Source organism: Bombella pollinis, assembly GCF_026385485.1.
Taxonomy (GTDB): domain Bacteria; phylum Pseudomonadota; class Alphaproteobacteria; order Acetobacterales; family Acetobacteraceae; genus Bombella; species Bombella pollinis.
This window is the reverse complement of sequence record NZ_JANIDX010000005.1, coordinates 55,265-110,353: the sequence shown is the minus strand read 5'-3', so window position 1 is coordinate 110,353 and position 55,089 is coordinate 55,265. Positions and strand designations below refer to the sequence as shown.

The 55,089-nt window shown below is 51.8% G+C and carries 55 protein-coding genes, 2 tRNA genes and 1 pseudogene (1 of these 58 running past the window's edge); 38 read left to right on the top strand and 20 right to left on the bottom strand.

The annotated features are described in order from the left end of the window. Together hpnI and NQF89_RS06245 are read right to left on the bottom strand one after the other, a co-directional pair. Window positions 1-1,005, bottom strand: the 5' portion of a protein-coding gene (hpnI, locus tag NQF89_RS06250) for a bacteriohopanetetrol glucosamine biosynthesis glycosyltransferase HpnI (RefSeq protein WP_155573783.1). The gene continues 186 nt to the left of window position 1, outside the view; the window shows 1,005 of its 1,191 coding nt (coding positions 1-1,005); it begins with the start codon at window positions 1,003-1,005; its stop codon lies off the left edge, out of view. Between the two features lie 121 nt (window positions 1,006-1,126). After that, the gene (locus NQF89_RS06245; protein WP_266137785.1) at window positions 1,127-1,786 is read right to left on the bottom strand and encodes an ABC transporter substrate-binding protein; all 660 of its coding nucleotides are present in this window, start codon (window positions 1,784-1,786) and stop codon (window positions 1,127-1,129) included. 351 nt (window positions 1,787-2,137) lie between these two features. On the opposite strand from NQF89_RS06245, the gene hpnH reads away from it, so the two are divergent. The 6 genes from hpnH (at window position 2,138) to NQF89_RS06215 (ending at window position 7,022) form a co-directional block, all read left to right on the top strand. Then, complete coding sequence (gene hpnH / locus NQF89_RS06240) at window positions 2,138-3,334, top strand: adenosyl-hopene transferase HpnH (RefSeq protein WP_155573781.1); 1,197 nt, start codon at window positions 2,138-2,140, stop codon at window positions 3,332-3,334. A gap of 71 nt (window positions 3,335-3,405) precedes the next feature. Then, window positions 3,406-4,698, top strand: a complete 1,293-nt coding sequence (locus NQF89_RS06235; protein WP_155573780.1) for a hemolysin family protein — start codon at window positions 3,406-3,408, stop codon at window positions 4,696-4,698. Window positions 4,699-4,946: 248 nt separating this feature from the next. Next, on the top strand, window positions 4,947-5,360 hold the full coding sequence (dksA, locus tag NQF89_RS06230) for an RNA polymerase-binding protein DksA (RefSeq protein WP_155573779.1): 414 nt from the start codon (window positions 4,947-4,949) through the stop codon (window positions 5,358-5,360). Window positions 5,361-5,418: 58 nt separating this feature from the next. After that, window positions 5,419-5,493, top strand: a tRNA-Thr gene (locus NQF89_RS06225). A 51-nt stretch (window positions 5,494-5,544) separates the two neighbouring features. Further along, a complete protein-coding gene (locus NQF89_RS06220) occupies window positions 5,545-5,898 on the top strand; it encodes an arsenate reductase (protein WP_155573778.1) in 354 nt (117 codons plus the stop codon). A gap of 83 nt (window positions 5,899-5,981) precedes the next feature. Beyond that, a complete protein-coding gene (locus NQF89_RS06215; RefSeq protein ID WP_266137784.1) occupies window positions 5,982-7,022 on the top strand; it encodes a hypothetical protein in 1,041 nt (346 codons plus the stop codon). Between the two features lie 6 nt (window positions 7,023-7,028). Here NQF89_RS06215 and NQF89_RS06210 read toward each other — a convergent pair whose 3' ends face one another. Together NQF89_RS06210 and NQF89_RS06205 are read right to left on the bottom strand one after the other, a co-directional pair. After that, on the bottom strand, window positions 7,029-8,573 hold the full coding sequence (locus NQF89_RS06210; protein ID WP_155573776.1) for a glycosyltransferase family 2 protein: 1,545 nt from the start codon (window positions 8,571-8,573) through the stop codon (window positions 7,029-7,031). Next, a complete protein-coding gene (locus tag NQF89_RS06205) occupies window positions 8,563-9,036 on the bottom strand; it encodes a hypothetical protein (RefSeq protein WP_155573775.1) in 474 nt (157 codons plus the stop codon). Before NQF89_RS06205 ends, NQF89_RS06210 begins: the two co-directional genes overlap by 11 nt. 144 nt (window positions 9,037-9,180) lie before the next feature. Here NQF89_RS06205 and gap point away from each other — a divergent pair, with 144 nt between their 5' ends. Beyond that, window positions 9,181-10,203, top strand: coding sequence for a type I glyceraldehyde-3-phosphate dehydrogenase (gap, locus tag NQF89_RS06200; protein ID WP_099026950.1), 1,023 nt, complete (start codon window positions 9,181-9,183; stop codon window positions 10,201-10,203). Window positions 10,204-10,205: 2 nt separating this feature from the next. Continuing rightward, window positions 10,206-11,399 carry a phosphoglycerate kinase gene (locus NQF89_RS06195; protein ID WP_155573774.1) on the top strand — a complete coding sequence of 398 codons (1,194 nt, stop codon included), beginning with the start codon at window positions 10,206-10,208 and terminating at the stop codon, window positions 11,397-11,399. A gap of 150 nt (window positions 11,400-11,549) precedes the next feature. Here NQF89_RS06195 and rpoH read toward each other — a convergent pair whose 3' ends face one another. Then, window positions 11,550-12,455, bottom strand: a complete 906-nt coding sequence (rpoH, locus tag NQF89_RS06190) for an RNA polymerase sigma factor RpoH (RefSeq protein WP_099026948.1) — start codon at window positions 12,453-12,455, stop codon at window positions 11,550-11,552. A 228-nt stretch (window positions 12,456-12,683) separates the two neighbouring features. Then, window positions 12,684-13,682: an RluA family pseudouridine synthase gene (locus NQF89_RS06185; protein WP_155573772.1), complete on the bottom strand. Its 999-nt coding sequence runs from the start codon at window positions 13,680-13,682 to the stop codon at window positions 12,684-12,686. On the opposite strand from NQF89_RS06185, the gene NQF89_RS06180 reads away from it, so the two are divergent. Next, entirely contained in the window at window positions 13,666-14,076 is a 411-nt protein-coding gene (locus NQF89_RS06180; RefSeq protein ID WP_266137783.1) for a hypothetical protein, read from the top strand. The genes NQF89_RS06185 and NQF89_RS06180 overlap by 17 nt on opposite strands. On the opposite strand, the gene NQF89_RS06175 is transcribed toward NQF89_RS06180, so the two are convergent. Continuing rightward, window positions 14,068-14,397 carry an ArsR/SmtB family transcription factor gene (locus NQF89_RS06175; RefSeq protein WP_155573770.1) on the bottom strand — a complete coding sequence of 110 codons (330 nt, stop codon included), beginning with the start codon at window positions 14,395-14,397 and terminating at the stop codon, window positions 14,068-14,070. The genes NQF89_RS06180 and NQF89_RS06175 overlap by 9 nt on opposite strands. A gap of 129 nt (window positions 14,398-14,526) precedes the next feature. Here NQF89_RS06175 and NQF89_RS06170 point away from each other — a divergent pair, with 129 nt between their 5' ends. Then, on the top strand, window positions 14,527-15,612 hold the full coding sequence (locus tag NQF89_RS06170; protein WP_266137782.1) for an alkene reductase: 1,086 nt from the start codon (window positions 14,527-14,529) through the stop codon (window positions 15,610-15,612). Window positions 15,613-15,684: 72 nt separating this feature from the next. Here the strand turns inward: NQF89_RS06170 and rlmB are convergent, their stop codons facing one another. Further along, window positions 15,685-16,488 carry a 23S rRNA (guanosine(2251)-2'-O)-methyltransferase RlmB gene (rlmB, locus tag NQF89_RS06165; RefSeq protein ID WP_266137781.1) on the bottom strand — a complete coding sequence of 268 codons (804 nt, stop codon included), beginning with the start codon at window positions 16,486-16,488 and terminating at the stop codon, window positions 15,685-15,687. A 75-nt stretch (window positions 16,489-16,563) separates the two neighbouring features. Between rlmB and NQF89_RS06160 the strand changes: the two genes are divergently transcribed. Further along, window positions 16,564-16,649: transfer RNA gene (locus NQF89_RS06160), tRNA-Tyr, on the top strand. A 44-nt stretch (window positions 16,650-16,693) separates the two neighbouring features. Here NQF89_RS06160 and NQF89_RS06155 read toward each other — a convergent pair. Further along, complete coding sequence (locus tag NQF89_RS06155) at window positions 16,694-18,523, bottom strand: P-loop NTPase fold protein (protein ID WP_266137780.1); 1,830 nt, start codon at window positions 18,521-18,523, stop codon at window positions 16,694-16,696. A 157-nt stretch (window positions 18,524-18,680) separates the two neighbouring features. On the opposite strand from NQF89_RS06155, the gene NQF89_RS06150 reads away from it, so the two are divergent. Then, window positions 18,681-21,215, top strand: coding sequence for an excinuclease ABC subunit UvrA (locus NQF89_RS06150; protein WP_266137779.1), 2,535 nt, complete (start codon window positions 18,681-18,683; stop codon window positions 21,213-21,215). 46 nt (window positions 21,216-21,261) lie between these two features. Here NQF89_RS06150 and NQF89_RS06145 read toward each other — a convergent pair whose 3' ends face one another. The 3 genes from NQF89_RS06145 to NQF89_RS06135 form a co-directional block, all read right to left on the bottom strand. After that, window positions 21,262-22,335, bottom strand: coding sequence for an NAD(P)-dependent alcohol dehydrogenase (locus NQF89_RS06145; protein WP_323670735.1), 1,074 nt, complete (start codon window positions 22,333-22,335; stop codon window positions 21,262-21,264). A 106-nt stretch (window positions 22,336-22,441) separates the two neighbouring features. Further along, window positions 22,442-23,362, bottom strand: a complete 921-nt coding sequence (locus tag NQF89_RS06140; protein ID WP_266137821.1) for an AraC family transcriptional regulator — start codon at window positions 23,360-23,362, stop codon at window positions 22,442-22,444. Window positions 23,363-23,405: 43 nt separating this feature from the next. After that, entirely contained in the window at window positions 23,406-23,993 is a 588-nt protein-coding gene (locus NQF89_RS06135; RefSeq protein WP_155579612.1) for an NAD(P)H-dependent oxidoreductase, read from the bottom strand. A gap of 208 nt (window positions 23,994-24,201) precedes the next feature. On the opposite strand from NQF89_RS06135, the gene NQF89_RS06130 reads away from it, so the two are divergent. The 10 genes and pseudogenes from NQF89_RS06130 to NQF89_RS06085 all read left to right on the top strand — a co-directional run bounded on the left by NQF89_RS06130 (window position 24,202) and on the right by NQF89_RS06085 (window position 32,054). Continuing rightward, entirely contained in the window at window positions 24,202-25,053 is an 852-nt protein-coding gene (locus NQF89_RS06130; RefSeq protein ID WP_155573763.1) for a winged helix-turn-helix domain-containing protein, read from the top strand. A 17-nt stretch (window positions 25,054-25,070) separates the two neighbouring features. Then, a complete protein-coding gene (locus tag NQF89_RS06125; RefSeq protein WP_266137778.1) occupies window positions 25,071-25,598 on the top strand; it encodes a flagellar basal body-associated FliL family protein in 528 nt (175 codons plus the stop codon). Between the two features lie 16 nt (window positions 25,599-25,614). Continuing rightward, window positions 25,615-26,790, top strand: a complete 1,176-nt coding sequence (gene fliM / locus NQF89_RS06120; protein ID WP_266137777.1) for a flagellar motor switch protein FliM — start codon at window positions 25,615-25,617, stop codon at window positions 26,788-26,790. Continuing rightward, window positions 26,774-27,370 carry a hypothetical protein gene (locus NQF89_RS06115; protein ID WP_155573760.1) on the top strand — a complete coding sequence of 199 codons (597 nt, stop codon included), beginning with the start codon at window positions 26,774-26,776 and terminating at the stop codon, window positions 27,368-27,370. Before fliM ends, NQF89_RS06115 begins: the two co-directional genes overlap by 17 nt. A gap of 114 nt (window positions 27,371-27,484) precedes the next feature. After that, window positions 27,485-28,441, top strand: coding sequence for a flagellin (locus NQF89_RS06110; RefSeq protein WP_266137776.1), 957 nt, complete (start codon window positions 27,485-27,487; stop codon window positions 28,439-28,441). Between the two features lie 259 nt (window positions 28,442-28,700). Next, window positions 28,701-29,672, top strand: coding sequence for a flagellin (locus tag NQF89_RS06105; protein WP_266137775.1), 972 nt, complete (start codon window positions 28,701-28,703; stop codon window positions 29,670-29,672). A 292-nt stretch (window positions 29,673-29,964) separates the two neighbouring features. Further along, a pseudogene (locus NQF89_RS06100) lies at window positions 29,965-30,884 on the top strand (thiamine pyrophosphate-dependent dehydrogenase E1 component subunit alpha). Continuing rightward, entirely contained in the window at window positions 30,865-31,116 is a 252-nt protein-coding gene (locus NQF89_RS06095) for a hypothetical protein (RefSeq protein WP_266137774.1), read from the top strand. The pseudogene NQF89_RS06100 and the gene NQF89_RS06095 overlap by 20 nt, the downstream one beginning before the upstream one ends. Then, window positions 31,055-31,609 (top strand): alpha-ketoacid dehydrogenase subunit beta, encoded by a 555-nt coding sequence (locus tag NQF89_RS06090; protein WP_196424780.1) that lies wholly within the window; start codon window positions 31,055-31,057, stop codon window positions 31,607-31,609. Before NQF89_RS06095 ends, NQF89_RS06090 begins: the two co-directional genes overlap by 62 nt. 13 nt (window positions 31,610-31,622) lie before the next feature. After that, window positions 31,623-32,054, top strand: a complete 432-nt coding sequence (locus NQF89_RS06085) for a GlcG/HbpS family heme-binding protein (RefSeq protein WP_266137773.1) — start codon at window positions 31,623-31,625, stop codon at window positions 32,052-32,054. An 84-nt stretch (window positions 32,055-32,138) separates the two neighbouring features. On the opposite strand, the gene NQF89_RS06080 is transcribed toward NQF89_RS06085, so the two are convergent. The 3 genes from NQF89_RS06080 to flgF all read right to left on the bottom strand — a co-directional run bounded on the left by NQF89_RS06080 (window position 32,139) and on the right by flgF (window position 35,731). Continuing rightward, complete coding sequence (locus NQF89_RS06080) at window positions 32,139-33,224, bottom strand: flagellar biosynthesis protein FlgL (RefSeq protein WP_266137772.1); 1,086 nt, start codon at window positions 33,222-33,224, stop codon at window positions 32,139-32,141. A gap of 51 nt (window positions 33,225-33,275) precedes the next feature. Continuing rightward, entirely contained in the window at window positions 33,276-34,823 is a 1,548-nt protein-coding gene (gene flgK, locus NQF89_RS06075) for a flagellar hook-associated protein FlgK (protein WP_155573724.1), read from the bottom strand. A gap of 158 nt (window positions 34,824-34,981) precedes the next feature. After that, the gene (flgF, locus tag NQF89_RS06070; RefSeq protein WP_155573723.1) at window positions 34,982-35,731 is read right to left on the bottom strand and encodes a flagellar basal-body rod protein FlgF; all 750 of its coding nucleotides are present in this window, start codon (window positions 35,729-35,731) and stop codon (window positions 34,982-34,984) included. Between the two features lie 266 nt (window positions 35,732-35,997). Between flgF and flgG the strand changes: the two genes are divergently transcribed. The 12 genes from flgG (at window position 35,998) to fliP (ending at window position 45,656) form a co-directional block, all read left to right on the top strand. Further along, the gene (flgG, locus tag NQF89_RS06065; RefSeq protein ID WP_099026928.1) at window positions 35,998-36,786 is read left to right on the top strand and encodes a flagellar basal-body rod protein FlgG; all 789 of its coding nucleotides are present in this window, start codon (window positions 35,998-36,000) and stop codon (window positions 36,784-36,786) included. Window positions 36,787-36,798: 12 nt separating this feature from the next. Beyond that, entirely contained in the window at window positions 36,799-37,848 is a 1,050-nt protein-coding gene (gene flgA / locus NQF89_RS06060) for a flagellar basal body P-ring formation chaperone FlgA (protein ID WP_266137771.1), read from the top strand. After that, entirely contained in the window at window positions 37,845-38,597 is a 753-nt protein-coding gene (gene flgH, locus NQF89_RS06055) for a flagellar basal body L-ring protein FlgH (RefSeq protein WP_266137770.1), read from the top strand. The genes flgA and flgH overlap by 4 nt, the downstream gene beginning before the upstream one ends. A gap of 143 nt (window positions 38,598-38,740) precedes the next feature. Continuing rightward, entirely contained in the window at window positions 38,741-39,265 is a 525-nt protein-coding gene (locus tag NQF89_RS06050) for a bactofilin family protein (protein ID WP_155573720.1), read from the top strand. Further along, window positions 39,265-39,882, top strand: coding sequence for a MotE family protein (locus NQF89_RS06045; protein WP_266137769.1), 618 nt, complete (start codon window positions 39,265-39,267; stop codon window positions 39,880-39,882). The genes NQF89_RS06050 and NQF89_RS06045 overlap by 1 nt, the downstream gene beginning before the upstream one ends. Window positions 39,883-39,910: 28 nt before the next feature. Further along, window positions 39,911-40,276, top strand: a complete 366-nt coding sequence (locus NQF89_RS06040; protein ID WP_155573718.1) for a hypothetical protein — start codon at window positions 39,911-39,913, stop codon at window positions 40,274-40,276. Window positions 40,277-40,454: 178 nt separating this feature from the next. After that, a complete protein-coding gene (fliF, locus tag NQF89_RS06035) occupies window positions 40,455-42,110 on the top strand; it encodes a flagellar basal-body MS-ring/collar protein FliF (RefSeq protein ID WP_266137768.1) in 1,656 nt (551 codons plus the stop codon). Window positions 42,111-42,121: 11 nt separating this feature from the next. After that, entirely contained in the window at window positions 42,122-43,207 is a 1,086-nt protein-coding gene (locus NQF89_RS06030) for a flagellar motor switch protein FliG (RefSeq protein WP_196424621.1), read from the top strand. Between the two features lie 5 nt (window positions 43,208-43,212). Then, window positions 43,213-43,935, top strand: coding sequence for a FliH/SctL family protein (locus NQF89_RS06025; protein ID WP_155573717.1), 723 nt, complete (start codon window positions 43,213-43,215; stop codon window positions 43,933-43,935). A gap of 2 nt (window positions 43,936-43,937) precedes the next feature. Beyond that, window positions 43,938-44,345, top strand: coding sequence for a flagellar motor switch protein FliN (gene fliN, locus NQF89_RS06020; RefSeq protein WP_155573716.1), 408 nt, complete (start codon window positions 43,938-43,940; stop codon window positions 44,343-44,345). Between the two features lie 14 nt (window positions 44,346-44,359). Beyond that, on the top strand, window positions 44,360-44,758 hold the full coding sequence (locus tag NQF89_RS06015) for a hypothetical protein (protein WP_155573715.1): 399 nt from the start codon (window positions 44,360-44,362) through the stop codon (window positions 44,756-44,758). A gap of 115 nt (window positions 44,759-44,873) precedes the next feature. Then, entirely contained in the window at window positions 44,874-45,656 is a 783-nt protein-coding gene (fliP, locus tag NQF89_RS06010; RefSeq protein WP_099027056.1) for a flagellar type III secretion system pore protein FliP, read from the top strand. Window positions 45,657-45,671: 15 nt separating this feature from the next. On the opposite strand, the gene NQF89_RS06005 is transcribed toward fliP, so the two are convergent. Both NQF89_RS06005 and flhA read right to left on the bottom strand, forming a co-directional pair. Further along, entirely contained in the window at window positions 45,672-46,460 is a 789-nt protein-coding gene (locus tag NQF89_RS06005) for a hypothetical protein (RefSeq protein ID WP_266137767.1), read from the bottom strand. A gap of 50 nt (window positions 46,461-46,510) precedes the next feature. Next, a complete protein-coding gene (flhA, locus tag NQF89_RS06000; RefSeq protein WP_266137820.1) occupies window positions 46,511-48,595 on the bottom strand; it encodes a flagellar biosynthesis protein FlhA in 2,085 nt (694 codons plus the stop codon). Between the two features lie 340 nt (window positions 48,596-48,935). Between flhA and NQF89_RS05995 the strand changes: the two genes are divergently transcribed. After that, window positions 48,936-50,570: a tetratricopeptide repeat-containing glycosyltransferase family protein gene (locus NQF89_RS05995; protein ID WP_196424779.1), complete on the top strand. Its 1,635-nt coding sequence runs from the start codon at window positions 48,936-48,938 to the stop codon at window positions 50,568-50,570. An 8-nt stretch (window positions 50,571-50,578) separates the two neighbouring features. On the opposite strand, the gene NQF89_RS05990 is transcribed toward NQF89_RS05995, so the two are convergent. Beyond that, a complete protein-coding gene (locus NQF89_RS05990) occupies window positions 50,579-51,577 on the bottom strand; it encodes a lysozyme family protein (protein ID WP_266137766.1) in 999 nt (332 codons plus the stop codon). A 179-nt stretch (window positions 51,578-51,756) separates the two neighbouring features. On the opposite strand from NQF89_RS05990, the gene NQF89_RS05985 reads away from it, so the two are divergent. Genes NQF89_RS05985 through NQF89_RS05975 form a run of 3 tightly spaced genes read left to right on the top strand, consistent with a single transcriptional unit; the run spans window position 51,757 to window position 53,803 of the window. After that, window positions 51,757-52,929, top strand: a complete 1,173-nt coding sequence (locus NQF89_RS05985) for a flagellar basal body P-ring protein FlgI (protein WP_155573712.1) — start codon at window positions 51,757-51,759, stop codon at window positions 52,927-52,929. 17 nt (window positions 52,930-52,946) lie between these two features. Further along, window positions 52,947-53,327, top strand: a complete 381-nt coding sequence (locus tag NQF89_RS05980; protein ID WP_155573711.1) for a rod-binding protein — start codon at window positions 52,947-52,949, stop codon at window positions 53,325-53,327. Further along, window positions 53,324-53,803, top strand: coding sequence for a hypothetical protein (locus NQF89_RS05975; protein WP_155573710.1), 480 nt, complete (start codon window positions 53,324-53,326; stop codon window positions 53,801-53,803). The genes NQF89_RS05980 and NQF89_RS05975 overlap by 4 nt, the downstream gene beginning before the upstream one ends. A gap of 11 nt (window positions 53,804-53,814) precedes the next feature. Here NQF89_RS05975 and NQF89_RS05970 read toward each other — a convergent pair whose 3' ends face one another. Both NQF89_RS05970 and NQF89_RS05965 read right to left on the bottom strand, forming a co-directional pair. Beyond that, window positions 53,815-54,309: a hypothetical protein gene (locus NQF89_RS05970; RefSeq protein ID WP_155573709.1), complete on the bottom strand. Its 495-nt coding sequence runs from the start codon at window positions 54,307-54,309 to the stop codon at window positions 53,815-53,817. A gap of 13 nt (window positions 54,310-54,322) precedes the next feature. After that, on the bottom strand, window positions 54,323-55,048 hold the full coding sequence (locus NQF89_RS05965) for a glycosyltransferase family 25 protein (protein WP_155573708.1): 726 nt from the start codon (window positions 55,046-55,048) through the stop codon (window positions 54,323-54,325). Window positions 55,049-55,089: the final 41 nt, after the last annotated feature.

Genomic DNA, 55,089 nt, shown 5'->3' with positions numbered 1-55,089 from the left:
ACGGCAGAGCATCCCTCCTATCAACAAGCCCCATGAAAAACGGCGCGATGGTGCAAAAAGGACACACAACACCCCCCAGAAAAGCGGTAACTGTAGGACAGAAAGCCCATATCCAAGAGGCTCCACACTCCGAACCGTTCGTCCCCAGCGTAGCTCATGGGTGAAAAGGTCCTTTAGGGAGGTCTCGGTGATAGTCGTCTGGCATAAAGTCCGCGCAAGGGCAATCTCCCCCCCATTACGGCGGATAAGCTGGCCTAGCACGGCATCATCAGCGACATGAGAGACAAGGGCCTCAAACCCACCAATCTGTTGTAAATGCGTTCGTTTGAGGGCCATCGTAGCCCCGAGGCAATCTTGACGCCCCATGAGGCGGGACATCATCACACCGGGGAGGAAGTTGGTGTTAATGCTATGGGCGCCCAACATGCGGATGAGGCTGGGGCTAGCAGGTAAGCCCGCATATAGTGTGGTTACAAGCTGAACCTTCTCTTGTTGGAATGCTTCAACAATATGCGTGATGTAATCTGGGCTGACATGAATATCGGAATCAGAGATGATCAAAATGTCATGTCGGCAAGAGGGATACATATTGATGAGGTTACTGATCTTACGATTAGGGCCATGTAAGGCATCATCAATAATGATTGTTACATCGTGATGAGGATAACGCTGCTGGAGGCGGCGAATTACCGGTAGAGCCGTATCATCTTCTTTATGTAGGCCGAAGATGATTTGATAGGATGGGTAATCCTGCTGGAAGAAGCTTTCTAATGCGTCTTCAAGGCGTGGCTCATCCCCATGTACCGGCTTCATGAGCGTAACGCTGGGGCTTAGAGCCTCTTGGTTGTGAGAGGAAGCCTCGCGCTGATAGGGGGCAGGCCGACCGGGGATGCGCACATTCTGGCAGAAACGAGAGAGTAAGCTTGTCCCGATGAGATTCTGCACATGCCCCGCTAGTGAAAAAGCTCCGCTCAGGGCGGAGGCTATCGCAAAGAGTGGGGCCATCAATCAAGATACCTCATGAGAATGGAGGGAAGGACGTTTTTCTAAGCTTTTCATCACGTCTGCCCAGCGGAGTGGGATACAAATTATAATGTAGGTGGACGTGATGAAAAGCTATCGCAAATTATTCGCGGAGGAAATCGTCAGCTTTGGTGGTGAGGCTACGCGCTAGGCCGTTTGCTCCTTTCTCGTTGAAGATTGTCTTAAAATCAGCCCGTTGAGCAGCAACTTGGCTGATGTGACCATCTAGCAAAATATCGGTGATGCGCCAGCCGTCGGGACCTTGGGCCATGACATAGTCAATGGGTGTTGGTGTCCCATTAGGGTCATCTTTCCCGCCGATAGTGGTGTGGACGATGGTCCGTCCATCCTGCTGGATCGTGTTTACAACGGTAAAGACAGCATCTGTTCCCGGCTTAAAGGTAGAGACATAACGCGCTACGGTGAAATGTTTAAAAGCTGCCAATAGGTCGTTTTTTTCAGCAGTAGAAAGATGGTCGTAATGCAGCCCGATGGAGCGTTTGAGGATGGACTCCATATCAAAAGCATGCTCAACGAACGGTGCAATCATTGCGCTGCGTTTGCTCATACTGGCAGAGGAATGTTCAGACTTATCCAAGGCCTTATATAAGGCTTCTATCGGGGCTTGTGGCGTTGTAGCAACAGGGGTGGCAGATGCCGAACTCCGGCTTGCCAGTGCGGGATGAACCCCAAGAGTGGAGACAGTCCCTATAGCGAGGGCCATCATTCCAAGGGAAGAGATAAGACAACGTTTCATGGACATGCTCTTTCCTCCTATGCGTCCTTTTATGCAAGAGGCGATGGGGCAGTTTGCAAGGGTACGCCTTGCAGGATTTCGTATAACTGTGTTGAATCTGCTACAGTTAGCGAAACAGTATAGCGCATTGCCGCCGGATAAACGAGTCCACAGTAAGAAGGAAAAGAGAGAATCTTCCACCGAATCCTCTAGTGAGGGTGTAGGGCTTAGTTCGTTAAGCTTGCATTTCTGCGCTGCTTCTGCGAGAGGGAAGCGGTGCAGGCTCGGCAGTCTCATTCTGGCGCGTCTGTCGGGCTATGTGCCACGGGTGGTCTGATACCGTGATTCAGCTCAGGAAGATATTATCAGAGGATTATAATGGCCGTACCATTGATGCAGGCTGTCCGAGTTGGACGGTACGTTCTCAAGCAGCACCTCACAGGGCGCAAGCGTTACCCGCTTGTGTTGATGCTTGAGCCGCTGTTCCGCTGCAATTTGGCTTGCGCGGGCTGTGGCAAGATTGATTATCCAGCGAAGATTCTTAACCAGCGTATGAGCTATCAAGAATGTCTTGATGCGGATACTGAAGCTGGTGCCCCAGTGATTGCTGTGGCGGGGGGAGAGCCCCTCTTACATAAAGAGATGCCACAGATTATTGCGGGCCTCGTGGCGCGTAAAAAATATGTGTATCTCTGCACGAATGGCCTTTTGTTAGAGAAGAAGATCGATGACTATAAACCATCACCTTTCTTCTCGTGGGACATCCATCTCGATGGTGACCAGCAGATGCATGATTCGTCCGTCTGCCAAGAAGGGGTGTATGATCGTGCGGTGAAGGCCATTAAATTGGCAAAATCCAAAGGCTTCCGCGTCTCTATTAACTGCACCTTGTTTGATGGTGCTAAGCCAGAGCGTGTTGCAGCTTTTTTTGATGAAGTCATGCGCTTAGGCGTTGATGGTGTGATGACAGCACCGGGCTATGCTTATGAGCGTGCCCCGGACCAAGAGCACTTCCTTAATCGCCAAAAGACGAAGACCCTTTTCCGGGATATTTTCCGCTTGGGTAAGGGCCATAAATGGCGGTTTACGCAGTCTCCTTTGTTCCTCAACTTCTTAGCAGGCAACGAGACATATCATTGTACCCCATGGGGTAAGCCGTTGCGGACCGTCTTTGGTTGGCAGCGTCCTTGCTATTTGTTGGGTGAAGGTTACGCTAAGACCTTCAAGGAGCTGATGGATGATACAGCGTGGGACCAGTACGGTACCGGTGCGTATGAGAAATGCGCCGATTGTATGGTCCATTCTGGCTATGAATCCACAGCGGTGATGGATGCAGTGCAGCGTCCTTGGCATTTCATCAAAGTAGCGTTGCAAGGGCCAGAGACGGAAAAGCCCATGGCTCCGGAGATATCGTTAGCGAATCAGCGGCCTGCCTCTTACGGGTATGATGCTGAGGTAGCGCGCCAGATGGAGCGGCTTGAAGGCGAGGACGCTAAGCGCGGCAAACCGGCTCGTGGTCCACGCGTACGCATTAACGGGCAGAGTGAAAGCCCAGCCCCGGCCCCGGCAAAGTAGGGCCATATTTCCTGCTCTGATTTTCTCGTCATTACCTTGTGATGGCGGGCTTATCAGGGCAGGATAGTTTTATGATGATTCCTATCCTTATAATTATTCTGCTCATCGTCCTTAATGGTGTTTTCGCCACGGGTGAGCTAGCTCTTATCTCTGCCAAACGCGCCCGGTTGTCCCATCTTGCACAAACAAAAGTTGCTGGGGCAGAGCGTGCATTAAAGCTGGCGGAAAATCCTCAAAACTTTTTGCCGACTGTGCAGATAGGTATGACCCTTGTCTCTATCTTGGAGGGGGCATTTGGGGGCAGCCAGATTGAGGAATCACTTCAGCATTACATTGAGCATTGGGCTATTTTTCAACCATTTGCTGGTGAGCTATCCATCATTATTGTGGTGGCGTGTATCACGTTTGCCATGTTGGTCTTTGGGGAGCTTGTGCCCAAACAAATCGCATTGCAGCGACCAGAGGCTATAGCCATTCATCTCTCTGCGCCGCTTTTGGCCTTATCTTGGTGTACGCGCCCGGTTGTGTGGTTGCTCAGTAAGACCTCTAATTGTGTGCTGCAACTTGTGGGGATAGGCTCTCTCCCGCGTGCCACTGTAACGGAGGAGGAGCTTAAAGCCGTCCTGCAAGAGGGAATGCAAGCGGGGATTTTGGAAACGGAGGAGCGTGAGATTATCGAGCGTCTGCTTCGCTTAGCGGATCGTCCCGTTCGTGCGATTATGACGCCACGCAATGAGCTGTTTTGGATAGACCGTAATGCGGATGAGGAGACGCTGGTTAGTAAGTTGCGGCAGTCTTCTTACGGGCGGATTGTTGTTTGTGAGGACAATGTGGACCATCCAGTCGGTGTGATGCTGGCTAAGGATGTGATGGACCGACTGTTGTTAGGTTTGCCCCTTTCGATTGATGCTGTATTGCGCACCCCGCCCGCTATTCCAGATAGCCTTACAGCTCAAGGGATGATTGAGCGTTTGAAGGGGATTTCCCTCGGTATAGTCTTTGTCTTTGATGAATATGGCTCTTTTGAAGGCATCGTTACACCCTCTGATGTTTTTGAGGCGATTATTGGGGATGAGGCCCTAGATGCGTCCTCTCAAAAACGGCATGAGGTGGATGGGAAAGAGGAATATATCCTTGATGGTTTCATGCCGATTGATGATGTATGCACACGGCTGGACCTACCCCCAATGGTTGAGGATGGGCGGTATCATACATTAGGCGGGGCTTTGATGGCTCTATTACGCCGTGTCCCTGCGCAGGGGGATAAGGTGGTGTTCTCTGGCTGGTTGTTTGAAGTGTTAGAGACAGAACGCCGCCGTGTTGTGAGGGTGCGTGTTAGCCGCCGCGCGTTGGCACAAAATTAATGCGTTATCAGGGTGAACTTGCTGCCTTTGCAGAGAATATGCGTTCTTTCATAAAGGGTGTTTTTATTTAAGTGGCTATGGGCATCAATTATTAAACTATTATTAAAATAATGAAGATTTCCTAAAAAACCTCCTAATCTACCTTGCGTGCTTTTTTGAGAGCGATATAAACCGAGGCAACATCCTTTCTGCTAGTGCGCTGTAGCAGCTCTGTGGGAAAGGTAGCGTGTTGTGAGGAGACGTTGCACATGATTACGCTTTCACCCGACTATCGTCCTTCTGAGGATGAAGAGTTTATGAATGAACGGCAATTAGCGTATTTTAAGCAAAAATTGCTGCATTGGCGGATGGACCTTCTCAAAGAGGCGGGGGAGACGTTAGCGAGTCTTTCCGAAGGGGGCATCCACGAGGCTGATCTAACAGACCGCGCAACAGTGGAGACGGACCGTGCTTTTGAGCTAAGAACGCGTGACCGTGCGCGTAAGTTAATCATCAAGATTGATATGGCGTTGGCACGGATTGAGGATGGGTCTTACGGTTATTGTGAGGAGACAGGCGAGCCTATCGGTCTGCAACGTCTGGAGGCACGGCCTATTGCCATATTGTCGCTAGAAGCACAAGAACGGCATGAGCGGCACGAAAAGATTTATCGTGATGACTAATTAAGGGTTGCACGGAGAGGGCGAACAGGCTAGGTAACCCGCCATAGGTTTTCGCAAGGCTGCTGTAGCTCAGTGGTAGAGCACTCCCTTGGTAAGGGAGAGGTCGCGAGTTCAATCCTCGCCAGCAGCACCATGATGAGACCATCTCCCCCTTTTAGAGTTCTTTTGCAAGAAAGCCGCCTTCATGGCTGATGTGATTACCCTTTACGGGATTAAGACCTGCTCCACCGTTAAGAAGGCTATGAAATGGCTGGAGGAGGCAGAGATACCCTTCCACTACCATGATGTCCGTAAGGATGGTGTGACCTCGGCTTTGCTAGAGGCATGGTGCGCTACAGTGGGGTGGGAGAAGCTGTTGAATCGCTCTAGCCTGACCTTCCGTCGTTTGGATGAGGCGGAGAAAGAAGGGTTGGATGAAGCGAAAGCTGTGGCTCTCATGCTGGCTCATCCGACTTTGATTCGCCGCCCTGTTACGGTGAAGGGTGAGCAGATGATGGTGGGGTTTAAGCCAGAACTTTATGAGGCCTTTTTCGCTTAAAGCAATGTGGTCTCGCTCTTTGTTTTTTAGGATGCTACAAGGCCCCTTTTCTGGGGCCTTTATTGTTGGAGGAGGGGTAAGTCATGGAGGTATTTTCACGGCGTATTCCTTCTCCCCCAAGGCGAGAGGGGGAGGCAGCGTATCCCCTTTTTGCGCCGGAGCAGGTTTTAACGCTCTTTCAGCGGCGATGCGCGGATATATGCAGCCGGTTTGAGGAGTGGCGTACACCGATACGTGTAAAGGGCGTGATAGGTGAGATCCCCGTTGAGCGTTGGCGGCGGCGGGAGGCAACCCCGTTGCTAGATGCCCATACAGGGGCGGCTCTTTTGTTGGAGATTCCCCCTGCTTTGGTAGCGGAAGAAGGCTTGCGCACGGGCGAGACGGTACAGGTCATAGGGGTGTTGCGCGCCCACGCGCAACAAGGGCAGCTCACATTACGAATGGATGTTCTTTCCCTTACGCGTGATGCGCTGGAGGAGGCTCATCGCCAGAGTGAGATGGTGATGGAGCTTATGCGTAGTCTCCCACCACGTCGGCGTGCCTTTCCTACGCAGGAGGGGGCCCGGATGCTACTGCTTGGCCTTGGTGTGGGTAGCGAGCGGCTGGCCCATATGGTGCATGCTCTTGGGGGATTATGGTCGGAGCGCAACGTGACGTTACGCGCCGTCTCCGAAGCGGAAGGGCCGGAGGCTCTACAGAACTTATCGCAGATAGAGCATGAGATTATATTTTTGATTATGGCAAAGGGGCATCTTTCTGCATGGGAGCAGCCCGCATGTATTAAGGCCCTATCGCGCTGCCCAGCTTATCGTATTCTAGCTTGCGATGGCGGAGGCGATGAACAGGAGGGAGGGACCCTTTTAGCGCATTTAGTGGAGCAGTATTTCACAACGCCGTTAGAGGCCGCAGAGTTTATCCGGTATCAGAGTGTGGAACATCGCCAGAGGCAGGATGAGGAACGTGCTCATCAAGAAGAAGTAGAGGCATTGCGGACAAGCCTTGCCGCTCTTACCCAACGTCCTACCGAAGGGCCGCCCCGCCTTTCTATGCTCGCCCTTACCCTTGGTGTGGTTTTGGGGGTGAGCCTTATAGTAGCGGGGCATTGGTTTTTAGGGCTGTTTTAGCCGCATTTATGGTAGAAAAGCAGGCCGTGCAGTAAAGCGGGGCAAGAACTCCTCCAGCATGGGGGCTAATGTGCGTAAATGCTGTGCGGAATCAGGTGATAACAGCAATAGCGCGCGTTGTAGGTCTTGCGGCTGGGTATGGGCATGGCCTGCTACCCAAAGGAGCAACCCGCGTACGCTGAGGCCATCTTCTTCATCCATAGGGGGAAGCGGCGTAAAGAGCATGGAGGGTGGCACGGCAGCGGGAATCATTTCCAACGGGGTGCTGGCATGGCCCGTTTCGTGCGGCAAATGGATGCTGCGCGTTTTAGGGTCGAAGCTGATACGCAAACTAGTCATGCTGAAGGGACAAGGCGCATCCCCAAGGGTAAAGGGCGTTTCATCTTGCGTATAAAGCGTAAGGAGATGCGGGATACTCTCCTGCCAGAAGCCTGCAAAGGGGCGGTGTTGTTCTGGTGGGTCACATTCCAGTAACTGCCCCTCAGATGTGCGGAGGAGAATCGTACGACCAGGATTATAAGGAGCGGCGACTTGCGGGTTGAGGGCAAGCATATCCTCTAAGGAGGGGCGCACGCGGTCATAATGGAAGGCATCATGGCGGACATGGTCTTCCAAAGTGAGGTCATGGTCTTGCAAAAACCATTCAGCCCGTTTTTCGTCTAATTGTTGTGCTGCAAGCTCACGCAAGCGTGCCAACCCGGAGATGAGGGCACTCTCTCGCATCTGGTTAGCAAGCTGACGCATATGCACAATTTTGTCATGCGCTGGTGTGGTTATCTGCTCATTACGGTCATAATGAGCGCGCATAGCGGGGGGAAGCTCGGCCTCATCATGCGCTTGGGCACAGATATAATGTTGGATACAACCGCCTTGCCACGGGGCCACAAGTAAGTCAGCGTCATCAGGACGGTATGGCTGCCCATCAGCCCGGATGATGGCCTCGGAGGGGAGGTCAAGCAGGTGCGGATTCGTCAGAGCTTCGGGTTTAGCCAAATGATCGAGTCGGGCAAGCAAACGGACAAAATGATGGTCGTGGAACGATTCTGGGGCATGCCACGGATAATTGGCAACAATATGACCAGGCGGGGGACGAAGTTGTCCCGCCGTCCCATAAATACGCCAGTGAAGGGCAATCGCCGCCGTGTCTTCTTGAACTTTTTGGAGGAGAGAATCTAGCTCATGCTCTGGGTTAAGATACTCGTCTGCATCAAGAATCGCGACCCAATTTTCAGCTATATCGCTCTCATCGTCACTATCAGGCTGGTCTAGCTCTTGTGTGATGTGGCGCAGATGAGCGAGGGCATGACGTGTAAGCTCTAAGCGGCGCTTCTCGGCGGGGAGAGTCTCATCCAACTCCACAGGATGCCACGAGATAGGCCAGTCTGCTTGGTAAGCTTGGCTTATCTGACGCGCATTATCAAAGGCTCCAGCATCAATAATGGCAATATGTTCGACTCCTAAGGCCAAATGCCATGCGAGCCATCCCGGTAGGGTATGGTCAGCTTTTTTAAGGAGGAGAGCGCAGGTAAGACGGGGACGCCTAGCGGACATAAATACGCACCATGTTGCTATGGACGGTGGGATCGGTACTCACACGCATATCCAATTGGATAGGACGCGCACCCGCAGCCAATATGTGATTAGCGACAGGGGAGACCAAGTTCTGCGTGAGAGTGTGTAAGGTTTCTCTTTCAGCTTCCGGTGTTTTTTGCATAGGTGCTATGCCTTGGACGGTAAAGAGGATGTTGCTTTTCCGGCTGAGAGCGAGCTTTGCGGCTTTTTCTACCGCTGGGCCGTATTCTTCCTCTGGTGTACCTTCAATAATTTGCAGGAAGGCAGGCTTACCGGGAGCTGCGACTGGCAAAGCAGGGGCCGCAACGCGCGGGGGCCTACCCGCCTGCGGGTCGAAGGTGCGTTGATCAATCGGATTACAGCCCCAAAGAGGGGTTGCCAGCAGCGCAAAAAGAGCGGTGCGGGTCCATAAAGCGGAACGGTGGGTATAGAAAACCATCATAGATGACTTACTCGCAGGAAGCGGGGCATGACGCAAGAGGGTAGCAGGCTTGCTTTAAAAACTTCATTTTCCCTCTGTTGCTCTGCCACAAGGGTGCTATGGATGGTACGTCCTTTAGCTACCAAATTATGGAGGAAGCGACCAATGGCCGTTAAAATTGCAATCAATGGGTTCGGGCGCATCGGGCGTCTGGTTCTTCGTGGGATTATCGAGAGCGGGCGCACAGATGTGGAGCCTGTACTGATTAACGATCTCGGTTCTGTGGAGGCCAACGCTCACCTCCTGAAATATGACACCATCCATGGCCGCCTGCCGGCTGAGGTTGAGGTCGTCAATGGTGACCTGCTCATCAAGACCCATGCTGGTAAGACCATCGGGCCTATCAAGGTGACCTCTCAGCGTAACCCAGAAGAGATTCCGCTTCAGGGTGTTGATGTGGCGATGGAGTGCACAGGCCTCTTTACAGCACGCGATAAAGCTTCTGCCCTGCTGAAAGCTGGTGCAAAGCATGTGCTGATTTCCGCTCCGGGTAAGGATGCAGATGCCACCATCGTTTATGGTGTGAATAACGAGGCTCTGAAGCCGGGTATGCAGATCGTTTCCAACGGGTCCTGCACAACCAACTGTCTCTCCCCAGTCGCTGCTGTGCTGGATGACAAGTTCGGCATCGAGCGTGGTTACATGGTGACAGTTCACTCCTACACGGGTGACCAGCGCACAATCGACACACTGCATAAAGACCCACGCCGTGCGCGCGCTGCAGCTGTAAACATCATCCCGACCTCCACAGGGGCTGCCCGCGCTGTTGCGCTGGTTCTGCCACATCTGAAGGGCAAGCTGGATGGTACAGCGATTCGCGTCCCAACGCCGAACGTCTCCCTCGTCTCTTTGGACTTCGTGCCGAAGCGTAAGCCATCTTCCATCGAGGAAGTGAACGAGGCCGTGCGTGAGGCTTCTGAGGGCCGGCTGAAAGGCATCCTTGGCTACAATACAGAGCCGCTGGTGAGCCACGACTTCAACCATGTTGCCTTCTCCTCCACCTTCGATGCAACGCAGACAGCGTTGGTTGATGGCGGTGAGCTGGTCCGCATCTGCGCATGGTATGACAATGAGTGGGGCTTCTCCAACCGTATGTCCGACACAGCGTCTCTCTTTGGGAAACTCTGATCATGGCTTTTCGCACGCTAGATAAAGCGGAGGTACGCGGTAAACGCGTACTTCTCCGCGCTGACCTGAATGTCCCCATGCATGAAGGTGCCATCACCGATACAACGCGTATTGAGCGTGTGCTGCCGACCATCCGCGAGCTGATTGAGAAGGGGGCCAAGGTCATCCTTCTCAGCCACTTCGACCGTCCTAAAGGGAAGGTCGTGCCTGAGATGTCGCTGGCACCGGTGGGTAAGCGTCTGGGTGAGCTGCTAGGTCGCCCGGTTGCTTTTGCGTCCGACTGCGTTGGGCCAGAAGCTAAAAAGGCGGTTGATGCCCTAAAGGATGGCGATGTCCTCCTGTTGGAGAACACACGCTTCCACGCTGAGGAAGAGAAGAACGATCCTGCATTCTCCAAAGCATTGGCTGCTAATGGGGATATTTATGTAGATGATGCGTTCTCTGCAGCTCACCGCGCTCATGCCTCGACAGAGGGTGTAGCCCATCTTCTGCCTGCTTATGCAGGCCGCTTGATGGAAGCTGAGTTGACGGCTCTTTCTGCAGCTTTGGAGAATCCAAAACGCCCTGTTGGGGCCGTTATTGGTGGCTCCAAAATCTCCACGAAGCTGGACCTCATCGGCAACGTGTTGGATAAAGTGGATGTGCTGTTCATCGGTGGGGCTATGGCTAATACCTTCCTCGCTGCTGAGGGTGTGAAGGTTGGCAAGTCCCTCCAAGAGGCCGACATGCACGAGACAGCCCGCAAGATTGCCGCTCATGCTAAAGAGAAGGGCTGCAAGCTGGTTCTGCCAGTAGATGCCGTTGTCGCGCGTGAGTTCAAAGCGGGTGCGCCTTCTGAGGTTGTGCCGGTGGATAAGGTGCCTGATGACGCCATGATCCTCGATGCCGGGCCAAAAACAGCCGAGCTTATCTCCAAGCATTTAGCTGACCTTAAGACTCTGGTCTGGAATGGTCCGCTTGGTGCCTTTGAGATTGCCCCGTTTGATAAAGCAACGGTGGAAGTGGCTCAGGCCGCAGCGAAGCTGACTGAAGCAGGCAAGCTACTTACAGTGGCAGGCGGTGGTGATACGGTTTCTGCTCTGCGTCATGCAGGTGTGGCAGACCGTATGAGCTACGTCTCCACAGCGGGCGGTGCCTTCCTCGAATGGCTGGAGGGTAAGACCCTTCCGGGTGTTGAGGTGCTACGCGCTAAATAAGACATCGGATTAAACCGAGGTTTTAAAAAAGGCGGTTGTCCTTATGGGGCACCGCCTTTTTTGATGATGTTATTTACAAAAATGCGGCTCGTTAAAACGAACCGCAGTCTTGCAAGGATGAAAAAGGGCCAGAGGGGGAGAGGAGACGTTTTAAGCGTCATCCTCCGTGAAGCCTTGCTCCTTACGGCGGGCTTTTACGGCAGAAGCCATAGCCTTTTGTAATTTCTCCATCGCACGAGCTTCAATTTGACGAATACGCTCGCGTGAGACGCCGTAATGGTGGGAGAGTTCCTCCAAAGTGGAAGGGTCTTCCTTCAAGCGGCGTTCGGTGAGGATGTGACGCTCACGCTCATTAAGGGTTTGCATCGCTTCAGCGAGGAGGGCCTTACGGCCATTCATATCCTCATTTTCAGCTAGCGTCTCTTCTTGGCTCTCATTTTGGTCCACAAGCCAGTCTTGCCATTCTTGCTCGCCATCAATGCGCAGTGGGGCATTAAGGCTATGATCCGGCGCGGTGAGGCGGCGATTCATGGAGATGACATCTTGCTCTGGCACACCGAGCGTCTTAGCAATATGGTCAATCTGCTCTGGTTGAAGGTCGCCTTCCTCATAAGCTTGCATCTGGCCTTTAAGGCGGCGGAGATTGAAGAAGAGTTTTTTCTGCGCCGCTGTGGTTCCCATTTTCACTAAGGACCAGCTATGGAGGATATATTCCTGAATAGCTGCACGAATCCACCACATAGCGTAAGTGGCTAAGCGGAAGCCGCGCTCTGGGTCAAAACGGCGGACAGCCTGCATCATGCCGATATTGCCCTCGCTGATAAGCTCACTTACGGGCAGACCATAACCGCGATAGCTCATGGCAATTTTTGCAACAAGGCGCAGATGAGAGGTCACAAGCTCATGAGCAGCACTGCTATCATGCTTATCTCGCCAGCGGCGGGCTAAATCTAACTCTTGCTCGGATGTGAGGAGAGGAAAACGGCGGATTTCCTGAAGATAGCGGGATAAATTGGTCTCCGGCCCAATGGCAGGGAGAGTAGTGGGAGACTTCATATATATTCGACTCCTTGCACCTAGCTGGCGAAAGAAAGAGCAATCCTTACCCGTTCTTTCATCACAGGAATGATGCGCCCTCTTAGGGAGGTTAGTTCCTGCTTGTTCATATCTCCACCCCTAAATAAGGCAGTGGAGGCATGCGCTGCATTTAGGACTCCTACAGGTTCTATTCTTTTAATCGTTTTCATCGAAATGTTAAACTTAAGAAAAAGTTATATTGATGAATTATGCTTTAAGGCTCCCCATTAATGCCTGAAAATCCTCCGGCAAAGGGGCGGTAAAATGCAGCATTTCCCGTGTGCGGGGATGTGTAAAACCGAGTGTTGCGGCATGGAGGGCTTGGCGGGGGAAGTCCAACGCTTCATCGCGCAGTGTCACGGGGAGTTTGCGCGCCGCAGCGGGGATGCGACGAAGATAAACAGGGTCGCCTAATAAAGGATGCCCATTATGAGAGAGATGCACACGGATTTGATGCGTACGCCCCGTTGCTAAGCGGCACTCCACAAGGGAGACGGCGTTATGAAATGTTTCTTTTGTTTTATAACGCGTTAGGGCCTGCTTTCCCCCTTGGATAACAACGGCCATGCGTTTGCGGTCCCGTTTATCGCGGCCGATAGCCCCTTCAAACTCACCAGCAGGTGGGAGAATCCCCCATGCGAGCGCAAGATAGGCGCGCTCCATCGTGCGGGTAGCAAAGGCTTCGGAGAGCGCTTCATGAGCGAGGGGGGTTTTCGCAACGACCATCACGCCAGATGTATCTTTGTCTAAACGGTGCACGATTCCGGGTCGTTTCTCTCCTCCAATGCCCTCAAAATCAGGCCCGCAATGGCCGAGGAGGGCATTTACAAGGGTCCCCGTTTCATTCCCGGGGGCGGGATGGACCACCAATCCGGCGGGTTTGTCCAAGACGATGAGGTCCCTATCCTCAAAAAGAATATCCAAGGGGATGCTCTCAGCTTGTGGGCGGGCAGGCTCTGGCGGGGGGAGGTGGAGTTCTAGCGTCATTCCTTCTCGTAAGGTGAAGGAAGGGTCTCGCCGTGGGGAGCCGTTGCAGGTAAGGTAGCCTGTCTCAATTAAGGTTTTAACGCGAGAGCGGGATAATGTCCCAATGGCATCGGCCAACATACGGTCGGCTCGTTGTCCTGCTTGGCCTTGCTGAATCGTGAAGGCGTAAAGCATGGCTGCATCAGCAGAGAGAGAATCGGGAATGGAAACATCAGACATGCCGCCTACCCTAGCCGAATCCACAACAAACAGCGAGAGTGTCCCGCCGCACCCGCCGCGTGCGTTAGTGGCGGCGGTGATTATCATGGGGGTGATGATTATTGTAGGGGCGGCCGCCTTGGTGGGGATTATTATTTACCGCATTGTTCATCATGCCCCTACCCCTGTGGTGAGGCAGGAGGCTCCAGCTCTTTCTTCATCCCTTTCTGGTCCTGCTTTATTAAGCCTACCGCGCCGTGTAGGCGAGCAGGTGACGATGATGTCCGCTCGCCCTGATGGGGCCTTGGCCGTGATGTTAAAGGATGAGCAAGGCAATATGCGCATCGTGTTATGGAGCCCGGAGCAGGCACGCATCATTGCAGAATTAACAATGACACATCCTACGTCACCCTAGGGTCTCTTCCTCATAAGCGGGATAAGCGCGTAAAATACTGCTCATCAAGCCGGGGAAGCGTTCCTCCAACATCGTAAGGCGTAATGTGTTGCGATGTTGGACCCCTTCTACCCGCGTGTGCAAAATCCCTACCTCGCGCAACACTTGAAAATGATGTGACATGCTGGATTTAGGACGCCCGCGGAGGAGGGTTGTGCAGTTTGCTTCCCCCAAATTGTATAAATGATAGATAATGCCCAGACGCACCGGGTCCGCTATAGCGCGGAGGAGCGGGAGGAGGGCAACCTCCTCTGGGGCAGGGTGATGATATAACGTGGCCATGCCTCTCTGTATCGGGAGTCGGAGGGTGTTTTGTCAAGATTGTAGTTCTATATTGATGGAACAATAAGCCTGTGTTAGCCTCAACGGCAGAAGGGACGTTTCTCTTCATGTCTGTTAAAGGAGGACGTTATGGCAACGTTGTTTGAGCCTATCTCTTTTGGGGCTGTTAAGGCGGCTAATCGTGTTGTTATGGCACCGCTTACCCGGGCACGGGCGGGCAAAGATGCTGTGCCGACACCCATCATGGTGGAATATTACGCACAGCGGGCGACCGCCGGGCTGATTATCTCAGAGGCCGTGGGGATTTCTCGCCAAGGGCTTGGCTGGGCCTATGCTACAGGCATTTGGAATGACGCGCAGGTAAAGGGCTGGAAGGCCGTCACCGATGCCGTGCATGAGAAGGGCGGTAAGATTGTCTGCCAGCTTTGGCATATGGGGCGGATGGTCCATTCCTCCACAACGGGGGAGCAGCCGGTGGCACCGTCTCCTTCCACAGCACCGGGGCACATCCATACATATGAGGGCAAGGCCCCTTATGAGGAGGCCCGTGCGCTACGTTTGGATGAGATTCCGGGCATCATTGAGGATTACATCAAGGCTGCGCGCAATGCGATGAAAGCCGGGTTCGATGGTGTGCAGATTCACTCTGCCAATGGTTATCTGCTTGATGAGTTCTTGCGTGATGGCACGAACCATCGGACGGATGCTTATGGTGGGTCTGTCGAGAATCGTCTGCGTCTGCTGCGTGAGGTGACGGAAGCTGTCATTAAGGAAGTTGGGGCCGAGCATGTCGGTGTTCGTCTCTCCCCGAATGGCGAGGTGCAGGGCACGATAGATAGCAAGCCGGAAACTGTCTTTATCCCGGCAGCGAAGATGTTGAATGACCTCGGTGTGGCATGGCTGGAGCTGCGTGAATCTAATCCTTCCAGCACCTTCACCTTTGGCGGGGCTACAGAGCAGCCTAAATTATCGCCAGAAATCCGCAAGGTGTTCACCCGTCCGCTGGTGCTGAATCAGGAATATACGCGTGATGAAGCTCTGAAGGCCGTGGCAGAAGGCAAGGCAGATGCTATCAGCTTTGGGCGCGCCTATATTGCTAACCCGGACCTCGTGCGCCGCTTGAAGGAGGATTTACCGCTTCAACAAGATGATATGGCCACATGGTACGGCCCGATTGGGGCGAAAGGCTATACGGATTATCCGTTTGCTAAGTAAAAGCAGGCCATAAAGTATAATGATGGGGTGGTGCTGGGTTTTCTGGCACCACCCCATTTTATATGGCAGCTGTTAGCTGAGGGGGCGGGTCAGCTCGTATAGGGCCACCGCAGAAGCGTTGGAGACATTTAGGCTCTCCATCGGGCCAGACATGTAAATGGAGGCAATCTCATCACACGTCTCTCGTGTTAGGCGGCGTAGCCCTGCCCCCTCGGCCCCTAGAACGAGAGCCACACGGCGTTGACCAAGCTGGGTGCGGTCTAAGCGCGTCCCACCAGCATCTAACCCCACGACCCAGAAGCCCGTTTTTTGTAAGCTTTGCAGCGTGCGGGAGATATTCGTTTCCCGAATGATGGGCACAATATCCAATCCGCCAGAGGCCGCTTTGGCCATAGTCCCGGTTTCATCAGGTGTGTGACGGTCTTGCACGATGAGAGCAGCGGCCCCAAAAGCGGCGGCAGAGCGTAGAATGGCCCCGATATTGCGCGGGTCTGTTACTTGGTCCAATACAAGGATAGGGCCGGGGCGGTCGATCACATCCACAAGAGCCGGGTTTTCCAACGGCTCGACATTGAGGCACACCCCTTGATGCACGGCCTCTTTACCGCAGAGGGCATCTAGCTCCTCCCGGCTGACGATGCGCGGTTGATGCGCTGTTTGGGGAAGGGCAGCCTCGGCCTCTTTGGTGGCAAGCAGGGCGTAAATAATGCGCGCAGGGTTGAGGAGCGCGGCCTCCACAGCATGTTGACCATAGAGCCAATAACCCTTGCCAGTAGCGGGAGCCCCGTGCTTGGTCGTGCTTCGGCGGGAGCGATTGCGGGAGAGATTTTGCGCCTCTGGCAAAGCCACACGGCGGGAGGATGATTTTTTAGCCATAATTGCCTATATAATCCTTTAACCACGCATTGACATAGCCCCAAATGCGTATTATCACACGGCCAACCTGAGTACGGAGGGGTGCCCGAGTGGCTAAAGGGGGCGGACTGTAAATCCGCTGGCGTACGCCTACGTTGGTTCGAATCCAACCCCCTCCACCAGGTGTTGTTCTTAGAAAGCCGGTTTGTTGCTTTTCCCCTGGCGACTAGGTGTGCAGGGGGGTTAGTAGCTTAATCTGTAGGCAGAGAAGCTCCTTTCGAAGAGGATGGGTGCTTTCATCCTCAATTTCCTGTTTGAGGCATTTAATAACTTCGTTAAACCAGCCATTTTTAGAAGCTAAGAGATTGGATGGATTTTCAGCCATTAGGGCAGAATGATCGGCAAGAGTTCTGAGGAAATCAATCTGTTTTTCTCCTGAAAAGGAGGTGAGGTTCCTGAGAAAAACGTTTGGTTTGATAGTGAGGAGTATTAGAGTATCAAATATATTATTTTTATTCTTTGATAAGATGGTTTCAATTAGGTCAGTTATTTTATCTAATTTTTCTGCTTCTTTTATCTTTAAATTAATAGATTCCATCATAGATTCTGTCCCTACTTTTTGAAAAAAAGCAAATATCTCTTTGAAAGAAGGGGTTTCCCTTTCAGAAAAGGCAAGAGCATTATTGAGAGACGGAGAATTGTAGTCCTTTTCTAAAAAGGCGAGATTATTTTCATTGAAGGTACGGCTTTTGAAATATTTATTTACATATTCTTTTAATAAGTCAATATAATTTTTTTGTGTAAAGCCGCTTACTCCGATTCTATTTAACATTATATAAATATCACATACGTGTAAAACCTCTCCATCGTTAGATGGAGTTTTGTTTTTGAAATCTTGTTCGAAAGAGTTTACGATATCTTCATAATATTCACTTGTTGTCTTCTTATGTAAGTAGAAGAGTATCTTCTTCCATGAGGGTGTTTCCTTTTCGTTAAAGAAAGTACATATATATTCATTTATATTGGTTTTATTAAAAAATCCTGTTTTTATTAAATCATCTATAGAATTATATAATGGTTGATATGGGTTTACATAGTGTCCTGTTGATTCTTGATTTTCTTTTTCTATATTGGTGTCTTGATGATTTGATGATCTATGTATATGGCACGTAATTCTAAAATATAAAATAGAGAGTATGGATAAAATACTTTCGTTATATTCTTCGCATTTATATTTTTCTGTGATTGATTGAAATAATTCATCTCCAAATGTGATGAAAAAATTTAAGATTCTTAGGTTGTCTGTATATTGATTTTTTATTTTTTTAATGAATGTTTCCTTGTTTTTTAATAGAAATTTTTTAAAATCATCTTTGTCTTCAGATTCAATAACATCTTTCCAAGTACTTTCAATATCCGGTTGTACCTGTAATGTAAGGTAAACGGTCTTTTCCTTTGTACGTTCATAACGCTTTCTTTCTTCATTATCATCAATAGCAATTTCTTTTTCATTAGCAACGAGAATAACGCGGTTTTCATGTGATTCTACCAAAGGCTGCACGAGAGCTAATATGTCGGATACGGGCATTTTTGCTCGTTCTACATCATCAAGGACTAGAATACGCTTTTTGAATATTTTGTCTTTGTTCTTTGTCTCTCCAGACATACCTAGAATAACTGAGAGGTCAGTTTTATTGTCATCTAAATGGTATAAATCAATCTTTAAAGTACTTTTCAACAAGCCTTTAAAAACGGTTTTTCCTAGTTCTCCAATCTTGCCGCCAAGTATGGGGTGCATGGCAACATAGATGGCTTGTGTTATTTCCTCGGCATTCTGCATCCCATAGAGGGATACATAGATCATGTTTAGCTCACTATCCGATTCACGGTCCGTCCTCTTTTTGTCAAAAAGACGTTTCACGAGCCATGTTTTACCGCAACCCCATGGGCCATCTAGCATTAAGGCGAAGGGAGGTTTGCTGCTTCCGTAGCAGTATTTATTAAGGACTTCGGCTACATTTGCATTTGGGCCAGCCCATTCGTAATTTTTAGTCATTTGAAAAAACCTCCTCCTTAATAGAATTGACTGTATCAGTTTATTTCGTTCGATAGAAAGATATTTGCCTGAGGTCAGAGGTGCTATTTTACAGGCATCAGGTTGATATAGAATATGCTAGTCTTCCCGCCTCGTTCGCGCAGGGTTGGGAGGCTATATGGCAGGATCGTCATTATCACATCATCAAAAGGCCCTCACAAACATGATTCGTATAGAAGGCGCGCAAGAGCATAATTTAAAGGATGTCTCGTTGGAGGTTCCACGGGGTTGTCTAGTGGTGTTTACTGGCGTGTCTGGGTCGGGGAAGTCCTCTCTGGCATTTGGGACGTTGTATGCCGAGGCACAGCGGCGTTATTTGGAGACAGTCGCCCCCTATGCGCGGCGTTTGTTCCATCAGCTACCCCCGCCAAAAATCCGTAATATCGAGGGGCTACCGCCTGTTATTGCGCTTCAGCAGCAGGCGGGGACAAGTAGCCGGTCCTCTGTGGGGAGTGTGACAACGCTCTCTAATCTATTGCGGATGCTCTATTCCCGTGCGGGTACTTATCCCGCTGATGCGCCGATGCTGGAGAGTGACGACTTCTCCGCTAACACCCCGCAGGGGGCGTGCCCGCGTTGCCAAGGTACGGGATGGCTCTATGATGTTGTGGAAGAAAAGATGGTGCCCGATCCGACCTTAACCCTGCGGGAAAAAGCCGTAGCGGCTTGGCCCGGTGCGTGGCAGGGGCAGAATCTGCGGGACATCCTTATGATGCGCGGGATAGACCTCGACACACCATGGCAAGACCTGCCCAAAGCTACCCGGGAGTGGATACTCTATACAGATGAAACCCCAACCGAGCCTATCTATCGGGGGTTGAATTATGCTGAGAGCCAAGCGGCTATCAAACGGGGAGAGCCTGCAACCTATCAGGGAACTTTCGCGAGTGCGCGCCGCTATGTGATGCAGAGCTTCCATGGCTCTAAAAGTGCAAAAATGCGCGCCCGTGCGGCATCCTTCATGCAGGCGACGCGCTGCCCTGTGTGTCATGGGGCGCGTCTAAAGCCTGAAGCTCTTGCTGTGACCTTTGGGGGGCAGGATATTGCGGCCCTGTCTCACCTGCCTTTAGAGCAGCTTTATCATGTGCTGAAGGACCAGCTTGCAGAAAATCAACTGAGTGATGCTCAAGGCCGTGTGATTGAGGAGATTGGCACGGCTTTAATGAAGCGGTTGGAGATTTTGTTGGAGCTGGGGCTAGGGTACCTTCAAACGGACCGCGCTGTGGATAGCCTCTCCCCCGGTGAATATCAACGCTTGCGGCTGGGTACGCAGGTTCATTCCGCTTTGTTCGGTGTGGCTTATGTGTTGGATGAGCCTGCCGCAGGGCTGCATCCTGCGGATATTGAATCGCTTTTGAATGTGTTAGGCCGGTTGCCCAAGGCGGGGAACTCCCTCCTTATTGTGGAGCATGACCCGGTGGTGATGCGTCATGCTGATTGGCTTGTGGATATTGGTCCCGGTGCGGGCCGTCATGGGGGGCAGGTGCTTTATAGCGGCCCGCCGGATGGTTTACGGCAGGTGGAGGCCTCCCGTACGCGGCCTTATCTATTTGCCCCGCCACCTTTGGAATGTGGCTCTAGGCGGCCTATAGAGCGGTGGCTTCAGATAGAGAACATTACATGGCGGAACATGCAGAATCTCTCGTTAAAGTTGCCGCTGGGTGTGTTGGTGAGCGTGACGGGTGTGTCTGGCTCCGGTAAATCGAGCTTGGTGAGTCAGGCCCTTGTGAGTTTGGTCAGCCGCGCGCTAGGTCAGGCGATTGAGGAAACGGATGAGCGGCAAGAGGATGATGAGACCGCACCGCTAGTGGGTGAGGCTGTGGAGGCGCAGCCGGAAGGGCAGATTATCGCAGGGTTGGAGCATGTGAAGCGTCTGGCTGTGATAACGCAAAAGCCCATTGGGCGGACGTCACGCTCTAATCTGGCGACATATACGGGTATTTTCGACCATATTCGCAAGCTTTTTGCTGCAACCGATGCTGCCTGCGCGGCAAAGTTGGATGAAAGTAGCTTTAGCTTCAATGTCGCAAAAGGGCGATGCCCGCATTGCGAGGGGTTGGGGACGGTCTCGGTCGGGTTGCTTTTTATGCCCGGTGTGGAGGCCCCGTGCCCGGTTTGTCATGGGGCACGGTATAAGGATGAGGTTCTCGCCATCACGCTGCGGAATAAAAACATCGCTGATGTGCTGGCAATGACGGTGGATGAGGCTTGTAGCTTCTTTGCAGGCGGGGGGATCTTGGCCCGTGGGTTAGATACATTGGTGCAATCTGGGTTAGGGTATCTTCGCCTTGGTCAGCCCGCGCCGGAACTATCTGGTGGGGAAGCGCAGCGTCTCAAATTGGCGACAGAGCTGCAAAAGCGGCGGTCAGCCTCTATGCTGTATATTTTGGATGAGCCCACAACAGGGTTGCATCCCTCAGATACAGACCGGCTTTTAGGGCAGCTGCAAACGCTTGTGGAGCAAGGCCATAGCGTGGTCGTGACCGAGCATAATATGCGCGTTGCGGCAGCGAGTGATTGGGTGATTGATATTGGCCCTGGCAGTGGGGAGAAAGGCGGGCAGATTATTGCTGCTGGTCCACCAGAGGATGTAGCGCAGGACCCTGCTAGCCGCACTGGGCCTTACTTGCGGGCTATTTTAGAAGGCGTCTAAAAAGGTACTGCCCCGCCAACCAATATGGCGGGGCAGGTGAAGTCGTTTAGTCAGCCTTTAACGTGCTCATATCAATGACAAAGCGATAATGCGTATCGCCTTTTTCGAGTTCTTTAAAAACGTCATTAATATCCTGCATGGCAACGGTTTTGGTGTCGGGCAGGATGTTTTTACGGGCACAGAAATTCAGCAATTCTTGCGTTTCACGGATGCCGCCAACGAGGGAACCAGTAATACGACGACGACCATAGACGAGCGGTAGGGTGGTGGTGGTAGGTAATGGGCCAATCTGCCCCACCATGGAGAATGTCCCATCTACATCCAATAAGGGGAGGTAGGGGGTGATGTCATGCTCGACAGGGATGGTATCAATAATGAGGTCGAAGCTATTGACGGCTGCCTGCATGGCCTTGTCATTGCTGGATGCTAAAAGCTTGTCAGCGCCAATGGCGAGGGCGTCTTGTTCTTTTTTATCACTGCGGGAAATGACAGTAACTTCCGCACCGAGTGCTACGGCTAGTTTTACAGCCATTTGGCCTAGCCCGCCAAGGCCGATAACAGCAACGCGCGTACCCGGCCCTACTTGGCAGGTGCGTAGGGGCGACCATGTGGTGATGCCCGCACAAAGGAGCGGTGCTGCCTTGGAGATGTCCAACCCTTTGGGGACTTTAAGGGCGAATTCCTGCCGGACAACAAGATGTTTGGAATAACCGCCCATATTGGGGGTGTTGTCCACCACATCAATACCGCCATAAACGCCATTCATGCCGATGGGATGCTTTTGCCCCTCGCGGCAATATTGCTCCTCCCCTTTGCGGCATTGGTCACAATTTTGGCAGCTATCGACCATGCAGCCGACGGCTACAATATCGCCAATCTTATGGCGGGTTACATCCGGGCCTGTCTCGATGACACGGCCAATAATCTCATGGCCTGGTATAGCAGGGTAGGGTGTATGGCCCCAGTCATTGCGGACCCAATGCAGGTCGGAATGACAAACACCGCAATAGAGAATTTCCATCACAACATCGTTGGGGCGAGGGTTGCGGCGGTCAAAATGGAAGGGGTTGAGTGTATCCTCAGCGGAGGTGCAGGCAAAACCGACAGTACGCATAGCCATGATCCTTCATCAAAGGCAGTGTTATAATTTTGAGCCTGTAAGCTTTTAGTAGCTTATGAAGGAATGGCTGTATGTTCAACGCAGTAGAGTTAATGGCAGCCCTGCATTAGAACCAGACATCTTCATGCTGGCGTTTATACGCCTCAATACCGATTGTGCGGATATGATGAAGGTCCGCATGGGGAGGGCGGCCAAAGATACGTTTGTAATCACGGCTAAAATGAGAGGGGCTTTCATACCCGACTAAAAAGCTCGCTTGAGCGGCTCCAACATCTTCATGCACCATAAGGCGGCGCGCTTCTTGAAGGCGAAGTTTTGTCCGATATTGGACGGGCGTCATCCCTGTTACTGCGCTAAAGCGTTTGTAAAAGCTGGATTGCCCCATGCCTGCAATTGTGACGAGGTCATGAATCTCAAAAGGCTCATGGAAATGATGACGCAAATGAATGAGGGCACGATTAATGCGTGAGAGGTCACTTTGATTATGAGCAATCTCACGCAAAACATGGCCTTGTTGGCCTTGTAGGAAGTGATAGAGAAGGTCCTTTTTGTAAAGTTTGGCTAAGAAAAGATCGTTTTTGTCCTTGTCTAATAATCTAACAAGCCTAAGCAATGTATCCAGAATATCGTTTGTAATATTGCTCAAGCCCATTGCGGGGGAGAGTGGGGCATAAGAAGATTTAGAGGATGCTAGGGCTGTCTGGGAGGGGGAGGCGGCTTCGATATCATGCAATAGCTCTCGCATTTCAAGTGGGGTGAAGCTGATGCAAAGGGCTAGATAGGGCGCAGAGGCAGAGGCACGCGTGATTTGCCCAGAGACGGGAAGGTTCAATGTAGAGATGAGATAGTGGCTCTCATCATAGAGAATAGGGCGGTTATGCAGATAGAGCACCTTCTCCCCTTGCACAACGATGTAGATGCGCGGCTCATACACAACAAGGACAGGGTCGGTTACTGTTTCGGTCCGATAGAGTGTGAGGAAGTCGAACGCAGTATGAGTAACCGACCCTGTGCAATGGCGCGTGATGGCTGCTTGAAGGGGGCAAGGGGTGTCGGGGGCATAAAGAGGCTTATAAGGTTAGAATAACACGCTCTAAATGATGCTGATAGGCCGTTGTGATAGCTTCAATATCGGGGTTTTTCATCACATCAGTGGCAAGGAAGGTTGGCAAACGCTCCATCCCAAGGAAGGCATGAGCGCGATAGAAAGGGAATAAAACAGCGTCAATCCCACCACCATGGAAGAATTGATGAGGCTCCTCAAACGCTTCAAGCGGGGCGTTCCATGTCGTAGAGACCATAAAGCGTTTACCTTGCAGAAGTCCCCCCGAGCCGTAGAGCTTGGTTGGGTCATGACGACTACGCCCGTCATTTTTGTAAAAAATACCATGAGCCTCGGTGAAGACCTCATCCATATATTTTTTAAGGGGCCATGGCGTGCCCATCCACCAACCGGGGAATTGGTAAAGGATAATATCTGCTTTTTGGAAGGCCTTTATCTCCTCCTCAATGCTATAATGATGGTCAATAATTGTCTGGCTGATGCTGATGCCAGAGGAGGTGAGAAATGTTGCAGCATAATCCTGCAATGTCTGGTTCAAACGACCTGCGGAATGGGCAAAAGCTTTTGCGCCGTTGATGAGATGGCAATGGGTCATAATTGGAGTCGCCTCGTTAGTTTTCTTTTAACGCTCTATTTCATAACTCGTTACGAAACACGTCAAGGGCTAGGGAAAGCCTAGGGATAGCATGGAAATCTAAAAAATGGCCTTAAATTAAAGGAATATTCTTGTTGCAATTAGAAATTACAAGGTTATTTTAATGTCGTGTTAGCGTTAAGTCTTGATAGCAGGGGAGTGTAAAACGATGACAAAAAGGAAAACTGCCATGCGGTTGATTTGTGTCGGTGATAGTCCGAAGAATATGGATGGTCGCCCCTGTTCTACCCTTTCGGAGGCAGTATCGGAGGGGGGCATCTTCTTACGGATTTCTGGCCGTGAGGGTGTGTTAAGTGCTTTACGCAATGACCAGTCTGATGTGGCAGTCATCCAGCAGACAAGTCCAGACCCGCTTTTGATTAGAACAATCCGTAATAACCGCTTTAGTCTGCCTATTCTAATTATTGCGCGTAACTTAACAGCTGATAATGTCGCTGATGCGCTTGCAGCAGGTGCGGATGATTGCGTGCCGATTACGGTAGGGCCTGTTGAGCTTTTGGCACGTCTTAAAGCCATTGTCCGGCGTGTGATGGATCATGGCGTGACAAGTCAAATCATCAATGTTGGTCGTCTGACTGTCAAAGAAGATATGCGTGAGGTTTTAGTGGATGATGAAATCCTGCCTTTAACGCAAGGGGAATATGATATTATGTCCCTCATGGTGCGCCGCCGGGGGAGCTTGCTGAACAAGTCTGCTATTCTTTCTACCCTTTATGCAGGGCGGGAGAAGCCTATTAGCAAGACGATTGATGTCATGGTGTGCCGTATTCGCCAGAAATTGCGTTCCCGTGGGATTCAGAAGCCTTTCATCACCAGTTGGGGCATGGGCTATCGGCTGAATGAGGAGGCGTTCCTTCCGTTAGGTGCGCGGGCAGAGGATGGGTATGATGCGGCTCATCATCAAGAGCTGCGGGAATCTAGCATGCCTGTATCTACTGGTTTTGGCGTAACCGCTATGGCAGGTGAAGGCGTGAGCATGCAGCCTGTTCCCCAAGGTTAAGGAGAGGGTCAGGCTGTATGAGTGATGAGACAGAGGCCTCTGTCGCTGGGGCTGAGGAGGATGCCGCTCTTGCTGATGAGGCAAAAGGGAGATCCAAGAAGAAATTAGCCCTGCTTATAGCGATCCCGTTGCTTGTCGTAGGTGGCGGCGTTGGGGCATGGCAGGCGCATCTCCTCCCCTTTGGGAAGGGCGGGGAGAAGGCCGCAGCACATGGCGGGGCTGGGGCAAAAGAGGCCCCAGGGGCGCGTATTTTACTCTCTGTACCGTCTGCCACGGCTAATCTTGATAATGGGGCGGGGCGGACGGTTTACGTCAAAATGACAGCGAGTATTGAGTTTGAAGGTGCAGAGAGTGAGGCGTCTCTCAAGGATCGTTTGCCGGAGGTAGAGGATATCTTCCAAACTTACTTGCATGAGAGCCGCCCCCAAGACCTTCATGGTAGTGGGTTTTATCGCCTACGGGAGGCTTTATTGCGGCGATTGCGCGTTGCCTTTGCCCCGGTAAATGTCAGCAACGTTTATATTACAGAACTTCTAACCCAGTAAGATGGATTAAGACCTAATGGCCGATGAAGATGAGCAGGGACAGGCAGACCAGCCCACAGCCGATCAGCCTGATATGGGTGAGGCTGAATCAGCCGCAACAACCGGCTCTGGGGATGGTGAGACTGTAGATGAGGACCGCGCGTTAGACCAATCCGCTATTGATGCGATGTTAGGCGATACATTTTCCAACTCTGCCTTGCGGGAGGAAAGTGGCATGGAGCGCATCATAAAGGCCGGTTTTGTGGCCTATGAGCGCATGCCTATGTTGGAGAATGTCTTTGATAGGCTGGTGCGCTTCCTCTCCTCGACATTGCGTGGTTTTACCAATGATAATGTCGATATTACGATGGAGGACATGCGCTCTTTACGGTTTGGGGATTATATGTCTGGCGTGCCGACATCCTCCCTTTTCTCGGTATTTCGCGCAGAGCAATGGCGTAATTATGGTCTGGTGATTTTAGATTCTGACCTTTCCTACGCGATTGTCGATATTTTGATGGGGGCCATCCCCGGCCGTGGGGCCAAAGCGGTGGAAAACCGCCCTCACACCGCCCTAGAGCGGGCATTAATTGAAAAATTGGTGGTCATTACGCTTGCGGACCTTTCTGAGGCATTTACCCCAGTTGGTAAGGTGGATTTGTCTTTTGAGCGATTGGAGGTTAGCTCCAGCCTTGCAGTGATTGCCCGCCCCTCTAATGCAGCGATTGCGGCAAAGTTTCATATTGATATGGGTGATAGAAGTGGGAATATGGAGATTGTTATCCCCTATGCCACGTTTGAGCCTGTACGAGAGAAATTAGCGCAGCAATTTATGGGGGAAAACTTCGGCAGTGATTCAATTTGGGAAAATCACCTCATCTCCGAGATTATGGAAACGAGTGTGACAGTATCCACTGTTTTTGAATCAAGCTCCTTTCCGCTGTCTCAAATCTTAGCGTTAAAGAAGGGCAGCGTGTTGCATTTGCCTTGTAAGGCAGATGCGCCACATAATGTCCGTATGGAATGTGACGGTACGCCTCTTTTTGAGGGCACATTAGGCCGGTTGCATAATATGCAGGCCGTACGGATTGACCAGCGGCTTATCCCACCAGAAGAAGACTTAACACCGGAGCTTTTAGCCTCCCTTGGGGCTATCCCAGCAGAGCATCACATGGCAGGGCAGGAGGGACTTCATCATGTTTCTGGAAAATAGTCAGCTTGTTATTGAAGTCCTTTTGATGATTGTTTTGATAGCGGGGATTATTAGTTCCCGCTTGATCGTGCGGCGGCTAGGTGTCATCCGTGAATCCTATACGGCATTAAATGAGATGGTCTCCACGCTGGATTCCTCCACAGAGCAAGTGACGCATATGTTTGAGCGTGTGCGCCATGAGGTTAATCAGGGCGATAAGCGTCTCTCTGTTTTGCTAGAGCGTGTGCGTAATGCTGAAGAAGACCTGATGGACCATCACAAAATGGCACAAGAATCGACCGATTCGATGGCCGTTTTGTTGAAGAAGGTAGAAGGGCAAGAAACAGAGTTAAAAGAGCATCTTAACGCTGCGCGTGCCCTTTTAGAGCGTTTGGAGGCGCAGCAGGCGGTGTTGGAGCAAGCAAAGCAAGCCGTAGCTTCTGTCAATGCGCCAGTGCAAAGTGTGGAAGATATTGCGGGGGATAATGAGGCCGTGCCGCATTTCTCCGATTCTTTTACGCAAGCTGTGCCGGGGAGCCTGCGTGGCCCGCGCCCTTATATGCGTGGGCGTGAAGCACAACCAAAAGTGCAAGTGGGGTAAGGTTAAGTTATTTTAGGGACGCTGTGTAATAATCATGTAAAGGTTATGTGGTCTATTAGCCTTGTCAACGATTTGTCGTTGGTCATGACGTATGATGAGTAGGGAGAAAAGGCCATGAGTCTTTCCATTAACACAAACACATCCTCCATGGTCGCCTTGGAGACATTGAACACCACACAGAGTGAACTTGCTAAAACAGAGAACGCCGTCTCCACCGGTAAAAAAGTCGCTAATGCGTCTGATAACCCCGCTGCTTTTGGTATTTCCGCACAGATTGGCGGTGATATTTCCGGTCAGAACGCTGTGAATGATGGGCTGAGCTACGCTTCTCAGATTGTGAGCGCCACCAACTCTGCGGCAAATAGCATCATCAAGGTTCTGCAAGATGTGCAGAACGCCGTCACCACTGTTGGTAACAACCTTGGTAGCACTACGTCCCTTGGCCAGCTTGATAAAGAAATTACTGGCTATATGAAATCCATCGACACAATCGCGCGTAACGCGACGACAAAGGGCATCAACCTGCTCTCTGGTGGTACAAGCGATGGTCTGGGCATTACCTCCAATAGCCTGACATTCGTCAGCGGGGTGCAGGGTGACACACAGACACTGAGCGGTTATGGCACATTAATTGCTGCAACAACCGGTGTGTCTCAGGGTGCAACCCTGACAGAACTTCTGGGCCTGACAGCCGGTGGCTCCGCTGGTGCTGACCCAACAAGCAACGTCTTCCTGACATCCAGTGCAACAGGTGCAAGCTTTGCTGGCTCCTATGCGTCTGATCCGAAGCAGGGCGTCGTGAAGATGATTTCGCAGGTGCAGAAAGCTATTGAGGCGATGACAAACGTCACCTCTGACCTTGGTTCTAACCAGAAGCTTATCGATTCCATGAGCGATTATGGTCAGAAATCTGCCGACTCTTTGACAGCGGCGTCTGGTGCGTTGACTGATGCGGATATGTCCGCTGAGTCTGCTAAGCTGACCTCCCTGCAGACCAAGCAATCTTTGGGTATTAAGTCCCTCTCCATTGCTAATGGTCAGTCCCAGAACATTCTGTCCCTTTTCCAGTAAGAGGGGGAAGCCTAGCCCTACGGGGCTGGCTCCTTTTGGGTTTGGTTATAAAGAACGCCATCGTGATACCACGGTGGCGTTCTTTTTATGGTAAGATATAATAAATATATAGTTAATAAGGTTAATTCTTTACGTTGTTGTCTAAAATAAAGGTGATTTTTATTCTTGAATGTAAGAATCCTGTAAAATTTCTGTGGTTGTATAGTTCTGTCAACGACTTGCCGTTGCTTTTGATTTAGATGAGCTGGGAGAAAAGACTATGAGTCTTTCCATTAACACAAACACATCCTCCATGGTCGCCTTGGAGACATTGAACACTACACAGAGTGAACTTGCTAAAACAGAGAACGCCGTCTCCACCGGTAAGAAGGTGGCCAATGCGTCTGATAACCCAGCTGCTTTTGGTATTTCCGCACAAATTGGCGGTGATATCTCTGGGCAGAGTGCTGTGAATGATGGGTTGAGCTACGCCTCTCAGATTGTTAGCTCTACCAACTCTGCGGCAAATAGCATCATCAAGGTTCTGCAAGATGTGCAGAATGCTATTACAACGGTGGGTAATAACCTTGGGAGTGAAACATCCCTTGGCCAGTTGAATAAAGAAATCACGGGCTACATGAAGTCCATCGATACGATTGCGCGTAATGCGACCACAAAGGGCATCAATCTCCTCTCCGGTGGGACATTGAGCGGCACGACTGATGGGTTGGGCATTACCTCCAATAGCCTTACTTATGTGACGGGCGTGCAGGGTGATACGCAAACATTGACAAGCTATGGCAGCATGATTGGCGCGACCACAGGCTATGGTGTTGGGCATATCTTGTCAGAAATGCTGGGTTTAACCCCCGGTAGTGCTACACCAGGTGTGGACCCAGATGTGAATATCTTCCTCACTGCTACAGCTAATGGTGCGCGCCTAAGCGATGCTTATGCGGGGGATCCGAAGCAGGGCGTCGTGAAGATGATTTCGCAGGTGCAGAAAGCTATTGAGGCGATGACAAACGTCACCTCTGACCTTGGTTCTAACCAGAAGCTTATCGATTCCATGAGCGATTATGGTCAGAAATCTGCCGACTCTTTGACAGCGGCGTCTGGTGCGTTGACTGATGCGGATATGTCCGCTGAGTCTGCTAAGCTGACCTCCCTGCAGACCAAGCAATCCTTGGGCATTAAGTCCCTCTCCATTGCTAATGGTCAGTCCCAGAACATTCTGTCTCTTTTCCAGTAAGAGGGGGAAGCCTAGCCCTACGGGGCTGGTTCCTTTTGGGTTTGGTTACAAAGAACGCCATCGTGATACCACGGTGGCGTTTTTTTATGGGTCATAATTTTTGGAAGATAAGGCAAGTTTTGTGCAGGATAGTTCTATCGGTTTCTCCTCTAACGGGCATAGAGATAATAACAGGCATTGAGATAGTGCCATATACTTTGCCTAGGAGGAAAGAATGAACGCTAAAGACGAGAGAAAATAAGACAAAAATACGCCAATCCCTCATGATGTTTTATTGGCAGCTTATCGGCGGATGAAGACTATTCGTGTTTTTGAGGACCGTCTGCATGAGGATTATAAAACGGGCAGCGTCCCCGGATTTGTCCATCTTTATGCAGGGCAAGAGGCTACGGCGGTAGGGATTTGCAGCCATTTAACAGATGAAGATCAAATTGCTAGTACACATCGCGGGCATGGTCACTGCATCGCCAAAGGGGTGGATGCCATGGCGATGATGAAGGAGATTTACGGCCGCCAAGGAGGCGTTTGCAATGGCAAAGGGGGTTCCATGCATATTGCTGATCTCAGCAAGGGCATGTTGGGGGCTAATGGTATTTTAGGTGCGGGGGCTCCGCTCGCATGTGGGGCGGCTCTGGCTGATAAGCTGGCAGGGAAAGGCCATGTCGCTGTTGTCTTTGGTGGTGATGGCGGTGTGAATGAAGGGGCCTGCTGGAGAGCATGAACCTCGCCAGCGTATGGAAGCTGCCTATGATGTTCGTTGTCGAGAATAATCATTACGCACAATCAACACCGCAGCAAAGAACAACCTCTGTCACGAGTTACGAGGACCGCGCTAAAGGTTTTGGTATGCCCGCCGTAACGGTGGATGGGCCGGATTTCTTTGCGGTTTATCGCACCGCAGGGGAGTTAATTGCCCAGATGCGCGCAGGGCATGGGCCTGTGTTGTTGGAATGTAAGACTGTACGTTTTTATGGTCATTTTGAAGGGGATACGCAGGTTTATCGCCCTACTGGAGAAGTGGCCAAGGCACGGGCGAATCAGGATTGTTTAAAGCGGTTTAGGCATCAAGCCGTACAAGAAGGGCTTAGCTCATCAGAGCTTGAGGCGGTGGATCGTGAGGTCGAATCGCTTGTGGAGGCAGCCGGTGTGGATGCTGGTGGAGATGTTGATTGCTGGGGGGGGTGTCCTTGGCGTGACAAAGGGGCTGTATAGTAAATATGGCGACCGCGTTATTGATGCCCCACCAACGGAAATGGCCTATGTTGGGGCTGCCGTAGGGGCGGCACTCTCTGGTGTGCCCGTTGTTGCAGAAGTGCCGTTTATCGACGTTATGGGCGTATGCTTTGTACCAGCTTTTAAACCAAGCGGCGAAGATTCGTTATATGTTTGGCGGCACGGCAGAGATTCCGTTGGTCATCCGCACGATGGTTGGGGCGGGGATTAATGGTGCAGCTCAACATTCGCAAATGTTGACATCCCTTTTTACGCATATTCCGGGGTTAAAGGTCGTCTGCCCGAGCACGCCTTATGATGCAAAGGGGCTGATGATTGAGGCTATCCGCGATAAAGACCCCGTCATTTTCTGCGAGCCTAAAGCGTTTTATGAGATGACAGGCCCAGTGCCAGAAGCCCCTTATACGGTGCCTTTTGGGACAGCACAGCATGTGCGGGAGGGGCGTGATGTGTCGATCATCACCTATGGGCCGATGGTGCCTCGCGCTTTGGAGGCCGCTACGCAGCTTGCTAAGGCGGGTGTCGAGGCGGATATTATGGCGCAGGTGGTCGAAAAGCGGTTCTCTTCTCTTAAATCAGCCCCGCAGATGGTGAGCGCGCCTCACACGCCGGTGCCGTTCTCCCCATTATTGGAGGAAGCCTATATCCCCGGTGCGACGCAGATTGTTGCGGCAGTAAAGCGTGCAATGGGCCATAAAGCATAAGAGGAGGTTTATCATGCCCGTAAAATACCAGCAGGAAACAGCGCAGATTACATGGGAGGCTGCACAGGCTCTTATCGAGGCGGTTCTAAAAGAAGGTGCGGCCCAAAAGATTGCTTTTTCCATCGCGGTGATGGATGCGGGGGGACATTTACGCGCTTTTGGGCGAGCTGACGAAGCGGCCTTTCTGACAGCGGAAATAGCCTGTGATAAAGCATGGACGGCCTGTTTTTTTGGGCAACCAACCCATATATGGAACAGCCTGGTGCAAGAGTCTCACATGGCTCCCCTTGCTAGTCATCCGCGTTTGATGGCTGTTGGGGGTGGGTATCCTATTTTTTATCAAGGCCGCCTTATAGGTGGCCTTGGGGTCTCTGGTGGGACGTATGAGCAAGACCAAGAGGCCGCTGTAAAGGCTTTATCTTTCACGGGGTTTGATAAGCTGTAATCTTATAGCGCAAATCCTATAAAAAGGGCCGCCTCCTATGGGGAGAGCGGCCTTTTTTTGGGGAGGAGGATGAATGTTAGATATTTAGAGATAATCAGCGAGGGACATGTTCTTCGTATCAGCAATAAGCGAGAAGGAGGCTTTGAGCTGAAGATTAAGGTCGGATGAGCGTGTGGCGACCTCAGCAAGATTTGCATCAAGATTGTTGGAGAGTTGGGTCTTTACCATCAATGTAACGCTGGAGAAGATGCCCTTCTGACGGGAGAGTGTGTTTTGTGTCACCCCCATGCTTGTATTCATGTCAATGAGCTGATTGATGGTCTGGCTTAGTGAGCTGTGCATTTGGGTGACAAGTTTTGTAAAGCCGGGTGTTGTTGTGCTCATGCCCTTCATACCGGACATTAACATCATATCGCGCATAAGGTCGCGTATAGGTGAGCCTGTGGAGGTGGCAGAGGCCTGGCCGCCTTCTGTCGCGACAGGAGCGGTTGTGATGATATTATCATTTGGCCCGATGACGGCTGTAGCGCGTAGGGTCGTTGCGTCATCAGCAGAGACGGATAAAGCGGGTGAGAAGACGCTCATAGCGGTACTATTATCGGCACTCGCGGTTGTCGCTTGCTGGAAGATAGTGTCGCTATTCGTGTCAGTTAGGCCAGAGAGCTGCTTAGAGATTGTTTGAGCAAGCGTGCTGCTGGAGAGGCCAGAGGGGGAGGTAACGGGGGCTGCGGCTGTATCATGCCCAGCAAAGAGAAAGCTTGAGCCATCAGATGTGTTGAGGATTGTCCCTAACGTGCTGAGGCCTTTTTGGGCTGAATCCGCCGCGGCGTTTGTTGCTGTGGTGGAGCCGCCTTCGGAGGAGGTCATGTTCAGCAACATAGTGTTGAGGGACTGTGCGAGGTCGGTAATTTGTGTAAAGGCAGTGGAGCCGAGGGAGAGGCGGTTCTGCACAATAGAGATATTGTTTTGATAGCTGTTTAACTCGGAGAGTTTAGGGCTAAGGGTGAGGGCCGCCTGACGGTTGCTTCCTAGCCCTGCAATGCTGGAGGAGATTGTCCCTTGTGAGCTTTGCCACGCGACATCGCTTTGAGCGGCTTCAATTTGTTTAATCCCGGCATTGAGGATTAATTCTGCCCCAGAGGCACCATATTGGCCAACACTCATGCTCATGAGGGGGAACTCCTATTTATGATAAAGGGCGTAAAGAGAGGGGCGGTGTGTTTAATGCACCGCGTTAAGGAGGGTATCGAACATGGTTTGCACCATAGAGACGACTTTAGCATTGGCGGAATAAGAGGTCTTTAAGGCGACAACAGCCGCCATTTGGCTGTTGACATCCACGCCAGAGACACTGGCCACTTTGGTGGAAAGTGACGTTTGGATGGAGGTTGCTGTGCTAAGGTCGCTATTGGACTGGCTAATGGTCTGTGCCTGATTTGCCGTTAGGGCTGTGGCAAGCTGGGTCAGGCTTTGTGCGCCTTCATAGCCTGTGGATTGTTGGCCATCTGGCCCCAAACCGGACATAGGGGCCATGAGGTTATTGGTCACAGAGGAAGGCCCACTCCCAAAAGCCTGATTGAGTACAGCATTGGGTTTGATGTTGGAGTGCTGAAGGCCGGTGAGGTTTTCAGTCAGGCGCGCAGGGGCTTGGAGGTAGCTATCAGAGACAGCAAGCTGAGAGGAAAGCCCAACGAGTCCATTTGGTGCTGTTTTGGTTGGGTCAGAGGAGAGATTTTGTGTCGTCCCATTGCTAAAGAGCGACACACCAGCAGCATTGAAGCGGTTGATTAAGGTGTAGGAGAAGGAATCAAGCTGGGCTTGCATCTGCGGATAGGTTTGGTCGCGCAGTGTAAGATTCGCCCCCAATGTCCCGCCTGTTAGATGGGAGGTGATGTCTTTCCCAGCGAGCATAATGCCCGGCACACCTTTATCACTACCATCTGTGGCGTGATACATGCTGGAGCTTAGCGTGGCATTTTGTGTAGTGAGCGGCCATGTGGAGCTTGGGCCTGTTAATAGCCCATTGGATAAGCCAAGTTGGTCCGGCCGGGTGGGAAGGCTTGTGCCATCTTGTGTGGAGACGAGCATGTCGCCATTGGGCTTCTCGGTAAAACTAACCCCCAATTTGCTAGAGAGGCTCTGCATAGCTTCATAGCGTTTATTGGCAAGGTCTGAGGTATCGGCATGGGAGGAGCGTGCCAACATGATTTGCTGGGAGAGCTGGCCGATCGTTGTTAGGTCGGTATTAATGCCTGAGACGCTATCCGTCACCGCATCCTGCGCACCTTGGCGTTGTGCTTGATAGACGGAGGAGAGCGTATGGATGTTGCTGACTAATGTTTGAGCAGCAGAAATAACCGTTTTTTGGGCGGCACTATCTTGCGGGGTGCTGGTGAGCGATACAAAAGCGTTATTAACATTTTGCAGGTTATTAGTTAGCGTGCCCACTGCTGTGGAGCCATCAGAGCTTGTTGTCGTCCCCTGTACGGAGGAGACAGCCGCTAAGGAGTTGCTGGTGGCTGTGAGGGCTGCAACCTGCGCATTTTGGTGATAGAGTGCATTTTGCAACGCTTGCGATACAACGAGGCGGTTATGATTGGTTGTAACGCCAACGCCCATCCCAGAGACAACCATAGAAGTTGGCGTTGGCGTGGCTGCCACATAACCGGGGGTCGAAGCATTAGAAATATTATCAGATGTTGTTGAAAGCTCGTTCTCAATGGTTTTAAGCCCACTGGAAGCGATATTGAGGGACAGACCGAGACTCATGTTCTTTCTCCCAGAATGAAAAGGCTGGCATAAAGGCCAATAACCTAGAAAAGCACAAGGTGGGCTTTGATAAGGCTTACCATACGGCGTGAGGGTTACATGAAGTTAAACACAAGGCATATATTTTGCCTAACAATTCCTTAACCTTGCTAGGGGGGTTATGTTGTAGGCTCAGCGGGGATTTTATCAATCGCGTTAAGGCGGCGGGTAAACTCAGTTTGTAAGAGTTGAAAATTAAGGTCATATTCCCGTTGGGTCTTAATCATTGCCGTGGTTTCTTCCACCGCATTGACGTTGCTGGATTCCAACATCCCTTGCCGAATCTCTTGGGTGGGGACGTTTTGTAGCTCCGTTGTGGGACGAAAAAGATGATTACCTTCAGCATGGAGCGTATTAGGATTCTCTACTGTAGCAAGGCCTAATTTAGCGATAATGCCTTTTTCGGTAGAGATGGTGCCATCAGCCCCAATGCCGAGGGGGAGAATCTGCTCATCAGCGTTGAGCGTGATAGGGCGGCGTTGATCATCCAACACTGGGTCCCCTGACGAATCGACAATCGTACCATCCTCACCACGATGGAGCTGGCCATTGCGGGTAAGGCGGAGTCCTTGTGGTGTACGGACCACAAAATAACCCGACCCATTAATAGCTAGGTCTAGCGGGTTACCTGTTTGGCGTAATTCGCCCTGAAGTGTGTCTAAATAAGTAGAGCGGTCTTGGCTATAGGTTAGGACTTTCTCCCCATTGACCAAATCGGCCCCATGTTGGCGGGAGAGATAGTCGGAAAAGAGGACACGATGCTCCTTAAAGCCATCCGTGCTGCTATTGGCCAGATTGTTCGTGGTGACCTCAAGCCCGCGTGTGAGGGCATCAATACGGGCTAGTGCAAGATAACCGGTTATGTCCATGCCGAACGTCCTTATAAAGGCTATTTATGCCATATTGGGCGTTTTAATCGCATTATTATGGCCTTATGTAAAGCTCCTATAGGCTTTTTGTTGGCATATGGCTTTAATTTAAACTTGATAAAGCTACCTAATTAAGGACTTATTCATGATGTGTTCATATAAATATCCTTGATAAAAGGAACTTCTCTGGTTTATGAGAGGGCATAGTAATGCGTTTATTGTGCTTGCCATGGCGATGGTGGCAGAATCTTTAAGGATGCCCATTTATGCTGAGATCACTCGATGTTGCCGCGACAGGGATGCAGGCCCAGTCCACCAATGTGGAAACCATCTCCCACAACATCGCCAATATGACGACTACAGGCTATAAAAGACGCCGGGCGGAGTTTCAGGACCTTATCTATCAAGACCTCCGCCGGGTCGGGACGATGAGTTCTGATACTGGTTACCGCGTGCCAGCCGGGGCGCAGGTTGGTTTGGGTGTGCGTACCGCAGCTATTTACCGGATTAACGAGCAAGGTAGTTTGGCTCAAACCGGTAATGCGTTGGATCTCGCAGTAGAAGGGCGCGGTTATTTCCGTATTCTATTGCCGAATGGGGAATATGCCTATACGCGCGATGGGACATTTTCTCTCTCGCAAGATGGGGCGATTGTGACGGCAGATGGCTATCCTCTTACGCCGAATATTTCGATCCCTAATAATGCTGAAAACATCACCATCGACCAAACTGGGCAAGTGCAATACACGCTCTCTGGTCAGGCGAACTCCCAAGTAGCGGGGCAGATTCAGCTTACGACTTTCCAAAATGAGAATGGTCTAGCCGCTATGGGGCAGAACCTCTTTACCGAGACAACATCCTCGGGGGATCCTATTATCGGTAACCCAGAGACGACCGGTTTTGGGACAATTCGGCAGGGGTTCGTTGAGGAATCCGCTGTAAATGCTGTGACGGAAATTACGGACCTTATCACGGCACAACGTGCTTATGAGATGAATAGTAAGAGCATTACCGCCTCTGATGAGATGCTCCAGACCTTAACAAATCTGCGTTAAGAGCGGGGCTATATGCAGGGGCTCTGTAAGGTGAAGATGGGTGGGGTGAAGGCGATTGCAGCATGTCTTTGCCTTGGTGTGGGGTGGTTTCTGCCTCATACTATGCTGGCGGCAACATTGCGTCCTTCTGGGGTTGTGCATGGGGCGTCCGTTTATCTTTCTGATGTTTTTGAGGGGTTGGAGAGCGGGCAAGATCGCCTCCTTGGCCCAGCCCCTGCGCCGGGGAAAGCCATTACGATTGGCGGGAGCCAGCTTATCGCCTTAGCGGATCAATATGGAGTGGATTGGGATGATCAATCCTCCTCTGCGAGTCTGACTCTTACACGGGCTGGTCATGTGTTGGGGCGGGATGATTTTGCCGCTTTGGTGCGTAAAATGGTCGCACAAGGTGAGGGTGCGGGTAGTGTCGTGGTGGAGATTGCTAGTTTCACGCCCGTTATGGTGGATGAGGGGGAAGCGGACCCTATTACGCTCTCTAATTTTGAGTGGGACCATAAAACAGGTCGCTTTACCGCGCTGGCTCAGCCTTCTCATCCTTCTGGTACGGCAGGAGCGGATAGCTTTACCGTGCGCGGGAGTATTCGCCCCGTACAGCCTGTGATGGTGTATGACCACGCATTGCCATCAGGCCATATTATTCAGCAAGATGATATGCGGATAGACCCAGCCTTTACCGGCACGGTGCCCCCATTAGCACGCTCTCTGCCAGAGCCAGAAAAGATGATTGGCATGGCCTTGGTGCGGACTGTCGGGGCAGGTCAACCTGTGGAAGCAACAGATTTACGGCGTGCCATTCTTGTCCATCGCGGAGACCCTGTTTTGTTGAGCTACAACAGCACGGGCATCCGTCTCACCGCGACAGGCCGTGCGTTAGAAGATGGTGGCAGTGGGCAATTTGTCCATGCGCTTAATCTGGGTAGCCGCATGATTCTGATTGGCCGGGTCAGTGCCTCGGGCGAGATTAGGGTTGATGCGTCCTCTACAGCCATTCCTCCTGATTCGGAAGAAGCGCGTAGGCTGGGGATTAACACCATGATGCTTGATGGAGGAAGCCGCCCATGATGTCCTTATGGTCAAAGCGGGTATGGCTGCGCGTGGGTGTGGTACCTGGCCTTTTAGTGGGGTTGAGTGGGTGTTTAGGGGTTAGCGGGATGAGCGAAATGGGCCATCTCCCGCGTATGACGCGGACGGCTGACCCCACGCAAGCCCCCGATTATCGGCCGATTACTATGCCTAGCCCGCCGCTTCAGGCCCCACCGACAGAGGTAGGCAGTTTATGGCGGCCGGGGAGCCGTGCCTTCTTTAAAGACCAGCGTGCCGCGCAAGCGGGGGATTTGCTTACGGTGAAGATTCAGGTTGCTGATACAGCTAATGTCACCAACAACACCACGGCATCCGGTAGTGCATCAGAGGTTTTTGGGATTCCAAGTCTGTTTGGCTTTAAAGGTAAGGCGTTATCTCACCTGACGAGTGCTGATGCGCTTGATACGAGCAGCTCTAGCGCGAATACCGGGGCGGGAACGATTCGGCGTATTGATACGGTGACGCTCACATTGGCCGGTGTCATCACGCAGGTTTTGCCTAATGGTAATTTTGTCGTTGTGGCCCGCCAAGAAGTCCGCGTGAATGGTGAGCTAAGGCAAATTATGGTGAGTGGTGTTGTCCGACCACAGGATATCTCTGAAGATAATGTCGTTACGCATGACCGCATTGCTGAGGCGCGCATCTCTTATGGCGGGCGTGGTCAGCTCTCGCAATATCAACAGCCGCGTTATGGGCAGAAGGTTTTAGAGAATGTCTTGCCTTTTTAAGGGGATATAAAAGGACATTATTAAGGTTTATGGCCTATATAAGGCTTACACATTGCGATATGGCATTTTATGCCATAATCATGGCTTGTGTAAGATGGTTTAGATGGCGTGGGATGGCCGTTATGGGGAAGGGGAGAGAGTAAATGTCTGAAAGCAAACAAAGAGAAGGCTTTATTCCAGCAGGGCTTGTTGTGCAGTCGCTGCGTGGTGTCGTGGAGGGGAGCCTGCATATTGCTGGTGATGTTGAGCAGGCGGCCCTTCAAGCTGAGCATATTTGTCTTACCGAGAGTGGCACCCTAAAAGACGGCCAGATTGAAGCACAATCAGTGATGATTGACGGGTACGTTACGGGGGTGACCTTCACTACCCCTCGGCTAACGGCTGGTGCTAATGCGCGTATTTCTGATTGTGTGATTGAGATGGGAAGCCCAACAGGCTGTGCTATCCATGAGGATGCAAGCTTTGAAGGGGATGTCCGTATTTCCGTTTCCCGTAAGGGTGGGGGACAGCAGCGTCCTGACACCCAGAGGGAAGGGCAAACTGTTGTAGCGCATGATGAGGCTCATCTTGTCATCCCCGGTGATGATGAGCCAGACCCTCATTGGGCGGCAAAAACCCCAGATATTAGCGAGGCGGAACAAGACGCCGAGATTCCATTGGGGGGCTAATGGCGGGTGTGTGCTTTCAGCAATCCCGGCGACTGCGTTATGTAAGTGGCTTTGCTGCCTTATTTTTATGTGTTGGTATGCTCTGGCCCTCGCCTGCTAAGGCAGCGGGGCTAGATGGCGTCCCAGACCATGATACAGAGCAGCAAATGCAGGAGCAGCAGCGTATTTTTGCAGCAGCGCGTAAAGCGTTGGAGCTGCGGATGCATGTGCTGAATCAATCAAAAGCGGCTTTTTCGGAGACGGTGGATAATCATAAGCTGGTCCCTCAAGAAGCTGTGGCACGCTTGGTTGGTATTTATGAGGTCATGCGCCCTAGAGAGGCGGCTGCGGTCTTTGATGTTATGGACCCGCATGTCTTGATAGCCATAGCAGCCTCCATGAATACGCGTAAGCTCTCCGGTATTATGGCGCATATGACGCCCGATAGGGTGAATCTTGTCTCGCAATATTTAGTGGGTGTGCGGCATTTTCATCATCCTGCTTTAGCGATTCCTGTTGTGGCAGGGGATGGGGCTTCTGCTTCGGGGTTGAATGAGGCCCACGCAGCCGATGCAGCAGAGCGTGTGCATTATGAGGCGGTACCCCAGAGCGGGCCGCTTTTACCATCACGGCAATAATGAGGGGATAATGCAGGAGAAGCGAATCATGGGGCAGTCTTGTTCATTATCACGCTCGTGGAAGGCGATGTTTGTGCTTATGCCTACCTTAGTTGGGCTTAGCGCATGTGCGCCAGATTATCTGGCTAGCAAGATGACAGGGCGGCAGTGCCAAGCAGGTTATTTGGAGGAAGGGGAGGATTGGTGCGCCCCACCAGAACGCACCCCGCCTCCGCAGCCTTATTGTACGCAGAGCTGGAATGGTGTGGATTGTTGGGCACGGCCAGAATTAACGCCGAATATGGCTCATGAGACGTATGAAGGGCCGCGTGGTTTGACGCCAGAGCAAAACGCTAATCGTCTTATGATGCCCGCTAAGAAGGTGCCGCCTAGCACACAATATTTTGCACCGTAATCAGGTGTAAAGGCATACACCGATAATTAACCTTATATAGGCTTTACATTGGGCTATAGTGAAGGTTAGTTAGGACATGAGAGCGATAGTCTTGCCATAATTATTGTGGCTTATATGGTAAATCCGGTAGCGGGCTTTGCTGCTTCCGGCGTAAGAGCAGCAGGTAGATACCCGTTATATGCAGTTTAGTAAGCTCCGTTTGCCGCAGATTATAGAAGGGTTGAAGAGCCTTGGCCGGATAAGGCTTATTGCTCTTGGGGTCGTAGGGGTGATGTTGTTGCTCTCCCTTGGGGTAATTGCTTTTCATAATCGTACCTCCTCTATGTCCCTGCTCTATGGGGATTTAGAGCTTAATGAAGCCGCCGAGATGGTGGATGACCTTGCCAAGGCGCATATCCCTACTAATACAGGGCCGGATGGCCGTACCTTGTATGTGCCGACCAACAAGGTGGCAGAGGCGCGGCTTCTATTGGCCAAGGCGGGTCTGCCCGGTGGGGGGATTGTCGGGTATGAGCTGTTTGATAAAAGCGGCACGCTCACCAGCACGCAGTTTGAGCAAGGCATAGACGAGACACGCGCTTTGGAAGGCGAGTTGGAACGCTCCATCCGTCTCATTCACGGTGTAAGGAATGTGCGTGTACATCTTGTTTTGCCTCATCGTGACTTATTTTCTACGGAGACGAACCCATCCCAAGCGAGTGTGATTTTGGATGTGGGGCGTACTGGAGCAGTATCAGAGGATGCGATTTCCGCGATTCAGAACCTAGTGTCTGCAGCAGTACCGGGATTAAAGGCGCATGGTATTTCCATCGTGGATACGCGGGGGGATGTTCTAGCACGTCCCGGAGACCCAGATAGTCTTGCAGGCCAAGAATCGTCTTTAGAAAAGCAACGTCATGCTGAGGAGCAGCGTCTTGCGCAAGCGGTGGAGGATATTCTTACTCCTACATTAGGCATGGGCCATGTGCGGGCACGCGCGGCTGTGACGATGAATACGGACCTCATCCATGAGACCGATGAATCGTACGATCCGAATGAGCAAGTCTTGCGCTCCCAAAGCACGAGTACGGATAAGAGTGCCAATACGGAGGCGAATCAGAATACCAGCGTTGGCAATAACCTTCCTAACGCAAATGCAGGGCAGAATAACCGGACAGGCTCCAGCGAGGAGCGGACGGATGAGACGAATAATTACGAAATCGGCAAGCGGACGCGCGTTATTAATCAGACACGCCCGCGTGTGTCGCGGATTAGTCTTGCTGTGCTGGTGGATGGGACTGTTACGGCTGATAAAAACGGTAAACCATCATGGAAGCCTTTGGATGAAGCTGAGGTTAAACGCCTAACCCAATTAGTGCAGACAACCATTGGCTATGACAAGACACGCGGTGATGAGGTCAATGTTGTTTCAATGCCATTCCGTGTTGATGGTGGGACAGACCTTCCGCATGAGAAGACACCATTCTTTACCAGAGAGATGATTATCTATCTGGCGGAATGGATTGTTCCCATTCTCTTGCTCCTCGGCGCGGCGGCAATGCTCTTTGGGCCTATTCTACGGCGTGTGCGTAAGGGGAGCGAAGCTGCTGCTGCACAAAATGCTGCTGCGATGGATGCTACAGCGGCCCCCGGTATGGCAGAGGGTGAGGCCAAGCCAGATGATGCCGTAGACCGTGGTGATCGCATCAGCGTTGAGGGTGTGGAAGGGAAGATGCGCCGAGAGGCCCTCGCGCGTGTTGTTCAACGTGTTGAGACGAACCCTGATGATGCCGTTGCCGTCATTCGTAATTGGTTAGCTGAGCCAGAGCCAACCAAACCAGTGGCAGAGAGTTAAGGAGGGCCATCATGGCAGAGCAAATGATGAATGGCGGGTTGGATGCCGCTGCCGGTCAATCCGAGACAGCGCGCCCCGGGTTAATCGCGGCGATGAAGGGGAGCGAGAAAGCCGCTATTTTGATGCTCGCTCTAGGCCAAGAGCGTTCAGCGCGTATTTTTCGTTCTTTGCAGGAGGATGAGGTGCGCGACATTTCCAAAGCGATGTCCGTTTTGGGGATTGTACAGGCGGATCGGGTTGAAGCTGTTTGTAACGAGTTTGCAGAGAAATATTCGAGCGCAGATGGCTTTGTCGGCAGTTATGAAACGACAGAAGATTACCTTAAACGCGCCCTTCCTGCTGAAGTGGTCGAGAAGATCATGGAGGATATACGCGGCCCATCAGGGCGTAGCGTATGGGCCAAAATGGGCAATATGCCCGAGGCCACTTTGGCAAATTATCTGCGTAATGAACAACCGCAGACCGTGGCGGTTATCCTTAGCTATATCGCTCCAGCGCATGTGGCGCGTGTGCTTACGCTTTTCCCTGAGGAGTTCGCTACTGATGTAATTATGCGCATCCTCCATATGAGTCCTGTCAGCAAGGATGTGCTGGAGAGTTTGGAGATGACCCTCCGTAAGGAGCTGATTATGGCCTTTGGACGGTCCACCAAGCGCGATAGTTATGCCTTTGTGGCGGAGGTGTATAATAACTTCGATCGCAAAACGGAGGCTTCTCTCACGGAGAAGCTTGGCCTGTTGAGCGAAGAAGATATGGAGAAGGTGAATCAACTGAAGTTCACCTTCGATGATATCAAGCGTCTCACCCCTGATGACATGATGCGCGTCATGGCAGCGATCAATCGCGATGGCGAGGCAAAAAGTCGGCTGCCCTTGGCCCTTAAAGCGGCCAATCAGACTGTGCGGGAGTTGTTCTTTAAATGCATGTCTAAGCGTGCTGCGGGCCTCTTGGAGGATGAGATCCGCGGCATGGGGGCTGTGCGTTTGCGTGATGCAGAAGCCGCACAGATGGAGCTGATTGTGCTCATTAAAGGTCTGGCGAATGATGGTGAAATTGATATTTCGCCTTCCTCCTCTGAAGATGAAATCATCGAGTAAATCTGATGAGCAACATCACACAGCAGGCTGCTCCGCCCAAGCGGTGGAGTTTCAGTGAGAGTTTGGAGGATTTTTCCCGCCATGAGCATGACGTGGTGGGAGAGGTGCTTGATGATGAGGAGGAGGAGCCAGAGCCGAGCATTACGCTCCACCCTGATGAGTTGGAACGTCTTAAAGCTGAGGCTTATCAGCAAGGTTATCGCCAAGGTGAGGGGGATGCCGTGCAGAGCTTGAGTGATGAGATGGCAAACTCTATCGCGCAGGTCTTAGCGTTTATGGAGGAGGAGGAGACCCACCGTAATGCCAAGATGATGCGGCTTGCAGAGCAATTTGTGGAGGGGGTGTGCCGGGTTGTTGAGCAGCTTTTTGCGGGAGATCTCTCACAAACAGGGTTGCGCCATCAGCTTGCTGAGGACGCCGCCTTATTGGTGGCTCAATGTGAGGGCACCATCACTCTTGATTGCGCTAAGGCTGATGAGCCAGCCCTTCGCACCGCTCTTGCCGGGGCGAAGGATGTTGCCATTACGGCAGAAGCCGAGCGCAAAGCCGGTAGTGTAGCGATTTCGGCCGCGCAAGCGCGCATCACGTTGGATGAGAGCCAATGGGCAGAGGCCGTGCGGCATCGTGTCGCAGAAGCGGTGGAGGCACTCATCAGGCTGGCTCCTGTAAGTGAGCAAGAGGCCGTGCAGGATGTAGAGCCGCATATAGTACAAAAAGAAGGAGAATAAGCATGGCAGATGAGACAGAGACCAACCCTAATGCGACTGCCCCTCAGCCTGATGATAAGCAGGCCTCTGGTGGTGTTGATTTGTCCGATTTTTCGTCCGAGGTAGCAGAAGAAGGCGCAGAGCGGGCCGGTAAATATTACGATAGCGAGCAGGAAAAAGCCCGTGACCGTGAGGCGATTCTTGATGTTCCTGTCAAAATTACAGCCGTGGTGGGCGATGTTAAAATGCCCGTGCGGGACTTGGTACGCCTTGGCCGTGGGGCTGTTGTGCCGCTAAATCGTAAATTAGGGGCCTCGATTGATATTTACGCCAATGATCGGCTGATTGCTCGTGGGGAAATCACTATCATTGAGGATGATAATATTGCTGTGACGATGACGGAGATTATGTCGTCATCAGCTAGTGCGTAAGGTTTCGTCCGATTATGACACCAGCACCAGTTAGTGGGGTTCATGGTTCTGGGGCGATGATGCAGGCTGTTATGGGGTTTCACATGAATCCCGTATTAGCGTTAGGGCTTGTTGTGGGGCTTATTTTCATAACGCCGTGGTTCTTACGCCGTATGCGCCACCGTATGCCTCGCTTATTGCAGGTAACTGAAGCGGCCCCGGAGCGTGCTTTAAAAGTGCAAGATGCCGTACCTTTGGGAGCAAAACGAACGCTTTTTTCTGTCGCTGTAAAAGGCCCGGAAGGGCAGCAGGCCACAGCGGTGATTCTTACAGGTGGCCCGACAGACCTCTGTATTGGCTGGTTAGGCGATGGCCCAACCCAGCCTTTAAAGGACATTGCTCCTCTTAAAGAGAGCGCATCAGAGACAGCGTAATAGCCAGAGAGATGAGAGGCGTAAGCGTATGAACCAGAGTGATAAAGGTCGCTTTGCCATGATGAAGGCTGCCAAACAGCATAAGCCGATAAAACGGAGCGTGATATGTGGCATCATGGCTTTGTGTGGCGTGGTGATAGGTGGCGTGTTGTTATGTGTGGCAGCGCATCCAGCTTTTGCACAATCCATCACTTTTGATATGGGTAAAGGCGGTGGCATTGGCGAGGCGGGGACGACAAGCCGTCTTGTCCAGCTTACGGCGATTGTGGGGTTTCTCTCCCTCGCACCGAGTTTGCTGGTGATGATGACGGCTTTTACGCGGATTATCATTACGCTGTCGCTTTTACGTAGTGCCATTGGTGCGCAGGGGACACCGCCTAATATGGTGCTGATTGCGCTGGCCCTCATTCTCTCCTTTTTTGTGATGCAGCCCACATTGGAACGCTCTTGGGAGCAAGGGATAGAGCCGCTGATGGATGGCCGCGTTGATGAAATTGCAGGCTTGCAAGCAGCGGCAGAGCCGTTCCGCGATTTTATGATTCGCAATGCGCGGCCTAATGATGTGGCTATTTTCTATCATCTCGCTGGTGTTAAGCCAGAGGCAACGCCAGTGGAGGGGAAGGATGGTACCCACACCACCACGGTGCGGCCGCCTTGGCGGGTGATTGTCCCAGCCTTTATGGTAGGGGAGCTAAGCCGTGGTTTTGAGATGGGCTTTTTGCTCTATTTGCCCTTCTTGGTGATAGACCTTGTGACATCTAGTGTGTTGATGAGCTTGGGGATGATGATGCTTCCCCCGCCGACCATCTCTTTGCCGTTTAAATTGATTTTCTTTGTATTGGTGGATGGCTTCCAGATGGTCTCTGGTGGTTTAGTCCGCAGTTTTGGTGGGGGGTAACGCCCCCCTTTTATATCACCCCGGTAAGACGAGCAGCCGACGGGCAAGAATAGCCGGGGTGAGTTGCGTAAAACCCTCATTGATAGAGCCGGAATAACTCCCATAGGTTAAAGATAAACCACAAGCCGCCGCGGTAATGATGCTACCAATACGCCCGGCTTGCTCCATACGGCTGGCAATGAGTGAATCCGCCCCACAATGATGGAAGGCCGCAGCAATATCAGTGCTTTCTTCTGGGTCCATCCCCGCTGGGACGACTAATGAGAGGCGTGCTTTTGTACGGTCTATCACCTCACGCATTTCCGTCATGGCTGTGGGGGAATAGACACAAAGCCCCGGTAAATCCACCAGAATGATGCGGTCTTGGCCGTCAATCTCCTCGGGGTCCATGCCGCCATAGGCTTTGACCAACTCTAGGTCACAACCACGCAGAATCGAAGCCAGTTTGATGTAACTGCCGGGGGTGCTATCGCAGGCTAAAACGAGGGGCTGGCGGAGTTTACCTTTTGATTGCCGCGCTTGGCGGGCATAGCGTGCGGCTAATTTAGCAAGGGTCAGTGATTTGCCAGAGCCAGACGCCCCGCCCAAAGCAAGCGGAATACCAGGTGTTAAAGGCAGCGGGGCAAAGTGAATGACACGCTCTAACCCTTCAGCAAGGCTGCTACCGGCCATCGCGGTGATAAGCTCTTGGGGGATGGAATGCCAAGCGAGAATCTCTGGGACACTTAGCGCATTAGAGGGGAGAACAACATCGCCCGTCTCTACTGGCTGTGTGGTGTGCTGATCGGTTGAAGAACGAGTCATGAGCGTGATCCAGTTAAAGGAGGGGATGGCCTATAAGGGTATCAGTAAGGTTAGCTCACTGTTGCAACAGTACGGATGCGGGTACGGGGGTAGATTTCTGCTTGCGCCATAACCGCAACAGAGGGGCGAATACGGTCCACAATCATTCGGACCGAATCCCGTGTTGCTGAGGTGGTTACGATGACGGGCATCTCTCCCAAAGTAGCCGTTTGGTCGAAGGTTTGGCGTAGAGCAGTGACAAAGCGGTCCAGCATGGCAGGTGGCATGGCTAAGGTGCGGTCATCGCCTTTGCCAACAGTGTTATTGAGGATGTTATTCTCCCAATCTGGGGAGAGTGTAATCATAGAGATGCAGCCTGAAGGCCCAACATAGCTATTGCAGATTTGTCGGGAGAGGCGAATACGGACATGGGCTGTGAGGGCTTTAATGCCCTTTGCAGCGAGAGCGTGGCCTTCTTGAATGCTTTCCAAAATTGTGGGCAAATCACGGATGGAGATGCGTTCTTGCAACAAGGATTGCAGGACACGTTGTACAGTGCTGAGTGAGACTTGCGAGGGGATGAGGTCATTGACCAGTTTTTGCTCCTCTGCGGGGAGGTCATCCAGCAAGGCTTGCGTAGCGGTATAGGTGAGCAAATCGCCTAGATTTTGGCTTATGGATTCGGTGAGATGGGTGATGATGACCGTCACCGGGTCCACAACTGTATAGCCTTGGTCTGTTGCTTGTTTTTTTAAATTTGGGTCAATCCATATCGCGGGGAGATGAAAAGATGGCTCGGTGGTTGTTTCACCGGGTAATGTTGGTTGGCCGTCTTTATGGGTAGGGCAGATCGCCAGTAGATGATTAGGCCGTACTTCCCCCGAGGCAATATCAATTTCTTTAAGTTTGATGACATAGCGATCTGTTGGCAGTTGGATATTATCTTGGATGCGGACTGAAGGGGTAATAAACCCCATATCCGTTGCCATTTTGCGCCGTAAGGCTTTGATTTGCCGCGTAATTTGGGCGTCATCCCCGCTGGCAAGGGGGAGCAAGCCAAAACCAATCTCCAACCGTAAAAGATCGATTTTGAGGAGTTCGGTAATGGGTTGTGTGGTGGGGGCTGCTGGTTGGGTCAGGTCAGGCTCGTCCTCATTACGTTTGGGCGTTTTATAGCGGACCCATGCCCCAACCCCTGCCGCGATAGAAATCATGAGGAAGGGAAAGGCAGGCAGGCCCGGCATGAGCGCAAAAACAGCGGAGAGTGTTGCTGCAATCGCCAGAGGTTTTGCATTGCCGCCTAATTGACGGAACAAGGTGACATCGGCAGAGCCATCCGTCCCGCCTTTGGTGACGACAATACCCGCAGCAAGGGAGACAAGCAAAGCTGGGATTTGAGAGACTAACCCATCACCAATCGTGAGGGTGGTGAAGGTCTGCGCTGCCTCGCTGATGGGCATATTATGGCGCAGCACACCAATGGTTAGCCCTCCTAGAATATTGATGGCGGTGATGAGAATCCCCGCAATCGCATCATTGCGGACGAATTTAGCCGCGCCATCCATAGCCCCGTAAAAGGAGCTTTCTTCTTCCAACTCTTTTCTTTTGCCACGCGCAACGCGCTCATTAATAGCTCCGGAGGCTAAGTCGGCATCAATGGCCATTTGTTTACCGGGCATAGCATCGAGGAAGAAGCGGGCAGAGACCTCCGCAATACGGCCCGACCCTTTGGTAATGACCATAAAATTGACAACAAGCAGGATGCAGAAAACAATCCCGCCAATCACTACATCATTACCCATGAGGAAGCCCCCAAAGGAGGCCACAACATGGCCTGCGGCATAGGCCCCCTCATTGCCATGGCTAAGGATAAGCCGTGTCGTTGCGACCTCTAAAGAGAGGCGGAACATGGTGGTGAGCAGCAAGAGGGTGGGGAAGGATGTAAAATCCAAAGGTCGCTCTAAAAACAACGCCACCATCAGGATGAGGACAGAAGACGTAATGGAGAGCGATAAGCCGAGGTCGAGAATCATCGTCGGTAAGGGGACGATGAGGATAGAGATGAGCAGAATCACCCCTAAAGCGAGCAGAATATCCGTCCCCGGTAGGCGGGTGGAGAGGGAGGAGGCAACCCCGCCTTTTTTAAAGAGGCTCATCGGGTTGCGTAATAGGGAGGTAACAGCCCCACTCATGTGATGTACCCCGCTCTCATTTTGGGGGACAGGTTTATGTGTTGCTCCATCAGCATGAGCAGAGGAGGATTGAGTGGTGGGAGAGGGAGTGGGCATTGTCATCCTGGCTGATTATAGGGCGATGAACGATCCTCCCTCAGAGGGGACGGAAACTCTTTTAAAGGCCTTTTTAAAGTTAAATCTTATTCTTGGTATAGAATAGCCATTAAGTCCTTACGCAGCAAGTTCAATTATGGCATAATTATGGTCTAATGAGTTCATGTATAAGGTTGGATGTGGTTTAGGCCATAGAGGGAGGAATGTTATGACAATGGTGGAGCAACATAATGGTGCAAAAGGGCCTCCCTCTCCGTCCCAAAGTGCGCTGCCTGAGGGGCTAACGCCAGAGGCTTTGACGCTTTGTTGCAAAGAGCTTTACGCTATGGGTCAAGGGGTACAAGCTACGAGTCTTGCGATACAGGCAGCACAGGCTAGTCAAGATATTCCGGTGCTTTTAGCAGCAGGGCTTTTTCTTACCCAACAGACAGCGCATCATGATGTTGCTGTAGCGATTTTTCGCAAAGCATTGCTGCTTTTGCCACAGGGTCATGCTGTTTTGGCCTCCTTGCAAGGGGAGTTGAAATTATGCCTTGCCGGGGCTTTGATGGCAGCAGGTAAGCGTGATGAATCCATCGGCCTCTTTATGGAGATTGCGCAGAATTACCCTGAACATCGTCTTTTTGCAGGGGAACATATCTCCATGGGCTTGTTAGAGGCAGGCTTAGCAGACCAAGCCGAGCGTGTTTTGGCGGTATGGTTACAAGAGGGGCCGCCTTCTGTTGCTCTCTATAATAATATGGGCTGCGCGTTAGAGCGGCTTAACCGCTCGCGCGAGGCGATGGTTTATTATCAAAAGGGGATAGAGCTTGCCTCGCGTGATGAGGATGTCTCTTTTGGGTATGCGATGGCCTTGCTTAAAGCTGGAGCATATGAGGAAGGGTTTGCGCGTTATGTGCGGCGCGTGCCGCGTATGCCTAATCTTTCATGGTGGTTTTATAAGGATTTGCCGCGTCTAACGCAGGGTGTGCCTTTAGCAGGGAAGCGTATTCTCTTTTATCAAGAGCAAGGTTTAGGGGATACGATACAGTTCATTCGCTTTTTGCCAGAGATTGCCCGTCAAGCAGGGCATATCACTATAGCGGCCCTTCCGCCTCTAGCTCGTTTGTTGGCCGAGACCTATCCCATGGTTGAGGTCTGTTTGGTAGCGGAGCTTTTAAAGACGCCAGAACGGGTTAAAGAATATGATACGTCTTGCCCTATTCCAGACTTACCTTATCTGTGTGACCTCAAATCTCCTGCGGCGTTGCCACCCTTTACCCCTTATCTTGCTGTGCCGTTAGAGCGGCGGGCACATTTTGCACAAATTGTAGAGCGCGTGATTGCCCAGCAAAGGGGTGTTCAGGCTCAAGAGCTAGAGACGCGGCGTCTGCGTGTAGGCCTAGTTTGGGCAGGTGATGCACGGACAAGCGCGCAAGACGTGGCCTCTGATAAGCGGCGGTCGAGCAGCTTTGCGGAGATGATGGCCGCTTTTGGCACGGTTGAGGCGGATTTCTTTAATCTACAATATGGCCCACGGCGTGGTGAGCTTGTGGGGGTAGAGACGCCGCAGCCCGTCTATGACGTGATGGATGAAGTACAGGATATGGCCGATACGGCAGCGTTGATGGAAGCTCTGGACCTTATAATTTCTGTCGATACAGCACCGTTGCATCTGGCAGGGGCGTTAGGACGAGAGGTGTGGCTTGTGAGCCGTTGGGATGCGTGTTGGCGTTGGGGTGATGAAGGGGAACGGACCCCATGGTACCCGACAATGCGTATTTTCCGTGCCCAAGAATTATCCTTTGTTCCTGTCTTGCAGGAGGTTGGTGCAGATTTGCGCCAGCGTGCCATGGCTATTTAAATGGCTGTTTAATAGGCAGGAATATAAGGCATAGCCGCCGTGCTATGGACAGCCATCGCCCGATAAGCGGCTAGATTGCGCCCATTTTGGGAGGTTTTAAGCCGTTGATGAGGCGGTGGCGGCATTGTCGGGCGGAAAAGCCCTCGGAAAGGCCGGAAGGGGCGATGTGTGTTTAGGTTATTAGCAGGTGGCGGGTTTGTCGCCTCGGTTGTCTGAGGTGCCATCGCTTGGGGTGGATGGGCGTGGCGTTGGGCGAGGAAGGCATTTGCCCCGGTCCCTGCATGGTTAATGCCACTTCCTACAGGCATATCCCCTGCTTGACGAATGATGAAAGGGCGATACGGGGCGGTAGCGGGCCTAGGAGCTATGGGCGGTTTTGGTCCCGTGTGTGGCATACTATGTGGTGCGGGGTTGATATTGGGGGCGGGGTCGCCTTGGGGGATGGCCCATTGCTGGAGGACATGCTCAAGATAAGGTGTGCCATTGCTGGCAATCTGGGAGTGATATGCCGCTACAGCCCGTGGCCAACTGCCTGTTTGATCGCGCATTCTTTGGAGGAACATCCCCGCATAACGGGCATTATTATAGGGGTCGAAGGCAATCTCTAAGGAAGGGAAAGCCGTAGGGTGATGGAGGAGATTAACCTGCATGCACCCGACATCAATAGAGGTTATCCCTTGTTGTTGAAAGGCTTTCACCGCGGCGATGGCTTCCTCCCGGCTGGCGTAAAAATGTCCGCTCCCTGCTGCGTTAATGCTCCATGGCCAGGGGAGGAGTGCCCCCTTATTATCGGGGCGGCCTGTTTCAACACGGCTGATGGCCGAGAGGAACCCATCCGGTAAGCGTAAGGCACGCTCAACTTGCGCTGTAGCATCGCTGCATAAACGGGATTGGCTACGCTCTAAAGGAGGGGAGGCTGTTTCTGCCCGAAGGGGTATTAGTGGGGAAAGGAGACTCCCCCCTAACAATAACATGCTGCAATAACGTAAAGAGAGAGAAACAGACATGAGGCTAGCCATGGTAAGACAGGCAGGGAGAAAAGCCCTTGCCCTGCTTGTTGGAGGAATGGTCTTTCTTTATGTCTTTATATAAAGAAAATGATGCGCTATTTTAAGGCTTATAATTGAATATTTTCCTTGTATATTCTTCTCTCAAGGTTAGATTGGGCGGCAGGAGGCTATGCCTGATGTTTTTGAAAAGCTGTTGTGGGGGATTATCCCAGCGGATAAGAGGGGGATGGTCCGTCCGCCGCTATGCTCTTTTAGTGGCTTGTGCGTATGCGTTTTTGGGTGCGTGGTGGGGTGGCCCCGCCTATGGCTCGGTTGTACGCATTAAGGATATTGTGGATTATGAAGGCGTACGCGACAACCAACTTGTCGGGTATGGTCTTGTTGCCGGTCTTAATGGCACAGGCGACCGCCTGACCAATACGCTGTTTACGCGTGAGACGTTGATTGGCATGCTCAACCGCCTTGGTGTGAATATCCGCGACAAAGCCATTCAGTTACAGACACATAACACGGCTGCGGTGATGGTCACAGCGACATTGCCCCCCTTTGCTCATGGTGGTAGCCGGATTGACGTAACAGTCTCCGCCGTGGGGGATGCCCAAAGCCTGACAGGCGGGACGTTGATTGTAACGCCTCTACAAGCGGCTGATGGTGAGGTTTATGCTGTTGCACAAGGCTCTTTGGTGACAAATGCCTTTACCGCACAAGGCCCCGGTGCAACGGCAACGCGTAACGTCCCAACAAGTGGTCATATTGCTAATGGTGCGGTTGTGGAGCGTGAAGTACCTGTTCTTTTAGGGGCGGGTGGTATTATCCATTTAGCGTTGAAGAACTCTAACTACACGACTGCGGTGCGAATTGCGGATGTCATTAACCGCCATATGGGGCGCGGAACGGCCAGAGTGGATGACCCACGGACCGTTGCAGTGAATCTCGCAGGGCGGAATGTGTCAGAAGCGTTGTATGAGATTGGGGATTTAACCGTCACACCTGACACAATGGCGAAAGTGATTGTTGATGAGGCTGCCGGTACGATTGTGATTGGTGAGAATGTCCGCATCACGACTGTTGCTATCGCACAAGGTAACCTCACCGTGCAGGTGACGAACACGCCAGAGGTTGTTCAACCCAATGCCTTTGGTGGGGGGCAGACAGCTGTTGTGCCACGAACACAGATCAATGCGACAACAGACCGTGAGCATAAGATGGGGATTCTCTCTGATGGGCCGTCTTTATCCAATTTGGTGACGGGGCTTAATGCCCTTGGTGTTGGCCCGCGCGATATGATTAGCATCCTACAGGCAATTAAGGCTGATGGAGCTTTGCAGGCTGAGCTTGAGGTCCGCTAAGGGGAAGGGCGCATTATATGGATGTTTCATCAACAATGGCGGCGCGTTTTGCTGTTACAGCTCATGCGGCTCATACAGCTAAAGCGCAGCCCTCTCCGGCTGGTTCATCCGCTATGGAGGATAAGACGCGTAAAACCGCCCAGGATTTCGAGGCGATGGCTCTTGGTGAGATGTTACAGCCGATGTTCGATACGGTGGATAATTCTGCCGCACCTTTTGGTGGTGGTAATGCAGAGAAGCAATTTCGCTCCATGCAAGTGTTGGAGCTCGGTAAGGAAGTTGCCCGAAGTGGTGGGGTTGGGATTGCTCATCAAGTTTATGGTCGGATGAAAGAGATGCAGGAAAAAGCGGCTCATTCTCCCCAGGTAGGGCATAGTATGAAGGGGCGTAAAGGATGAAGAGGCTAAGGCTTGGTCAAGCCCTTCGTAAAGTTGCAGGGCATTTCTCAGGGCGCGACCTTACGGCAAAAGAGACATTTTCTTTCACGGCTCTCATTCGTGCTTTTACCGAGGCAACGGAAATTATGGTGAAGGAAAATCGCCTGCTGGAAGCGGAGAATGTGACAGAAGCAACGGCTTTACTGCCAGAGAAAACCGCACGGATCGAAAAATTGTCCACTCTGGTAGAGCAAGCGCGGCGAGCGGGGGTAGGGGCTGAGAATTTGCCCGCAAGTTTCCGACAAGTGCAGAGCCGTTTTGCAGATATTGCCGCGCAAAATCGTGTTCTTCTCCAACGGGCTGTAGTGACGCAAGAGGCGGTAATGCAGTTTTTGGTAGAGAGCGCAATGGAAGAAAGCCGCCATGGTTATGGGCGGACAGGAGAGGCCGGGGCGGATACATCCCGCGCCAACATCTCCCTTAATAACCGCGTTTAATAGATGACGCCTTACCAGTAATCACCAATCATATGGCGGGGTTGGTTGCTGTCAGGGTCCGCAGCGGGGCTCCAGATGGTCCAATCCCATGGTGTTGTATCGCGGTGATTTTCTGCCGTCATGGCAGCGATAAGCTCTTGTGAGGGGGTGAGATGAGCGTGCTTTTTGTGGCTCATTGTTTGTTTGATATGGGCCTGAAGAGCCCCATAAGCTTGTTCATCCCCCATATAGACACATCCACAGGCTAGAGGGTCTGCATACAGGTAGATTCGTTGGCCATCAGGGGCCATGCGGTAGGTGATGCTGCCATCGGGGAGGCTATTCATCAGCCCATAGCGGGCTGTTGTATTAGCGGGGTGTGCGACAAAGCCTGCCTGACTGAGGAGCTGCCCTTGGGCAAGATAGGGTGCGGCAGGCCGCACACAGCCCCCTAAAGAGGCAAGGCCGAACAAGGCAGCACTGCCAAGCATTGAGGTAAGGAGAGAGCGGAACGCGCGGTGTGTCATTATATTCACTTTCTTAAGCGCGGTTGAGGCTTTGGGCGGTTAGGTTATCGGTCAGAACAAGGGGGGGCACACAGCAATAAGCCTTCATCTCCGCGTAATGGCGGTTCATAAGATGGTCGATGCTGCTGCTAATGAGTGTCCTATTGCCTAAGGAGGGGTAGTTGATGGGGAGGGATGCCATAGGGAGGCAGCGTTTCATGAGCGATACAGCCCCAAGAGGGGAGAGGGCATAACCGCAAATGCCGAAGGTTTGTTTGAGCCGGAAGGGAAGTGTTTCTACCTGCTGGAAGCGGAAGCCTTCAATCCCACGGCGTACATCATCTTGATTAAACTGGGCAAAGCAATCCGTTTGGCCGGGGAGAACCTCATAATGTAGTGGGGCATCGGAGTTCTGCCCCCAGAGGATAATCTCCCAATCTTCAGGGAGGTTTTGGATGATCTCTTGGCTTTTGGAGGCAAAGTTTTGGCAGAGAAAGGCATCATCCTCAAAGATATGGGCAGGCTCTTGGCTTTGGGCGATGGCCCCCCATAGGGCAATATGCGTCAGGCCAGAACCTACAGCTCCAGCGGTAAATTGGCAGTCTGCGGTTAGCATTCCGGCTTTAATGATGTTCTGCCTGTCCACTTGTTGGCCATCAATGCCCGGTGCATGGGTAATGTCGGGGAGATGGCTATTAACGCGCCGGAAGCGTTCTAGTCGTTCTGGCGTGCGGGCAAGACTAATGACATAGTGTTTCATGAAGGCCCTTTGGAAGACTATAAGGTTATTTTATGGATTAT

What these genes read in the sequence shown, in the direction of transcription:
- NQF89_RS06245 (WP_266137785.1), bottom strand. Translation starts at nt 1,786, where the DNA reads ATGTCCATGAAACGTTGTCTTATCTCTTCCCTTGGAATGATGGCCCTC.
- hpnH (WP_155573781.1), top strand. Translation starts at nt 2,138, where the DNA reads ATGGCCGTACCATTGATGCAGGCTGTCCGAGTTGGACGGTACGTTCTC.
- NQF89_RS06235 (WP_155573780.1), top strand. Translation starts at nt 3,406, where the DNA reads ATGATGATTCCTATCCTTATAATTATTCTGCTCATCGTCCTTAATGGT.
- dksA (WP_155573779.1), top strand. Translation starts at nt 4,947, where the DNA reads ATGATTACGCTTTCACCCGACTATCGTCCTTCTGAGGATGAAGAGTTT.
- NQF89_RS06220 (WP_155573778.1), top strand. Translation starts at nt 5,545, where the DNA reads ATGGCTGATGTGATTACCCTTTACGGGATTAAGACCTGCTCCACCGTT.
- NQF89_RS06215 (WP_266137784.1), top strand. Translation starts at nt 5,982, where the DNA reads ATGGAGGTATTTTCACGGCGTATTCCTTCTCCCCCAAGGCGAGAGGGG.
- NQF89_RS06210 (WP_155573776.1), bottom strand. Translation starts at nt 8,573, where the DNA reads ATGTCCGCTAGGCGTCCCCGTCTTACCTGCGCTCTCCTCCTTAAAAAA.
- NQF89_RS06205 (WP_155573775.1), bottom strand. Translation starts at nt 9,036, where the DNA reads ATGATGGTTTTCTATACCCACCGTTCCGCTTTATGGACCCGCACCGCT.
- gap (WP_099026950.1), top strand. Translation starts at nt 9,181, where the DNA reads ATGGCCGTTAAAATTGCAATCAATGGGTTCGGGCGCATCGGGCGTCTG.
- NQF89_RS06195 (WP_155573774.1), top strand. Translation starts at nt 10,206, where the DNA reads ATGGCTTTTCGCACGCTAGATAAAGCGGAGGTACGCGGTAAACGCGTA.
- rpoH (WP_099026948.1), bottom strand. Translation starts at nt 12,455, where the DNA reads ATGAAGTCTCCCACTACTCTCCCTGCCATTGGGCCGGAGACCAATTTA.
- NQF89_RS06180 (WP_266137783.1), top strand. Translation starts at nt 13,666, where the DNA reads ATGGAAACATCAGACATGCCGCCTACCCTAGCCGAATCCACAACAAAC.
- NQF89_RS06185 (WP_155573772.1), bottom strand. Translation starts at nt 13,682, where the DNA reads ATGTCTGATGTTTCCATTCCCGATTCTCTCTCTGCTGATGCAGCCATG.
- NQF89_RS06175 (WP_155573770.1), bottom strand. Translation starts at nt 14,397, where the DNA reads ATGGCCACGTTATATCATCACCCTGCCCCAGAGGAGGTTGCCCTCCTC.
- NQF89_RS06170 (WP_266137782.1), top strand. Translation starts at nt 14,527, where the DNA reads ATGGCAACGTTGTTTGAGCCTATCTCTTTTGGGGCTGTTAAGGCGGCT.
- rlmB (WP_266137781.1), bottom strand. Translation starts at nt 16,488, where the DNA reads ATGGCTAAAAAATCATCCTCCCGCCGTGTGGCTTTGCCAGAGGCGCAA.
- NQF89_RS06155 (WP_266137780.1), bottom strand. Translation starts at nt 18,523, where the DNA reads ATGACTAAAAATTACGAATGGGCTGGCCCAAATGCAAATGTAGCCGAA.
- NQF89_RS06150 (WP_266137779.1), top strand. Translation starts at nt 18,681, where the DNA reads ATGGCAGGATCGTCATTATCACATCATCAAAAGGCCCTCACAAACATG.
- NQF89_RS06145 (WP_323670735.1), bottom strand. Translation starts at nt 22,335, where the DNA reads ATGGCTATGCGTACTGTCGGTTTTGCCTGCACCTCCGCTGAGGATACA.
- NQF89_RS06135 (WP_155579612.1), bottom strand. Translation starts at nt 23,993, where the DNA reads ATGACCCATTGCCATCTCATCAACGGCGCAAAAGCTTTTGCCCATTCC.
- NQF89_RS06130 (WP_155573763.1), top strand. Translation starts at nt 24,202, where the DNA reads ATGACAAAAAGGAAAACTGCCATGCGGTTGATTTGTGTCGGTGATAGT.
- NQF89_RS06125 (WP_266137778.1), top strand. Translation starts at nt 25,071, where the DNA reads ATGAGTGATGAGACAGAGGCCTCTGTCGCTGGGGCTGAGGAGGATGCC.
- fliM (WP_266137777.1), top strand. Translation starts at nt 25,615, where the DNA reads ATGGCCGATGAAGATGAGCAGGGACAGGCAGACCAGCCCACAGCCGAT.
- NQF89_RS06115 (WP_155573760.1), top strand. Translation starts at nt 26,774, where the DNA reads ATGTTTCTGGAAAATAGTCAGCTTGTTATTGAAGTCCTTTTGATGATT.
- NQF89_RS06110 (WP_266137776.1), top strand. Translation starts at nt 27,485, where the DNA reads ATGAGTCTTTCCATTAACACAAACACATCCTCCATGGTCGCCTTGGAG.
- NQF89_RS06105 (WP_266137775.1), top strand. Translation starts at nt 28,701, where the DNA reads ATGAGTCTTTCCATTAACACAAACACATCCTCCATGGTCGCCTTGGAG.
- NQF89_RS06090 (WP_196424780.1), top strand. Translation starts at nt 31,055, where the DNA reads ATGTTTGGCGGCACGGCAGAGATTCCGTTGGTCATCCGCACGATGGTT.
- NQF89_RS06085 (WP_266137773.1), top strand. Translation starts at nt 31,623, where the DNA reads ATGCCCGTAAAATACCAGCAGGAAACAGCGCAGATTACATGGGAGGCT.
- NQF89_RS06080 (WP_266137772.1), bottom strand. Translation starts at nt 33,224, where the DNA reads ATGAGCATGAGTGTTGGCCAATATGGTGCCTCTGGGGCAGAATTAATC.
- flgK (WP_155573724.1), bottom strand. Translation starts at nt 34,823, where the DNA reads ATGAGTCTCGGTCTGTCCCTCAATATCGCTTCCAGTGGGCTTAAAACC.
- flgF (WP_155573723.1), bottom strand. Translation starts at nt 35,731, where the DNA reads ATGGACATAACCGGTTATCTTGCACTAGCCCGTATTGATGCCCTCACA.
- flgG (WP_099026928.1), top strand. Translation starts at nt 35,998, where the DNA reads ATGCTGAGATCACTCGATGTTGCCGCGACAGGGATGCAGGCCCAGTCC.
- flgA (WP_266137771.1), top strand. Translation starts at nt 36,799, where the DNA reads ATGCAGGGGCTCTGTAAGGTGAAGATGGGTGGGGTGAAGGCGATTGCA.
- flgH (WP_266137770.1), top strand. Translation starts at nt 37,845, where the DNA reads ATGATGTCCTTATGGTCAAAGCGGGTATGGCTGCGCGTGGGTGTGGTA.
- NQF89_RS06050 (WP_155573720.1), top strand. Translation starts at nt 38,741, where the DNA reads ATGTCTGAAAGCAAACAAAGAGAAGGCTTTATTCCAGCAGGGCTTGTT.
- NQF89_RS06045 (WP_266137769.1), top strand. Translation starts at nt 39,265, where the DNA reads ATGGCGGGTGTGTGCTTTCAGCAATCCCGGCGACTGCGTTATGTAAGT.
- NQF89_RS06040 (WP_155573718.1), top strand. Translation starts at nt 39,911, where the DNA reads ATGGGGCAGTCTTGTTCATTATCACGCTCGTGGAAGGCGATGTTTGTG.
- fliF (WP_266137768.1), top strand. Translation starts at nt 40,455, where the DNA reads ATGCAGTTTAGTAAGCTCCGTTTGCCGCAGATTATAGAAGGGTTGAAG.
- NQF89_RS06030 (WP_196424621.1), top strand. Translation starts at nt 42,122, where the DNA reads ATGGCAGAGCAAATGATGAATGGCGGGTTGGATGCCGCTGCCGGTCAA.
- NQF89_RS06025 (WP_155573717.1), top strand. Translation starts at nt 43,213, where the DNA reads ATGAGCAACATCACACAGCAGGCTGCTCCGCCCAAGCGGTGGAGTTTC.
- fliN (WP_155573716.1), top strand. Translation starts at nt 43,938, where the DNA reads ATGGCAGATGAGACAGAGACCAACCCTAATGCGACTGCCCCTCAGCCT.
- NQF89_RS06015 (WP_155573715.1), top strand. Translation starts at nt 44,360, where the DNA reads ATGACACCAGCACCAGTTAGTGGGGTTCATGGTTCTGGGGCGATGATG.
- fliP (WP_099027056.1), top strand. Translation starts at nt 44,874, where the DNA reads ATGGCTTTGTGTGGCGTGGTGATAGGTGGCGTGTTGTTATGTGTGGCA.
- NQF89_RS06005 (WP_266137767.1), bottom strand. Translation starts at nt 46,460, where the DNA reads ATGACTCGTTCTTCAACCGATCAGCACACCACACAGCCAGTAGAGACG.
- flhA (WP_266137820.1), bottom strand. Translation starts at nt 48,595, where the DNA reads ATGAGCCTCTTTAAAAAAGGCGGGGTTGCCTCCTCCCTCTCCACCCGC.
- NQF89_RS05995 (WP_196424779.1), top strand. Translation starts at nt 48,936, where the DNA reads ATGACAATGGTGGAGCAACATAATGGTGCAAAAGGGCCTCCCTCTCCG.
- NQF89_RS05990 (WP_266137766.1), bottom strand. Translation starts at nt 51,577, where the DNA reads ATGTCTGTTTCTCTCTCTTTACGTTATTGCAGCATGTTATTGTTAGGG.
- NQF89_RS05985 (WP_155573712.1), top strand. Translation starts at nt 51,757, where the DNA reads ATGTTTTTGAAAAGCTGTTGTGGGGGATTATCCCAGCGGATAAGAGGG.
- NQF89_RS05980 (WP_155573711.1), top strand. Translation starts at nt 52,947, where the DNA reads ATGGATGTTTCATCAACAATGGCGGCGCGTTTTGCTGTTACAGCTCAT.
- NQF89_RS05975 (WP_155573710.1), top strand. Translation starts at nt 53,324, where the DNA reads ATGAAGAGGCTAAGGCTTGGTCAAGCCCTTCGTAAAGTTGCAGGGCAT.
- NQF89_RS05970 (WP_155573709.1), bottom strand. Translation starts at nt 54,309, where the DNA reads ATGACACACCGCGCGTTCCGCTCTCTCCTTACCTCAATGCTTGGCAGT.
- NQF89_RS05965 (WP_155573708.1), bottom strand. Translation starts at nt 55,048, where the DNA reads ATGAAACACTATGTCATTAGTCTTGCCCGCACGCCAGAACGACTAGAA.